Origin of the sequence: Photobacterium rosenbergii (assembly GCF_003026455.1) — a bacterium.
Taxonomy (GTDB): domain Bacteria; phylum Pseudomonadota; class Gammaproteobacteria; order Enterobacterales; family Vibrionaceae; genus Photobacterium; species Photobacterium rosenbergii.
In genome coordinates this window covers 863,975-921,260 of the sequence record NZ_PYMB01000001.1, presented here as the reverse complement: position 1 = coordinate 921,260, position 57,286 = coordinate 863,975, and the positions used below count along the sequence as shown (strand labels likewise).

Sequence of the window (57,286 nt, the reverse complement as noted above, 5' to 3'; positions counted from 1 at the left end):
TGAGTACCCGCAGGTGCTCGGAAATAGTGGACTGCGCCAGATCAAGTTGCTCAACAAGATCAGAGCCTAGGCATTGGCCACTAGCAAGGATCTTTAGCAAGCGAACGCGTGCCGGATGGCTAATAGCCTTAGCGTAGGCAGCGATTTCTTTCTCGGTCGCTTCATCCACTTTGATTGGGGCAAGGTTAGTTAAGCAATCGACCATAGTTCTTAGCAACTGTCTTCATCGTTAAATTACGATTAATGGTATTCCTATGATTGAACCATTGCAAGCAGAATTTAATTGGCTTGAAGGGCATGTTGTATCTTTTTGCTTTTTAAAGATATTTCCATGAGGCCTTATTTGATTCACTATCCTATATACACACAAGACTTCTGATCTGACGTTGCACTTCAATCAAGTCATCGAGCTTACCATTGGCAATAAGAGATAATGGCTTGTGATTGTCGAACATGTTTTTGTGTGTTGACGTCATAAAGCCTTGGCGTTGTTTGGCATCATTGAACAATAGCTCAAGGCTTTCCTGAATTGAAAACAGGGTGTTGATCCTAGTGTCTGATTCAATTTGGTCAGCGGTTGTAGGAAAGGCTGTATTGCACTGGGCAATAGTCGCCCCCCAGCTCCTGAGTAGTTCGTTTGCTTGTTCTAGCGATTTAGCCATTGCTCAAACCTCGCATTACTGATTTGTTTTAATAATGGATTACAGCTTATGGCTCTCGGACCATACGCGTAAGTCATCCAATATTTTTAGGGCGGTGCGGCCAAACTCAGTGAGTTCATAGCTGACGGCGATAGGGCGGTCACTGATCACTTTGCGAATCACCATGCCTTCAGCTTCAAGTTCTTTAAGACGCTGGTCGACCATTTTCTTGCTTGCACCACCCAGAAGGCGTGCCAAGTCATTGAAACGGACAGGTCCGTCTTTCAGATGATAGATCAGTGAGCCTTTCCACTTACCACCAATCAGGCGCATGCCTTTCTCTATGGCACACGGCTCCTTACACACATTGGCGACTGACTTGCGCCCTTTGCTATCAATATTTACGACGCCTTCCACGCTATCCACCTCATTATCAAGGTTACAAAAAGTATACTGGTTGATTCGTGTACTAAGGTTACCATAATAAACCACTGAGCGAAAAGCACAGATGGACGGCATGCCTGCGTAACAGGCTTTTACCGAAATGTGCTCGAAAGTATGGAAGTAAGAAAAAGAGAATATAATCAGATGATAATGAGAAAAAATGGAAGAAATCGAAAGGCAGGTAGGGGTTAAAATGAGTTTATCTAAACATCCTCTTTGGCGTAAACCGCAGCATCATTTAGATTCAGATGGAAGCTCGGAACATGTGCACTGGATAGAGCTGTTTTACGACCTCGTCCATGTTGTTGCTATCTTTGTGCTGGGTAACTATCTTAGCCAACACCTCAATCCAGTAGGGTTTGCCATTTTTGCCGCCTTATTTGTGGTGATCTGGTTTGCCTGGTTTGATTTAAGCTTGTTTAACTCCCTTTACGTCAGCACCGATATACAGCACCGTTACATCATGGCATCACAGATCATTACCATCATGGTGATGTCGGCTTCCATAATCCACATAGACGGAGGTGGCTGGTCATATTTCGCGGTAGGCTATGCCATTAACCGGGCCATTATTGCCTTGCTATATTGGCGGGCGAGATTTGTTGGGGATACCGAAGCAGAGTTACCAAGTCGGTTAGCCCGAAATTTTTTAATTGGAGCAATCCTGTTTATTGTTAGTGCCTTCTTGCCCAAACCTTATAGTTATCTGGTGTTTAGCTTTGCTATGTTGCTGCTGGCTATTTTATATGTCACGCCTAAAGTGGGTGTACTGCATTGTCAGCGATTCATCCCTCGGTTTGGTCATATGGCAGAGCGATTCGCACTGTTGTTACTTATTGTTGCCGGTGAGGGCTTTTTCAAACTGGTTATTACCTTGGCGGATAAAGGCATCGATCAGGTTGTAGTCGATGTGTTCTTTAATTATGTCTTGGGTGGTGCAGCCATTTTCGTCCTGTGTTGGATCTATTTTGATTTTGTCGGAAATGGCAAGCCAAGGGATGATAAGCCTAAGACATTGGTCAAATGGGTCATTGCCCATCTAATATTGATGCTGTCAGCGGTAACAATTGGTGTTGCTTTATCGGCCGAGGTAAAGGTCTCTTTCCTTGACCAGTACCCACTGAAATACGCAGTAATTGGCTGCTTGGGACTGGTGTCCTATCTTTATTGCTTATTGAAAATACAAGATGTGATAGAGCTACGAACCGCTCATCGGTTTGCGACGGCCAAAGTGAGGGCATTCGGTATTGCAATGGCATTGGTAACCTTGGCAACGGTTGCATTTGTTCCATCCATAGTCGCGAATTTGCTTTGGGGAACCGCATTGTTTTCTCAAATCATCATTCCAGTGACCAAAGCGTATAACACTTTCTCTAAAGGAGCATGAGGCATGGCCCAGATAGAAATACAGCTTGAGCGTCCACGTGTTGAAATGCTATTTGCACGGTACAAAGACCAGATCGGTGATGATTATCCCGGCTACCGGAACCATGTTTATCGCACCATTACTTACGCCATGCATTTTCTGGGAAATGATGCGGAGTATGAGCAGTTGGTCGAAACGGCCTTTGTTTATCACGATATTGGGCTATGGACCGATCATGAATTGGCATACTTGGAGCCCTCCGAAGCCGTGGCACTGGCCGATAATGAGAAATTTGACTGGGGCCTGGACCCTGAGGCACTACGCGGTGCAATCCACTGGCACCATAAGATCTCACCTTATAAAGGGGTTCACCAAAAGGTGATTGAAGCCTGCCGCAAAGCCGATTGGATAGATGCTTCAAAAGGGACCATTCGAAAAGGATTGAGCAAAGAAACGATTGCTGAAGTGGAAGCGGCGTTTCCTAATCTAGGATTTCATGACACTTTGTTGCGCCTTGCCAAGGATTACGGAGGGTCAACCTTGGTAGGTGGGGTAAAAGTGACACTAGGAATCGTGAAGTGGTGAATTGGATGGCGACGGGAAGGCCGTCGCCATTTTTCGTTCGTGAATACAATAATTGGCTATTACAGGGCTATTTTGTGTAGTCCGGCATTCTCCTCGCCACCAAATAGCAAGCCGCCATCATTGGTGATATAGAAAACGTTATCTTCGCGGGTACTCGGCTGGATTGCGGTATTGCCATCTATGCCATGATTGAGGATCACCGTTTTTGTTCCGTCCTGAGTATATTTGATCACCTCATGATGGTGTGTCGTGATCAACCAAGTGCCTTTTTCATCAATGGTAAAATCATCTGCTTGGATATCATCGGCCAACACTGTAATTTCACCTGCACGGCCTTCGGTAATGTCAATTTTCCCCACAATTTGTTTGGCTGAATTGGTGAAATATAAATCTCCTTCATGGAGCTGAATGCCGTTGATACCCGGTAGTCCTGGGCGATCTTTTTCCGGTTGCAGCATCGTATCTTCAAGCCAGACTGAGAGTTTGTTCGATGCCATATCGAATTTGTAAATTTTGCCATTGAGTGCATCTGCAATGAGATATTCTTGGTTGCCCAAATAAGCCATTCCATTGAGAAAAGCAGGTGTATCCAGACCGATCAGACGTTCAAGCTGACTATCTTGATTGATTTTGAAAAGTGCCATGCTGTTTACAAAGCTATCACCTTCTAGGATTGAAATTTCATGGACAGAAAGCAAGCCATTGCCCCCTTCGCCAAACCGAAGTGAAACAGGGTGACCGTCGACTTTTGCCCAGAGTTTAGCTTTGCCATCAAGATGATATTTATACAGTGACATACCGGTGTAATCTGTCGCGATTAACTCGTCTTTGTTGAGATAGGTAAGGTTTTCAAAAAAATGTCCTGCTGGTAGCGAGATCACCGACTCGAATGTTGTTGGTGTTACCTCGGTTTCGGCGACGGCAGGAAAAGTTACTGAGGTAGAAAGTGTAATTGCGACAAGGAGCTGCTTGAATGAAATCATCTTATGTTCTCTTAATCTTGTTGTGTTGAGAAAATAGTAGATGAGTTTTTATTAACCGAAAACAGGCTGAGAATTACCTTTAAGATAACTAAAAGTTAATGATGGAGATTGAATGATCAGCTAGCAGAATGAAAAACAGAACAAGCGATTGGCTTGTTCTGTTTCTGGGGTTTCAGGTGAGGGCTTCTACCTTTCGCTAGGGTGTGTCCAAGCGAATTTTTCAAAAGGTTTATCTGTTTGGGTATGGGCCAACGCATTTGTGAAGTTGGAGATTAACTTCGCAGACAGGCCAGTCAGTACTTCCAGAGCTTGTCTCTTGGTGTATCCTACATCCAAGAAAGCTTGCAGCCGCTCGTCGCCAATGTGGCCACGGTTATCCAACAGTGCTTTTGCAAAGTCATGCAGCGCTTGCAGTTTGGCGTCGGGGATGACAGTGCCTTCACGCAATGCTTCAATCACATCCTCTGGCATCTTGCCAGCTTTCATCATCCAAGTGTGGCCGGGAACGCAATAATGGCAGTTGTTTTCGAAATTAGCTGTCATGAATACGACTTGTTGTTCCAACGGGCTAAATGTCGTGTTTTTCATGAACAAATCAAAGGTCGTATTGTAGGCTTGGTACGTTGCCGGAGCCTCTGCCAAAACGCTGTGCAGGTTGGGTAACATGCCAAACCCTTTTAGGGACTGCGCGACCAACTCTTTTGATTCTTCTGGTGCATTGTCTGCGGTGTAGTAGGTGAACTTGCTCATCTTACTGCTCCTGTTAAAAATTGGCGTCAAGATGCGCTTCAAAGCGTTTGAAGTCGTTTTCGATATCGCCATTTTTCATTACGTCATAGCACGCGAATGTCGGTAGTGCAGACATGCCGAAGAAACGGAAGTTAGCATGCATATGGAACATCAAATCGTCGACACTTTTGCCTTCGAACAAGTATTCACTCTCGTCGTTGAATGATTCTTCTGGCGCATTGAAAGTGAAAGAAAGCATATATTTAGTGTTAGTTTGAGTGCCGCCAGTACCGTAGTTTTTAGTCGGGTTTTCTGAGCTGCGACCATCAAAATTACATAAAGTCCCACCCATACCTGCAGTGAAAACATCATCCATATAACGCTTGAAAGACCATGGAATCGTCATCCAGTTGACTGGTGATTGCAAGATGACACGATCCGCCCAGTCAAAGTGGCCAAGTTGCTCATCGACCACAATTTCGTCCTGCATAGTCACAACTCGAACCTCATGCCCTTTGGCTTCTAGCTGGGTTCGCGCTTTTTCTACTAAGGCTGCATTCAATTTGCCTTCTGAAAAAGGTGATGGCTCATGGGCGTTGATGATAAGAACGTTGCTCATAACTGAATCCTTCAATTGATGTCACTGGACTGTACTGTTGTAACGATAATTTCAATCGTTTTGCTTGATGTGGTTTATTATGGTTACCTAGAGTTTGAATGCAATTAGTTAACTTTTAGTAACCTAGCTGCGTATATTGGTTTTAGAACATAAAATCATTAAAATTCAGTTGCTTATATGGTAAAAAAATCTCGTATAATTTTGAAGGTAACTCTATTGTAGTAGTAATTCGTTGCGTTAACGGGGGAGAAAAGCCGATTTACTTGAGTATCAGAAGTGATCAAAACGCAATGCCCAAGAGTATGAAACAAGACGTTTATTACAAGTTTCATGTTTGACAAAGGTGATCATCATGTTTGTTTGCAAAGCCGATTTAATGGATATGGATGACCGGTATCGGGCTAATTTAATTAACAGTTTGTCAGGCTTCAAAAGTGCCAATTTGGTCGGCACCCAAGATGGCGCAGGCAATACCAATTTAGCCATAGTGAGTTCTGTCTTTCACCTTGGTGCCAACCCAGCATTGATAGGAATGATCATGCGTCCTCACTCGGTAAGGCGGGATACGCTTGAAAATATTTTGGCGGCTGGTGAATACACAATAAACCACGTCAACCATGAGATATGGCAGAAAGCACACCAAACGTCAGCCCGGTATCCGGAAACCGTTTCTGAATTCACTGAAGTTGGCCTGACACCCCAATGGCGGGATGGAATAAATGCGCCTTTTGTTGCAGAGAGTCGTTTGAAGTACGCTTTGGCTTTGCGATCTTGCCAGACACTAGAAATAAACGGTGTTGAGTTGGTGGTCGGGGAGATCACTCATCTAGAGTTCGAGGAAAGTGCAGCGACTGAAACGGGATACCTTGATATCGAATCATTGGGGAGCGTGGCAATCTCAGGCCTTGATAGTTACCACGTAACTCAACGCCTTGGCCGGTTGAGTTATGCCAAACCCGGTACCGAACCAAAGATCTTATGATAAGAACTACCAACCAGTGGCTTATTGTCACTGGTTGGTGAGATCTGCGGTAAATAGATTACGACATGCCGCGTCAGAGACTTACCATCCTATGCTTGTACCATCAAAGACACGGAAACTCCCTGACTCTTCCAGTGTTAGCTTCTCAGCCTCATTGATGATCCCAGATACGCTTTGTGCAGGTGTGAATGTCGCCTTCTCACCCCCCATATCCGTCTGGACCCAGCCTGGGTGGATAGCAAGGGTTTTCACTTCTTGCTCACGAAGGTTTTGGGCGGCAGAAACCAAAATTTGGTTCAATGCAGCTTTTGATGTGCGGTAGCTGTACATATTACCAGAGCTGTTATCGCTGATACTCGCCACTCGTGTTGATATACCAATGATGGTTTTATGCTCGCTAGCGGCTACATTGTCGCGCAAAGCTTGAATTAATAAGGCAGGGGCAATGGTATTGATTGTCAGTACTTCCAGCCATTTAGCTTGTGTCATATCACCAAGCGTTGCGCAGTCATCGCCAAGTACACCAGCATTGAGGACCAGATGATCAATCGCCTGGCCGTTTAGTTGTTGGGCTAGGGCATTGATATCTGACTCTTTGGTCACATCAAGCGTGAGTAGCTTAATTTCTGTGTGCTGTTTTGCCAATTCATTCAATTCTGTTGCACGCTCCGGTGAGCGGCATGCAGCCAAAACCTGCCAACCCTTTGCTGTGTATTGGCGGACAAATTCCAGCCCTAAACCGCGGTTAGCACCAGTGATTAATACCGTAGACATTGAAAATTCCTCATCGATTGTTTTTGCACCGCTGAATTCTAATTTAGGGATGGCTGGATTAAGCCAATATTGGGTACAAATTGATGAAGATTCGACAATGTCGAATCTGAAGCCAACTACTTCTTATTGCGCCAAATTTGATAGTTGGCTTGCTGCATGGCCTTGCCGAGCAGGTGGGCTGCAACAGGGGCGGTAATAAATAAGAATAGTATCGTGCCGATGACCCTAGAAATCACTGTAACTTCAGGCATCGAGAATGAAACTGCCAACAAAAGGAAACAAATCCCTACGGTACCCGCTTTCGTTGCAGCATGCATACGGGTATAGAGATCAGGCATACGGACAATCCCGAGGCTAGCGACAAGGGTAAAAAAGGTACCGAAAAGTAGCAGTATGCTGATTAAAATGTCCATGGTTAACCCTTATCAAGCTTCTGTTTGGTGATCAGCCGGGCAAACGCAATAGTGCCAAGGAAAGCGACTAGTGCGAGGGTGATGGCGACGTCGAGCAATGACTTTTGTCCGCTGTCTAGGGTATATACAGCGATAAAACCGATAGTGACAAAAGAAATTAGATCCAACGCAACCACCCGGTCAGCCAAGGTTGGCCCGAGTATCAGGCGAATAAAGGCGAGCGCCAGACTAATAATCAAACCGATGTAAGAGAGTTGAATGCTTATCTGAAGGAAATCAGCCACGTGTTACCTCCAATATCCGGGCTTCGAGGCCTTGCTTGATGTCCTTTTTCACGCTGTCATGGTCAGGCGCAAACATGACATGCAAGATGAGGAATTTCTTGTCGGCTGTGACATCAAGGCTCAAACTACCCGGTGTCAATGACACCATGTTGGCTAGCAGAGTTATCTCGAGGTCTGTTTCTGCATCAAGTGGGACGTAGACGATGTCCGGTTGGCTTAAATGGGTAGGGGTTATTACATCCCAGACAACCTTTGCGACAGAAACGATCATTTCGTAGCAGAAATAGATAACGAGTTTTACGAATGCCGTAAATTTCTTGAAGTAACCGGTTTTCAATCCGAATGGTTGGCAGAGGCTGAGGATAAAATACCCGACCACAAAGCCGACAATAAAGTCCAAACTACTGTATTGGCCGTTAATCAGTGTCCAAGCCATTGCAAGAAATAGGTTTAGAATAAAATAGCTCATTCTTGTACTCCTTTATGGCTCGCCTAATACAGCGTGAATGTACTGTACTGGGTTGAGAACTTGCTCCGCCGCCTCGTTGGCAAACTCGAAGAAGGGTTGAGCGACAAGCCCGATAGTTATCGTCATTACCGTTAAGGTCGCAATGGGCAAGCAATATAGCAACGTGGCCGAAAGTGGGAGTTCCACGGCGGTTTGCTTGGCTACCGGTGCTTTCCAGAAGGCTTCGCTCCATATTTTCGTCATCGAGAAAATAGTCAGTAGGCCAACCACCAGAGCAGTTGCTGCCAAGAGATTGTAGTCATTGATAATACTGGCCTTGATAACTAGAAACTTGCCCCAGAACCCTGAAAGGGGCGGGAAGCCGGCTAGAGAGAAAGCGGGGATCAGGAACAGGAAGGCCAACCATGGCATCGCTTTATAGACGCCGCCTAAGTGGCGTAACTGGCTTGTTCCGTATTTTCTCTCGATAAAGCCACCAATCAAAAATAGGTTCGCCTTTACGATGATGTGGTGAATGATATAGAAAATCGCACCAGCAATAGCGATTGGCGTATATAGGGCCAGACCCATAATCATGTAGCCAATCTGGCTGATGATATGGAAAGAAAGGATCTTTTTGATATCAAATTGGCTGGCTGCGCCCAATACACCGGTAAGCATGGTTAGTCCGCTGACCCAAATCAAGAGGGGTTGCCAACCGGTTTCAGTAAGCGGGAATACCAAGGTGAATATCCGGATCAGGGCATAAACCCCTACCTTGGTCAGCAAGGCTGCAAATAAGGCGACAACGGCACTTGGCAGTGTATGGTATGACGCCGGAAGCCAGGCAAATAGCGGGAATAGGGCTGATTTGATGGCAAAGGTAAATAGGAATAGGGCAGATAGCAATGCCGCAGTTTGTGTCTCGACACCCGGGAACTTGAGGTGGAGATCGGCAAGGTTCAAGGTTCCCGTTGCCCCATAGGTCAAGCCGATTGCCAACAAAAAGACCAGAGTCGAAATCAAGTTGAGCAAGACGTATTTGACTGCACCGTCAATCTGCTTGCGCTCGGCATCGACAATCATCAAACCGAACGAGGCGATAAGCATCACTTCGAACCATACATAGAGGTTAAAGATATCGCCGGTCAGAAATGCACCGTATACCCCTGCTAGTAGGACATGGAATAGCACATGGTAGAGGCCGTAGGAGGGCTTGTGCTTGAGATCGGCCATGGCATAAAACACAGTAACCGCACCAATGATTGCGGTGATAACTGTCATTGCGACGGCGAGGAAATCTGCCACGAACACAATACCAAATGGTGCCATCCAGTTACCGAAGGCTACGGCATAAGGGCCGTTTGTGGTGATATCAGCCAACAGCTGCACACTACAAAATACAGACAAGATAACGCTTGAGCCACTGATCCAGTTGATGGCCTTGTGGTTGTTACGGACGAAAAAACCACCGGTTGCAGTCAATAATGATAATACGACAGGCAGTGTGAGCCAAACTGAGGTCATTGATCCTCCTCTGAACGTTGCATGGCATCGACATCAGCAGAACCTGTTTCACTGTATGCCCGATAAAGCAACATCAATGCGAAAACCAATAACCCGAAGCCGATAACGATGGCGGTCAGAATCAGTGCTTGCGGCAAAGGGTCAGCAGTCCCGTCCGGCGGTAAGACCGAGCCAAGATCGATCAGCGGCGGGTTTCCGGGAGTGAGACGGCCAGCGGTGAAAATAGCCAAATTGACAGCGTTGCTGATTAAGATAAGGCCAAGCAGGATGCGGATAATATGGCGCTCCAGCATCAGGTAGACCCCAGCTGTAACAAACACCCCAACGACCAAGCTCCAAAGTATTTCCATTAGTCGAGCTCCTCATTGACTCTTAGCAAGACCTCGAGCACGCCGCCGATGACGGCAAGGTAGATACCAACATCGAAAATCAGTGGTGTGCCTAATGGTAAAATCTCCTTCCACCAGATCCCGGTTAAGAAAGGTTGCCCCATTACAAAGCCGATTGCACCGGCCAGCAAACTCAGGAACACCCCAAACAATGCAATATTCAATGGCCTATAGCCAAGTCGCTCCCTGACATATTTCGGTGATTCGGCAAAAATTAGCAGGGTCAAACCGATGACAGCAATCAATGCACCGATGAAGCCGCCTCCCGGAGAGTTATGACCTCGAAGTAGGAGATATACGGAAAAGACCATCATCAATACGGAAACAATATGGGCAGTTGTACCGAAAATAAGAGATGGAATCCGGTTTTGCTGCTGGGAGTGGTCTTTAAATAGGCTAATGGCTGCGATTGCTGCGATAACGACGACAATAGCCTCACCCATGGTATCGAAAGCCCTGAAATCGACCAAAATAACATTGACGATATTACGGCCATGCCCCCCAGGGACACTGTTTTGAGCGAAAAAGTCCGCAAGTGGAGAATCAAGCGGTGACTTGGTAATAGTAATAAGCAGCGCTGTAACAGAAAGCCCGATAACGGCTGCGATAGCCGCATGGAATGCCCTACGGCCTACAGAGTGCATGGCTACAGTACTGAAATGGGGCAGATGGCGAATTAACAGCGCGACAAATACCACCATCAAAGTTTCAACCAGCAGCAGGGTTTTGGCAACGTCAGGTGCGCTGTAAATCATAAAGACCAAGGTCATCAAAAAGCCAATTGCGCCAAGGCCTGCTATCGACAGTAGTCGCGAAGTAGAGAACACGCAGAGTAGGGCAGCGGCTATCAATAGCAATGCGATAGCCATTTCGTACAGTTTGAGAGCAAGGATACGCTCAAGGAAGTCGCCTGTTGGCCAAATTGGACTCAGTAACAAAATCGCGGCAAGTACCGAGAAGAAAAGCAAAGCATACACGCTGAGTTTGCGTTGCTGTAATCGCGCTGTTTGCCAAGTCGCGACAGACAGCATTAATGCCATGCATTTTTCAAAAACTTCGCTGGCTACAGGAAGCGGGCCAAGTATCTTGTTCAATGCCTGAGTGACTAATGGCATGTTTTTATAGATGAGGATACCCAGTGCCAAAGTAACCGCACTCATGATTAAGGGAAGGTTTATCCCTTGCCACAATTTAACAGGGCTAGATTGTTCGACTTGATTGATTTCGAATATTGCCGTTGAGAGTACATACTCATTGAGCCAACCTAAGCCGAGGGTTGGTACGATAACACTGCAGCAAGCCAACACCATCGGTGGGATCCAGAAACCTATTTCAGCCTCGATAGATTTTACCGTGGGGTTATCTTCGATTTTCTCCCGCAAAAACGGCTGCGAGATTACGGCAATGGCAAGGGCAACCATTACAGCATTAATCATAACCAAGGCAAACATCACGATACCGTGGACCTCCAAGCCGGCCTTATAGGCATATTCCTTACTGAGGAATCCCAGCAAGGGGGGAATACCGGCCTTGGAAAGTGCTGCAATCAGGCCGGAGGCAAAACTGAAAATGAGCACGGCCTTCAAGCCGTAAAGTACCCTAATATCACGTGTGCCCGTAGCCTTATCGATATTGCCGACCACCATGAATAACGCCGCCTTGTAAAAGGCGTGGGCAAGGATGAACAAGATAGCCGCTGCTAAAGCTGTTTCGGTACCAATCCCAAGCAACAAGGTAAGGATACCGAGTATAGTGTTGGTACTGAACGCCAGCATTAGCTTGAGATCTTTTTGCATCAACGCAATAACGGCTGACCACAGCGCAGTGAAGCCACCAATTGCGATGAGGGTATAAAACCAGACATCGCTGCTGGCATATACAGGGGAAAGCCTCGCCAGCAGGTAGATACCAGCCTTGACCATGGTTGCCGAGTGTAGGAAGGCACTGACCGGCGTCGGTGCTGCCATAGCGCCCGGTAACCAGAAATGGAAAGGGAATTGGGCCGATTTGGTAAAAGCGCCAAGCAGGACCAGCACTAAAGAAGGGGTAAAGTAAGGGTGCTGAATAACACTTTCTTTAGCGTTTACCGCTTTGTCGATAATGGTGCTTATCTCGTAACTTCCGGCAATCTGTCCCAGTAATATTAGGCCGGCCAACAATGCCAAACCGCCTGCGCCAGTGACGACCAATGATTGCAGCGCGTTCTTACGCGATTTTTCATTTTCATGGTTGAAGCCGATAAGCAGGTAGGAGGTTATCGTTGTGAGTTCCCAGAACACAAACAGCAAGATGATGTTGTCACTCAATACCAGCCCGAGCATCGAGAGCATGAACAGGGTGAGGTAGAGATGGAAAGAAAAGCGCTCGGCTTTGTCTTTCATATATGCCAAGGCATATAGCTGGATAAAAAAGCCGATGCTGCTAATTAAGCCAACGAAAACAAAAGAGAGCGCATCGAGCTGAATGCTGAAGTTGATGTCTAGGCTGGGGACCCATGGCATGGACCATCTCAGGCCTGCCGGGGAGGGTTGGTAGTAAAAGATAGTTGCAGCAAAAATAATAGCAGGAAACACCACAAACCCGAGTAGGTTGTAATGGTGTTTGCCGCTATCCAGTAAAGGTTTTGATCTATCTTGGTTACCTGCCACTGTCGATAACTATCCCTATTGATTGTTTGTTGTTAAAAGGTTAATCCATAAACCTTTTTCTTACATCTAAGATACTGTTATTAATCGACAGTCGTCAATCCATTCTCGTGGATAGAGTGGTTATGTCTTTCCATCAAATTGTGGGTTTCTTGGTATAGACGATAGACTTCGTAGCCATCGTAAGTGCATTCACCTATCTCGTTTCGCGGACAAACGAATCTGTTGCAGTGGTCGATTAATTCGGTTCTGCAGTTAGGACAGTACTTTTTCATAACTACCTCCACATCCATAAAAGAATCTGCTGTTAATGGTTCCTTCTGATTACAATGTAGACGGGAACAATGACACTTGATGGCGCCCTTAAACGTGTTTTACAGCTATTTACAATCCATTACAAAAGTAAGAACAAAGTCGCATTTCGGCGAGCTTGAACTAAGTTGGCACTGGTGTAGTGATGTGTTTGCTGATAATCAAGTCAGGCAAACAACTGTGTTGCACAGTAGAGCAAAGTCGCAGCTAATGTCATGTTGATGGCTTTACCATATTTTTGGAATTGCGATTGAAGTAGCTTACCCGCGACAGCCCAAGCCAAATTGCTTACTAATGCGATAAAGGCAAGCAGCAGACTTGTCGCTAAAATCCAGTAAATGTTCTGCGTGTAAGGTAATACGAATGTTGAAATGGAAGTTACACCATACAGAATGATTTTCACGTTTACGAACTGCAATCCAAAGCCTGTTAGGGCAGTGATCCCCTCCGAGTCTTCTGAGGCGGCTTTAATATCACTCTTCGCTATGCCCCAAGCTAACCAAACGATATAAGCTGCGCCAACCCAGGTTAGCCAAGGGGTAATCACAGGTAAAAGACTCACCATGTGATAAGTAAAAAGGCCACATAACAACATTAAAACAATGTAACCACAGAACATTCCGGCAATGACTTTGGTTGAACGCTGTAGCCCATACTGGGTAGCAACGCTGAGCGCCAAAATGTTATTCGGCCCCGGCGTGATCGAAGTAATGATGACGTAGGTGAAAAATGCGGTGTAGATGGCACTCATGGGTATCTCTCCTGTTTTTTGTGCACTATACTTCGCCAGAATTATTTAAAAAATTGAATATATTGAAAGCTAGAGTTTAAGTTATTCGAACTAATAGGCTGGGAGTTTGGTCATGAATCTAAAGCGGTTCCTTACATTTAAAACCATTGTTGAGGAAGGCTCGTTTCTTAAAGCGTCACAAAAGCTGTACTGCACACAGTCGACAGTGACTTTTCAGATCAAACAGTTAGAGCAAGACCTTTCATTACAATTGTTCGAGAAAATTGGCCGAAAAATGGTGTTGACCCAGGCAGGAGAGAGGATTCTTCCTTATGTTTACGAACTCACACGAGTGATGGAAAACATTGAAGGTACTGCTCAACAAGAGAGCTCAGAACCTACAGGGGAGCTGAAGGTTCTCGTTGCTGAGACGCAACTCGCCTATAAAATGGCCAATGTATTGAAAGAATTCAGGATAAGAGCGCCAAAAGTAAGACTCTCTTTACAGTCGCAAAACTGTTACCAGATTCGAGATGAATTGATCGCAGACAAGGCCGATTTGGGGGTGTTTTATCGAGTGGGTAATGATAATGCACTTAAGGTTCATGAATTCAAAGAAGAGCCTCTAGTACTTATAGCTTCACCACTGTTAAAAGGGATGGATTTACAGAAAAGGGGTCAGCACTTTGACTTGGGCTTCATCAGTAACGGCCCTAAATGCTTATTTCGACAGACTTTTGAAAGTACGATTCAAGAGCGCAACATTACCATCGACAACATGATTGAGCTAAGCAGCATCAACACCATCAAAAACTGCGTTGAAGGCAACATTGGCATTTCTTATTTGCCTCGCTTTACTGTCGAAAAAGAGTTGCAAGAGGGTAGCTTACAAGAACTTAAGTTCACTGATGAGCCACAGATGATCAAACCACGGTGTGGTTACCATGCAGGTAAGTGTGTGACACCTGCGATGGAGGTTTTTATTGATTGTATGCGGAATGAGTATTGATGGTGTTGTTTTGTAAAGAAACGCATCTGGACAAAATTTTTGCAATTAAATCCCTACTATGCCCTCCCTTGGTAGTGATAAAATCTCCGCATCAGAATTATCGAGAAACTCTATGTTTATCCATCATGTAAACGGCATCGACTGGCTGGTGATTACAGCTTTTGAAGAACTGAAAACTATATTTATCGAAGAAGCCGGTGCGATCCCTTCTTGCTTCTCTACCGACAGCGAATTGAGCCTGATTGATCAAGCTAAGCGCTCTTATGGATATTTGCCTACACTCAGCGGCGTAATCACCGATACCGGCACTTTCCAAAGCCAGAATAACGAAGAAGATTTGAACCCACTGCTTGCCTGCCTAGTTGAGGGACGCGGTCGGGTGTTTATATATAACGGCGGCTTTGTGGCTTTTGTGGATGATGAGCAAACCTTTATTACCCGAATGGACTGAAAAATATTCAGACTGTTGAAATCGGCGAATTGGCATATACGAGTTTCGAAATGCTAACTGTGAAGATTTTGGACGTATATGGACGCCCCTGTGATTGCAAGAACTGATTAGATATAAGAAAGTGGTTTAGTTACAGTGTTTGAGCATTAAAATAGGAAAAGACCGTCCAACGCTTAAGGGGCGGCATGCATTGAACGGTAAAAATTTGAAGTTTCTAAAACAAAATAATTGGATGAATTCCTGTTGGTCAGATTAGAAGAAGTACCTGACCCCCATGTATACATCTGAATTCCACTGGTTGCTGAGCTTATCTCCTGAGACTTTAAGCTCTGAGTGGTCTAACTCTAATCGAGTATTTATCCACCACTTTCTGTTATCGGTTAGTGGTGCATTAACAATCAATTTTGTCGACACATTTTCAGTTTGAACCTTACTTCCGCTCAACTTTCTGTATTCAGGCCAAATCATCATAAATGCGCCACTTTCACCAACAGGAATGGATGCAGCGATAGACAGGTTAACTCCATCCACATCATCTTTGATGCCATTAATATTAAATTGTCCAAATACGTATCCCGCTAAAGGGAATAACATAAAGCCTGGTGTGTATTGATGATTAATTGCGGCAACCCCGCCTAAAGCGAGTAAGTCTGACTTGATGTAAGGAGAACGAATATTGATGTAGTCGGCAGAAAGTCCGGCTCTTGGCATGAAGTTTGAGCCTGTATCAGCAACCTGGAAGTACTGAAAACGAGAAGAGCCATATTCTAGCCCGAATTCATTGTCGGCATTGTCACCGGTCTTACCAAATTTGGCCTCAGCGAGTAGAGCAAACTGGTGGCCATTATCGTATCCACCGGAAATCATGCCCACTGGCATAATATTACTGTTACCACTGACCATGAGTGCTGCTTGAGTGTAGACCTTTGTCAGATCTGATGGGTCAATATCGTTGTTGTTTGTGTCGGAGAGCGCGGCAAAAGAGGTCAGTGTGAGTGACACTAACGGTACGAAGTATTTTTTAGTCATTTTACTATCCAAGATAGGAGGCGAAACCGCCTCCTATATAGATTTGCTTAGTTATCAGTAGCGCGATAATAGTTGAGGCTCGTCATAGGGTTGGTGCCAAGCTCGTGAGGGTTAGTTCGTCACATAGTGCGCCATAACGCCTTTGCTGTGGGTGAACCGCTCTGTTACATCGCCAAATAGATCAGGTTTGTCGGCAGCTAAGCTGTAGTTTTTACCATCATTTAGTTTGTCAAAATCGACGGTGAAATGGGTGTAAGCATCACCAAACTGATAGCGGACTTGCATGACCTTTTGATCAAGGTTATAGCCTACCGAGTAGAGGGTTGCATATCCGCGCATAACGCCAGCAGCATCTGGACGGTTTGCTGCATCCAGTGGAATTTTATAAGTAACACTGTCTAGCTTAGCAATGCCGTTGGTGTAACTCGTTGGCTCTGTTAACTGAGACTTCATATACTTGTTCCATACAAAGCGCTGAGCAGAGTTAATATTACCCGGTATTGGGTACTCACCATCAACTACATCTTCAGAAGTAGGCTGTGCTGCATTCCAGTTTGAAAGGTGTTCTTTGAAAGTAGGGCTGTTGGTCATGACGTCATATTGCTTGCCATGATAGATCTTCCAACCACCATCTAGGAACTCAAGGATCGCTGAGTCACCTGATTTATCTTGAATGGCATAATGACCACGCATGTTATGACCATTGTGTTCGAATTGCTGTATCTCTAGCTGATTAATATTTTCTAAAGCTTCTTCAACAGTGGCAAAATTATCGAGTAGGTACGCAGCAAATACAGCATTTGATACTTGTGCAAGTTCGCCGTCTAAATTGCCCGCTGACTCTTCGTCCAAAAATAGGGCATTTGCAGAGAAACCGACTTCGTTGAAACCATCGACGATTCCAACACCGAATAGGGTCATGCCAATAGATGCGTACTTGGAAGTCCAAGTTTTACCGTTTTCAGAACTATGGCCTTTGTAACTTTGGCCTGAATGGCGAACCTCAACTGTCGGTTGATTCTCCTCCATCCAATCCATTGTCCGACTTACGAAAACCCCGTGGTTTTCTGTTTCCCATAGAATACGTGAACAAGCCTCAGCTGTGGTTGTTACTGAAGTAGCAGCAATTGCTGAAATTAGGGCTACCATTAGTTTGTTTTTGCTATTTTTCATCATACTTCCTAATTTATGTTGTCTTTGTAATGACTTTAAACATTAAAGAACAACGTTAAAAATCACTTTTGTTGTATGATCTGCAACAGAAGATGGGTGTTGTTTAGGAGTTTACTTGTGCCGAGAGCGTCATTTGATCAACTGAATGCCTTTGTTTCTGTTGCAGAACAAGGATCATTTAGTAAAGCAGCAATAAAACTGAAGAAAGATCGTTCTACCCTGCATCGACAAGTTTCCGATCTTGAAATTGACTGGGGCATCACATTATTTGAGAGAAATGGAAAGGCGCCAAAGCTGACTGAACAGGGAGAAAGTTTACTCCGTGCTTCTAAACTAATCATTTATCAAATGAATGCCCTCGAATCAGCTACCGAGAGCCTTTTTTTAGGTGATAAGACACGTATATCTATTTGCCATGACTCTTCCATACCAAGCTCAGCGATACTACAAATAGACAAAGAATGTCGCTCCCAACATCCGATGACTGTCATTAATTGGTTGTCTCGACCACGACAACAGGCATTAGACTTGTTGGTGAAAGGGGAAGTGGATTTTTGTATCACTTTGAATCAGGGTGAACTTCACCCGGAAAGAGGGGTGAGCTTTATTAATCTGGGTTATGCAGAGTTTAACTATTACGTCCATAAAAATTCGCCATTAGCGAATAGGCAACAACTCTCGATGCCAGAGCTACAACTTCATAGACAATATGTTTTGGAAGATCTGGAGCAAAGTAACTTTGGCCAACAGACCCTGATTTCATCACAAACGAGCACTGTCAGTGATCCTAAATCACTATTTAGGCTACTTGAGCTAGAGGGGTTCAGTTTATTACCCACCAGCATGGTGGAAGAATCTAATGAAGATTTTCTTTCGCTAGACTTAGATTTTGCACTGCAAACTGGTCGGCTTGGCTATGTTTTGTTGTATCCCTCTAGCGCCGTTAAGAAGTCATGGCAGCAAGACATAATTAATGCGGTTGGTGACTGGTTTAGAGAAACATGTTCTATTTTGTCATGAACTTGTTTTCAATATGAAAATACGGGATATTGGAGCCATATCTTTACTACTGCCAAGCATTACTTTTCATACATCAAAGTTAATCGTTCAACTTTGTTCTAACTTCTAAGTGTTAACAAACAATAGGGCATAAACGAGTTACCAACCCAAGGCTTACGGCTTTTAGACCTACGAGTCATTTTGCGACATTTAGTGACTATTTGGGCAAAGGTAAGTGGCCTCAATCTATCGATGATGTAGGATATTATCTAATTCTACCCATAGCCGTTTCCCCAATGGCTACTCATTAAGGAACATAATGAAAATCAAGCATCTTTTGTTGCCAGCTCTTGCAGCTTTTTCCTTAAGTGCCTGCACATCAACACCGAATGAAAGCGTTGAGCAGGTCGATGTGCTGTATCCAAGTACTGCAACCTTATTCGATCTATCACCTTCCGGCGAGCAACTTGTTGCGGGTATGGCAATGACACAAAAGGTCACTGACATTCGTCGAACTAGTGACAAAGCAGTAGTGTGTATCGAAGACCGCTGTGCGTACTCGGTGGCGCTACCGAATGAAAAATTTGAGTCCCTACTTTCTGAAGGGCAAGTATTACCTATGTCACGAGCTGTTGTAGAGCTTGATGGTGTAGAGCTACTTCATCAATAAGTGTCACAGACCTAGCCCAGTGAGTACTTTACTGGGCTGTACTTTGGGGGACACTTTTCCATAGCCAATTAGTAATGAGGTGTAGAGCTACAATAGGTAGTTGTTGAGGTGCTCAACACAGATTTCGCCTTGTGACCAACTAGCTTTGTAAATACTCATCCCCAGGTAGCTATTCCGTTGTGGGGTATTGCTTTGGTGCTCAAAGCCATAGGCGGAAGCTATGCCGACCAACTGGCGCACATTTCCCTGCTCGATATCGAAATAATGGTGGGCATGGCCGCTGATGACTGTCCTTTTGTGATTGAAACAGCGAACAACGTCTGCTTGATTTTCAATGCCAATCTGCTTGAACCATTGTCCGCTAACATCAATGATCGGGTGATGTGAGACGATTAGCTTTGGTGTTTTTCTTATGGCTTTTCTCAAGGCCGCTATTTCTCTGTTGGTCACTCTCCCAGCTCCAAGATCCATATCATTGCCAAGAGGCTTTTGGCTGGTATCGAGGAAATGGAAAGGGAAGCCGTTCACAATTGCAGACTTGCGAATCTTAATCTTGTTGCCCTTGAAGCAAGCTTTCATAACATGCAGATCGTCATGATTCCCTGCAAGCGCATAGCAATGGGTAATGGACTCGCAGGCCTCAAGGTAAGTTCGGATTCGCTGATAAGCAGCAGGGACTGCAGCATTGGCGAGATCACCGGTCAACAGCAAGACTTTATCGTCCTTATCTTGGTTAACAATGTCTAGTAGTCTGATGAGATTGGTATCTAGGTCATTGCTAGCCTCGGCGAGGTGAGTGTCGGTGATCTGGTAAATCTTCACAGTTAACCCTTTGTTGATTTTTGTTTCTTATCAGCTCAATAGGGCGCAAGATTAAATGAATGCCAGTGAGTAAGCAATGAAGGGCTAGGCCATGCCCAGCGATAGCAACTCTGCCAAGCGTTTTTTCTGCATACCTTTTACATCGAAATTATCAGCCGACAGCCAAGCTTGATGTGCCTTGGAAATTTGTGTCCAGTCGCTGTCGATAATGGCATACCAGGTGGTATCTCGATTTCGGCCATTGTAGACAATAGCTTGCCTGAACAGCCCTTCATAAGTGAACCCTAGTCGCTCTGCGGCCCGCCGAGAAGGCTGGTTGAGTGAATCACATTTCCATTCACAACGGCGGTAGCCCAAATCCTCGAAGGCATGTTTGAGCATCAGGTGGATGGCTTCGGTAGTTGCAGGTGTTTTCTGTAGCTTTGACGAGAAAAGGAAGTTACCGATTTCGATCACGCCCATTTGTGGAACAATTCGCATGTAGGAGGCGATTCCCACCGCCAATCCTGATACAGGGTCGATAATGGCGAAGAAAAGTGGGTCGCGGCTTTGTTGCAGAGGGGTTAGCCAGTCGAAGAAGCTTTGCTTACTATCAAATGGCCCCATAAACATGTAAGTCCACATGCGGTTTTCTTTGTCTGCGGAGAAAGCCTCAAATAAGTCATTACCGTGGCGGGAAGGGCAAAGAGGTTCGACGCGGCAAAATTGACCGTTAAGGGTTACAAGTTCCGGAGTGCTGGCACCTTGCCAGTCAGGCATTGGTGTGCCTATAGGTTGTTGCAGGTGATTGAATTGCATAGGATGTTCCAAAGTTTATGGAGAGATTTTCTCTTGAAACCAACAGATTACTACCGACTGATATCAGAGTTCTGTGGCACGGGTTAGAAAATCTTGATTAATTCCAATGGTTGGTGATTTTATGTTGCTATAAGATAGGGCAGTTGTTAGGCCGACTTATAAAATACCATTGGAGCTGATATTGATACACAAAGCTTGGATCCCCCAAATTGAACAGCGACTTGGTCTTCGGCTGTCAGAACTAAATGGCCTTGAAGGGGCCAATACACTTTGTCAGGCGATGGTATCGTCAATCCCATTTGAGAATTTGGATGTGCTCTCGGGAGTGGCGATTAACGACGAAACTTCTCACCTATACCAGAAGTTGATTCTTTCCTGCCGGGGAGGGGTGTGTTTTGAACTCAATAACTTATTATTTGAGCTACTCACGCACTGTGGTTACCGTGCCTATCGTGTCGCTGCAAGAATGTTCGTTGAAGGTGAACTTCGCGATGAGGCTAATCATATTGCCATAGTTATTGAGCTTGATGGCTGCAAATATATCGCAGATGTTGGTGATGCCCGGGCGATGTGTCAGGTTATTCCGATGGATGGCAGGCTTGGTTTTGAGCACCTTGGGATCACCCACCAAATAAAACCAATTGGCAATGATAGCTATCAGTTGTGGTTGTATGACGATAATGACGATTTACCTCGGTATCAGTTCATAGACGAGCCATATCAGCGGATAGATTTTAAAGATGCGATAGCGTTTATTGAGTTTGATGAACGCTCAATATTCACCAAACAATGGGTGGTCTCAATATTACAGGGCGACACACGAATCGCTTTGTCAGATGAACATATCGCTAGGACATCAAGCAGGGGCAAAACCATCACGCCTTATCACCCCAGTGAAAGGTCAGCTTTGTTAGCTGAGCTATTTGGTATTATTCCTGATTAGAGTTATGTATTTTCTTCCATCTCCAACAAATAGCTTTTGAAATGGCTTGCTACTGCAGAGGCTTTCGTTGGTGGGTGGTAATAAAGATTTAGGCTCCAAATACTGGTTTCATAATCTTCCAACACTGGGATAAGTTGCTTTTCTGATAAGGGCTTATCGACAATGAAGGCGGGGAGGTAGGCAATGCCAGCTCCTTTAATGGCACTCTGCAAAAGCAAATCACTGTCGTTGACCTCTAGTGATTTAGGCACTTTGATCATCTGGGTTTCGCCGTTGCGCTCAAAAATCCAATCATTGCTGCCGGTGAGTGTGGTTGCAAATAAGCATTGGTGCTTAGAGAGTTCAGTGGGGAGTTCCGGTGCCGGGTTTCGCTCTAGGTACTCAGCAGAGGCTACGGCTACAAATGGGCTTTGCATTATTTCTCTACGAACTAAATGCAGGTCCTTCTCCTGGTAGCCTTGGTAACAAGCATTGGCACTAATTACCAAATCGGCCTCGGCAGCATGGTCTAGTGCCCAAGGGGTCACGTTAAGATTAAAGGTGACATTTGGGTGGGATATTAGATAGTTGCTGATTTTATCCATCAGGAAATTATTGGCATATACCGGGGTACATACAATATTGATATGACCTTTGTCTTGCTCCTGAAAGTCTTGCAGGCTTCTACACAGTTGCTCGGCGTTATCAACCAAAGGCGAAAACTCATCGACCAGTTTTTGGCCTGCAGGGGTGGCCGTCAGCAATCGGTTGGTGCGGCGGCACAAGGTGATACCAAAGCTTTGTTCGAGATCCTGTAACCAACGGCTACCGGCAGAGACGGAGATATTAAATTTCCGTGCAGCGGCTGAAATGGAGCCGGTACGGATGACATAGACAAAAAAAGCCATCTTATCGAGCATGGTTTCTCCCTTATGGTAATGCAAAAGCAGGCTTTCTTACCGAAAGCCTGCTGATCTTTCTTTTAAATTAAGCCGTGGCTTCTGCTGTTTTAGCAGGGACTTTCTTGCCAAGTTTCTTAGCCATAGCTTCTTCCATTTTCTCAAGACTGACGCCTTTGGTTTCCGGAACGTATTTGACGACTACAAACATACAGATTAGCGATAGCGCGGCGAATAACCAGAAGCTGAATGCACCATTGAAGTTCTCTTTTAAGAAGGCATTTTCATTCAGCATTGGGAACGATTGGGTAACCAGGAAGCCGGTAAACCACTGGGCACCGACAGCGATAGCCATTGCACGTGAACGGATGCTGTTCGGGAATATTTCAGAAATCATGGTCCAGCATGCACAGCCCCAAGACGTTGCATAGGAAACAACGTATAGACACAGAGCGAATAGGGCAGCGTAGCCTTCAGTGCCGGTGTAAAGCACAAAACCAACGACTGTCATACCGACGGCACAGCCGAACGTACCGTATTTCATTAGCGGTAGGCGGCCAACCTTATCAATCAGGTACATACCCAATGCGTTACCCAGAATGAACACGACACCAACGAATGTAGTCTGGAACAGCGCATTTTCTGTACTGCCTGTAATTGGGCGCAGGATTTCCGGCGTGTAGTACATAATGACGTTGATACCCGTTAGCTGCTGGGCTGCAGCGACGAAGGTACCGATCACCAAGATAGCGAACAGCAGTGGCGAACGTAGGCTAACTTGTTTCTTGCCCGGTTGATTAGAATCCGCCAGTGATGCTTGGATCTCGCCGATCAGTTGGTCAGCATGTTTCGGATTAGAGATGCGCGATAGGGTATCTTTAGCTTGATCAATTTTGCCTTTGAGTACCAACCAGCGTGGTGATTCAGGAATAAGGAATAGTAGTCCGGCAAAAAGAGCGGCAGGAATGACTTCTGAACCCAGCATCCAACGCCAGCCCATATCAACCAGCCAAGCTTCACTCATACCTTTTGCAATTAGGTAGTTAACATAGAACACACCAGTTTGGCCCACAACAGCAGACTGCTGGAACATACTCACAGCACGGCCACGGAAATCTTTTGGAGCCACTTCAGACATATACATAGGTGAAACCACACAGGCCAAACCTACTGCGACACCGCCAACGATGCGGAGCATGACATAGAAAGTGAAGGTGGTTGCTAGTGCAGAGCCGATGGCAGAGATCATGAAGAGGATGGCGGCAATGAAGAGGGTGTTGCGACGTCCGTATTTTAGGGCGGACCAACCGGCGCTGACGGCACCGATAATACTTCCTAGAACAACACTTGAAACTGCCCAGCCTGTCTGTGCTGGAGTTAATCCGAAGTGCTCCCTGATTGGACCGATGGCGCCTGAAATAACAGCAGTATCGTAACCTAATAAAATTCCCCCTAGGGCTGCGATACAACAAATTCTGATTATATAAGCAAAATTATGTTTTCGGGCCTCGGCCGCGGTTGTGGATGACATGTTCTACTCCTTTATGAGATTCCCGTCTCTTACTCAACCATCGAATAAGTTTGAGTTGGGTAGCTTTCCAATGCGCTAATTACTGTAGGGTATTTGCATCGGTACTATTCATATCACCAATATTATTAATAGTAATTTATTGCTTTGATAATAATTTTCCACTTGGTGACGGCGTAAATCATAAGCGCACAGGATTTATACGGCTATAGCGAATAGGTGGTTTTGTCTAAAAATGATACTTACGTCAAATTGCGAAAAATATTTTCCGTGAGATTGTTTTTGGTTAAATCATTGTTTTATATGCATTAAATGTAACTGTGATCTTGCTCAAGAAATTCTTCTAAGCCGCATGATTACTGGGGTTTTTTCATTTCTGTTGGAAAAAATGAAAACGATTGTTACTTGTGAAAAATATTTTTCGTTTTTATTTTTTCGGTTATAGTGATTTCCAGTGAAGCAAATGGTGCAGATTGAAAAACGGTTCAGAGATTCCCAAAGAACATATTCCACTGGACTGACCACAATCGTCACCGACCCGGAATTTAATAATCAAAAAAATTGGAGTACAAACATGAGCAATGTTCAATATGGAATCAGCCCACTGACCTGGACTAACGATGATATGCCAGAACTTGGCGGCGAAATCCCATTGGAAACATGTTTGAGTGAAATGGCGGAAGCTGGCTTTACTGGTACTGAACTAGGTACTAAATACCCTCGTGAGCCAGAAGTGCTTATCCCTCTTCTTGAACAACACGGTCTGGTTCTAGCCTCTGGCTGGTACAGCGGTAACTTGATGACGCTAACGGCTGAAGAAGAAATCGCTGCGATGCAAGACCATATCAAGCTTCTAAAAGCTGCGGGTTGTAACGCGATGGTATTTGGTGAAGTGAGCAATACCGTTCACGGTGATATCAACACTCCACTATCTCAGCGCGTTATCCTAACAATGGATGAGTGGAAAGCTTACTGCGAGAAGTTAACCACAGTAGCTGAGTACCTACTTAACGAGCACGGCATCAAGCTGTCTTTCCACCACCACGTGGGCACTATCTGTGAGACTGAAGACGACATCAACCTAATGATGGAGCTTACAGGCGACGCTGTTCACCTAACACTGGACACAGGCCACATCACATACGGCGGCGGTAACCCTGTCACCATGATCAAGCGTTGGGGCCACCGTATCGGCCACATGCACTTTAAAGACCTACGTCTAGACGTTATGAAGGCCGCTCGCGATGCAGACAAATCATTCCTTAACGCAGTTCTTGATGGTGTATTCACCGTTCCTGGCACTGGCGACGTTGATTACGATGATGTTTTCGCTGCACTGAAAGAGCGCGATTACAAAGGCTGGCTACTGGTTGAAGCTGAGCAGGATCCTGCCAAAGCGCACCCACTAACTTACGCGAAAACTGCATACGAGAATATCACTGGCTACGCCAAGAAATACGGCCTGTAAGTTAAGGCTCTAAGGTAAGGGGGCAGGCTAGGCCCCCTTAACATCTCACCGCAAAGATCAAACACAACTGTAGTGAGAAAAGGATTTATTTTTCGACTATCGAAAAACGAGGAAGACAATGAAGACTGTACGCCTGACTGTTGCTGAAGCGCTTGCTAAGTACCTTGCAGCACAAATGATTGAAATTGATGGAAAGAAAGAACAACTTTTTGGTGCCGCTTTTGCGATTTTCGGTCACGGCAATGTGACGTGTTTCGGCCAGCAGCTAAAAAATATTGAAGATAAAATTCCAACCTGGCGTGGTCAGAACGAACAGTCGATGGCAACTGCGGCCATTGCATACGCGAAAGCGAACCAGCGTCGTCGAATCGGTATTGCAACCAGCTCTATCGGCCCGGGTGCAACTAACATGGTCACCGCTGCTGGTATCGCGCACACTAACCGTCTGCCTCTTCTACTTATTGCTGGTGATGCTTATGTTAGCCGCCTACCAGATCCAGTTTTACAACAGCCGGAGAACTTTGAAGATCCGTCTGTGACATCAAACGATGCCTTCAAGCCGCTGACCCGCTACTGGGACCGCGTACTATCGCCATCTCAGCTAATGCACACGCTGCCGCAAGCGCTTGATACTATGCTAGACCCAGCCACTTGTGGCCCGGTTTTCCTTGGCCTGCCGCAAGATATCCAGGGCGTGGCTTACGACTTCCCTGAAGTGTTCTTTGCCGAGAAAGTACACCGTATCCGCCGTCCAGAGCCTGAAATGATTGTTCTGGAAGAGGCGAAAGAGATCCTGATGCAGGCGAAAAAGCCATTGATCATCTCAGGTGGCGGCGTGCACTACTCACTAGCCACTGACGAGCTAGCTGATTTTGCAGGCAAGCACAACATCCCTGTGGTCGAGACCATTGCCGGTCGCGCAACTATGCTGCAGGACAACCCGCTGAACGCTGGTCCAATCGGGGTTACCGGTTCAGATTCTGCCAACCACATGGCTAACGAAGCTGACGTGGTACTGGCTATCGGTACTCGCCTACAAGACTTCACTACCGGCTCTTGGACTGTATTTAAGAACCCAGAGATGAAGCTGGTCAGCATCAACGTGGCGAAGTTCGATGCCATCAAGCACATGTCCTACCCAGTATTAGGTGATGCCAAAACATCCATGACCAAGCTCTCTGCACTACTTGGCGACTGGCGTTCGGGCGATGAGTGGTCGGCCAAAGCCAAAGCAGAAGCGGATGAGTGGAAAGAGTTGGTTCACCGCCGTACCAATCCACAAGAAGGCGACCTGCTACCGGGCATGTCTTCTTACGCAGAAGTCATCGGCAAGCTTAACAAGTCGATGGAAAAAGGCGACACCGTGCTGACAGCAGCAGGTGGCCTACCTGCTGAGCTATCGATGAACTGGCAGAACTACCAGATCGGTAAATTCGATATCGACTTCGGTTACTCATGCATGGGTTACGAAATTGCCGGCGGTTGGGGTGCGAAGATTGCCAACCCAGACAACGATGTTGTCGTGCTAGTTGGTGACGGTTCATACCTTATCCAGAACTCAGACATCTACTCATCAGTACTAACTGGTCACAAGATGATTGTGGTGGTGTGTGACAACGGCGGTTTCGCGGTTATCAACAAGCTACAGAACAACACCGGTAACGAGTCTTTCAACAACCTGCTTGAAGACTGCCGCCGCCCAGATGGCGAGTTGGCCCGCGTAGATTTTGCCAAGCACGCAGAAGCGCAAGGTGCGATTTCCGAGAAGCTGACCTCTGTCGACGAGTTTGATGCAGCATTCGCCCGCGCCAAAGAAGCTGACCGTACTTACGTGATTGTGGTTGATATCGACCCAGTATCACCAGCGGCATGGTCTAAGTGTGACTGCTGGTGGGAAGTAGGGTTGCCTGAAGTGACTCGCAACGAGCACACCGCGAAGAAAGTCGCGGATTGGGAAGAAGGCCGAGCCACTCAGCGCCGCGGTGTATAGAGGATTTATTAACCAAGGGGCTCTTTTAACCGAGAGCCTCTGAGAATAAAAACTTTGTATTAAAGAACTCAGTAAACAAGAACAAATTATTTCCAATATCTGAAACGCAGGTCTCTCTTAAAAAGTAGTAAGGGATACCTGACAAGGAGTGAAGCCATGTTTAATGAAGAACGTCATTTTGATCAACCTATCCGTTGGGCAATGGTAGGCGGCGGTCGTGGTAGCCAGATTGGTTACTCTCACCGTAACGCTGCGCAGCGTGATGGTTTGTTCAAGTTGGTAGCCGGTGCTTTCGACCTTGATCCACAGCGCTGCCGTGACTTCGGTGAAAACCTCGGCCTTGATGGCGACCGTTGTTACGCCAACTACAAAGAGATGTTCGAGCAAGAAGCTCAGCGTGAAGACGGCATCCAAGCGGTTTCTATTGCAACGCCAAACTCGACCCACTACGAAATCTGCAAGGCAGCACTTGAATCAAACCTACACGTGGTGTGTGAAAAGCCAATTACCTTTACCACCGAAGAAGCAGAAGAGCTTAAGGAAATTGCGGCGAAGAATAACCGTGTTATCGGCGTTATGTACGGCTACAGCGGTTTCCCAATGGTCCAGCAGGCACGTGAAATGGTTAAACGTGGTGACCTAGGTGAGATTCGCGTTATCAACATGCAGTTCGCGCATGGCTTCCACAATGAAGAATATGAGCTTAACGATCCAGGCCTTAAGTGGCGTGTAAGCCCTGAAGTTTCTGGCCCAACTTACGTGCTAGGTGATATCGGTACCCATGCATTCTACCTATGTGAAGTGATGACTGGCCTAGAAGTTGATCGCCTATCTTGTATGCGCCAGAGCTTCATTAAATCGCGTACACCGCTAGAAGATAATGCCCACGTGATGATGGAGTTCAAAGGCGGTGCCGTCGGTACGCTTTGGGCATCAGCTGTAAATGCGGGTTCTATGCACCAGCAGAAGATCCGTATCGTAGGCTCTAAGGCATCTATCGAATGGTGGGACGAGCAGCCTAACCAACTACGCTACGAAATTCAGGGTGAGCCACCTCGCATTCTTGACCGTGGAATGGGCTACCTATACCAAGATGCTGAAGGTGTTGCCGCTAACCGTGTTGGTGGTGGTCATGCAGAAGGCTATTTCGAGTCTTGGGCAAACCTGTATCACCGCTTTGCTTTGGCATTTGATGCGGCAGACCGTGATGATCAGGAAACACTGGCTGGTATCTGGTTCCCAGGTATTGATGCCGGTATCGAAGGTGTTCGCCTATGCGAGAAATGTGTTGAGTCGGCTGACCAGAACGCAGCTTGGGTTGAATATAAGTAATTAGTAAAAGGACGGACAATGACAAAGATTGCACTTCAGCAAGACCGTAAGCTGGATGCCATCGTGTTGGGACGTGCGGGCGTAGATCTTTACGCCCGTGAACCAAACACGGATATGGCGGATATTTCTGGCTTTAACAAGTTTGTCGGTGGCTCTGCAGCCAATATTGCAGTGGCAATCAATAAACTAGGCAGCAAAGTAGGATTCATTGGCTGTGTCGCTGATGATGCATTCGGTGGCTATGTTAAGCAATACATGTCAGGTCAGGGTATCAATCTTGACGGCATGATGACTGACAGTTCAGGGTCGCGCACCTCTGTCGCGTTCACCGAGATGAAGCCAAGTGATTGTACGGTTTTGATTTACCGTAACAACGCTTCTGACTTGACCATCAAGCCAGAGCAGGTAGACCCAGAGTATATCGCCAGTGCCAAAGTGTTGGTTGTTACCGGCACGGCACTGTCTGAAAGCCCAAGCCGGGAAGCGACATTGATTGCGATGGAGCATGCTCGCCGCAGCAATACGCTCGTGGTCTTGGATGTTGATTACCGCCCATATTCATGGCGTACAGATGTCGATGCATCAATCTATTACGGCATTGCAGCTGGTTTGTCCGATATCGTTATCGGCAACCGTGAAGAGTTCGACATGATGGAAACCGTGCTGGCACCAGGCAACAAGGATGACGATGCAACAGCAGAGAGATTCCTGCGTGCTAATACCCAGGTTGTGGTGATTAAAGCCGGTGAGTTTGGTTCGAAAGTCTACTGCCGCGACGGTCACAAGTTCCAGCAGGGCATCTTCCGCGTTGAAGTTCAGAAGCCATTTGGCTCGGGTGACTCATTCGCTGGCGGCCTGATTTGGACACTGGTTAATGGCGGCGAATTGGAAGACGGCGTGAAACATGGCTCTGCAGCCGCCGCAATTAATGTCAGCGGCAATAGCTGTACTGAAGCAATGCCAACTAAAGAACAATTATTCGATTTTATTGAGACCAGAGAACAAAGCCTTTGATAAACCACCTCCGGACGAAGTGATTAAAGGAAATTAGGTCTCTGCCGGGCCGGTATTTTTACTGGGCACGCTTAGGAAGGGTACAAACCATCGAGGCCCGGCCTTTTTATTCAAACAAATTAGACTGATACACGCTGCGCTGGTTGATATCCGTTTTAAAGCAGGGCAGTGAGGAGAGAGAAACATGGGCAAGCATATCCAACCATTTGATAACAAGAACCAACCAATCATCGACGTTAATGATGAAGTCACGCCATTGTGCTACTTCAACCAAGTTCGTTTGGCTCAGGGTGAGCAGCACCAGCACGTTGTTGAAGGCTATGAGTCTGTCATCGTTCTAGCTGGCGGGACCTGTTCAATCACTGTGACCAACGGTGAAAAGACCGAAGTATTCGATAATATCGGTAAGCGGAAGTCAGTATGGGATGGTAATCCTGAAGCAGTTTATGTCCCGCTGGGATATAGCGCTACCATTGACTGTGTTAGCGATACTGCTGATGTCATGATCGCCGGCGGTAAGTTTGAGCAGTCACTAGAACCTTTCTGTGTCCGTGAAGAGAATGTCGATATTGTTCAATATGGTTCTGACGATACTAAAACTCACCGTAAAATCAAGCACGTACTAGGGCAGTCAAATGCCGACAACCGTGGTCGCTTGTTGGTGAGTGAGCTGTTTACTGTCGGTGCCGGTGGTTGGTCGGGATTCCCTCCTCACAAACATGATGAAGACCGTGTTAAGCCTGACGGTAGCAAAGAGACACTATACGAAGAAGTGTACCAGTTCCGCTTTAACCCAGATTTTGGCTTCGGTGCCCAGTTCCTGTATGAGCACGAGGATGATTTCGGTCCGGTTTACCATGTGCGTACCGGTTCTGTGATTGCCATCGACAAAGGCTATCACCCAAGTGTGGCGGCTCCTGGTTACGAAATGTACTACTTCACTATCATCGTGGGTAAAACCGAGAAGTCGCTGATCCAGCACTTTGACCCGCACCATGAGTACCAGGTTGAGACGATCCCTGGTATCAAGGACATGATCGCCAAATTCAAATAAGGAGGGGCAGTATGCTCGTAAGCTTGAAAGAATTATTGCCCCAGGCAGCTGAATCTGACTACGCGGTGCCTTGCTTTAACGTATTTGGCTATGAGGATGCTTGTGCTGTGGTAGAAGCCGCTGAAGCGGTGGGTAAACCGGTTATCCTTGCCTGCAACAAAGATGTTGCTGATTTCTATGGGGTAGAAACTGCTGCGGCTATGTTGCTGCCGCTGGCTCACAATAGTTCAGTACCTGTTTGCCTGCACCTAGATCATACCTATGAGGAAGACGTGGTGTACCGCGCCTTGAAAGCCGGGTTTAGCTCAGTCATGTTCGATGGCTCGCAATTACCGCTTGATGAGAACATCGCCCGTACGCGCGCAGTGGCAGATGTGGCGCATGCACTGGGTGCATCGGTAGAAGGTGAAATTGGCTCAGTTCCTTACGAGGAAGGCCGTGATCATATCAAGTCAATTTATACCGAGCCGGAAGATGCGTTGCGCTTTGCCAAAGAAAGTGGTGCTGATTGTGTCGCCATTTCTGTCGGAAACGTTCACCGATTGACCGAGCCTACATGTACTATTGATTTCGGTCGTTTAGATCGTATTGCGAATATGGTAGATATTCCTTTGGTTATTCATGGTACTAGTGGGATCCGTGATGAAGATATGCAAGTGCTTAAACGTACCCGTGTATCTAAATTCAATATCGGGACATGCCTGCGCCAGGCGTTGGGTCATAACTTGCGCGATTTTATGAACGCGGAGCCACAAAAGTTTGATCGTATCTACTTTATGAAAAAAGCAATGCCTTTTGTGAAAGAAGAAGCGATTCGCAACTTTGAATTATTATCATAAACTATAGCCTCAGGTGCTAAGCACTTGAGGTATTCTTATTTTGTAGTATTGCTTTCGGGCAGGAGAGCGGCCAATTATGGATGTTGAAGAACAAGTACCAGCTGACTTAGATACGCTGCGTGAGCTTATTGTTAAGCGATACGACAGCCTAAGTGGACGGCTACAACAGGTTGCTGACTTTGTGATGGCGCAACCAATGCTGGTGGCAGTCGAAACAATGGCGACTATTGCTGAGCAGGCCAATGTTCCTTTGTCTACACTGAGCCGGTTTTCGAATGCGATGGGCTATTCTGGCTTTAGCTCAATGCAGTCGCTATTCCGTGACCAGTATCTAAATCGTCCCCGTGACTATATCGAGCGTGTTCGCAAAGCGCGTGAAACTGATGAAGTGAGCCAAGACTCACCGATGGCTATTTTCCAAGATTTTGGCCAGGCCAATATCGAAGCCATGGAACAATTGCAAATGTCTGTTTCACCGCAGAAACTTGAAAGGGCGGTGAGTTTACTCGATGAGGCTGAGACCATTTATATTCAGGGCATGCGCCGTGCGTACCCTGTTGCTTTCTATCTCTGGTACGCCTTGATGAAGTCAGACAACAACGTAGTTTTGCTTGATGATCATGGCGGTATGCTGTCGCCAATGACGCGTCGTATGAATGAAAAAGACGTGCTGGTCACCGTGACTTACAGCCCTTATGCCCCAGAGACCAGTAGTTTGATTGATGCGGCGTTTGAAAAGAAGGTTCCGATTGTCGCCATTACCGATAATCAGATGACCTCACAGGGCAGCAAAATGGAAGTGTGTTTCGAGGTGCTCGAAGGTGAGATAATGGGCTTCCGTTCACTGAGTAGTTCACTCTATTTGGCCCAAACCTTGGCTGTTAGCTTAATGTGCCAGGAAGTGAAGCAAGAGCCGTAGAATAAGTCACTCTGCTTTAACTTTATATTTCCTTTAAATTGAGTAACCAAGTTATAAAAATAACTTGGTTACCTATATCTAAGTGTCTTTGCATTGGTATCGAATAAAAAGGACGCTTAGTTATAAGTAAATAATCAATTTACTCGTAACACAGATAAATATACTCAGCTACATCTCTCATTAGGGTAGGTGCTTTCGACGTGGCGCCTAGGAACTTTACTGTACGGCATTTGTTGTCGATAAGGATTCAAAATGCGTTTTGCTCTTCATGGAATGTGTTCGCTTCATAGTAATATTCTTTCTGATATTCGTTTGGCAAAAGAAACGGGCTATCAGGGTTTAGAGATTCATACCGAAAAACTTTGGCGATATATTAACGCTGGCTTTACCAGTGAAGAATTTAAGGCGCGACTTGATGCAGCTAATATTACACCGTCAGCGATTGATATTATTGGTGGGGTAGAAGCGGCAACGAAAGAAGAGCAACAGCGTGTATTCAAAGAGGCAGAAATTTTATGTCGCTTTGCCAAAGATATCGGTGCACCAACTATTCAGCTCAATGCTTTTGAAAGCCTTAATGCTTTTAGCACCGAAGAAAACATTCAGCTAACGGCTAAGAATATTCGTTCGATTGCCGATATTGGTCGCGAGCATGGTATTCGCTTCCAATACGAAGGGGCTGCCTGGACACCAATTGCAACGTTGGAAGACTACTATCGATTGCTCGATGCGGTAGGGCGTGATAATTTTGGCTTTGTGTTAGATACATGGCACCTGTGGGCATGTCGCGGTGCTACCCTTGAGCAGATCTCGCAAGTTGATAAATCACTGATTTACAATGTTCACCTTTCGGATGGTAAACGTCCGGCTGAAGGCCAACCATGGGTTGATGAAAGGGAACTGCGTGGCTTCTACATCGGTGAGGGTGATATCCCGATGCAAGAGTGGGTAGACGCCTTACTACAGACAGGGTATGACGGTTTCTTCTCTGGCGAGTTCCTCAATGATCAATTGTGGGAACATGACCATTATGAAGTTGCAGAAAAAATGCTGAATGGGATGAAAGCATTAGTAAAATAGCCGACAAGGAGTTGCGGCTAATATTTGGAATAATACGTTGAATGTAATTTGTTGTTATTTTCTGTGCGCGACTGACATTGAGGGTGTTTTGTAATGAACCTTGAGCGTCGTGCAGATTTAATACTGGTCGCAACAACAATATTGGCAGCTGCCGGGTGGATCTTCTCCAAAGAAGCTATTCAGGGGCTGCCAGCTTTTGGTTTTATCGGTCTGCGTTTTGTGTTGGCTTCTTTATGCCTACTGGTGTTTTGCTTTCGCGATATCAAAAAAGTAGAAAAAGCGCTGATCCCTAAAGCATTAGGGGTCGGTTGTATCCTAGGTACGGCTCTCTTGCTTTGGATCCATGCCATAGCGGTTAGCGATACACTGGGTGAAGGCGCATTTATCATGAGCCTATCTATGTTATTTGTCCCTTTGATTGCATGGCCTATGTTCAAAGCTAAACCGCCGAGGACTTTTTGGTTGGCTTTGCCTATCGCTTTCGCCGGCCTGCTGATGTTATCGCTTGGTGGTGGTAATGGCTGGCAAATGTCAGCAAGCCAGTTATGGTTCATGGCTTCTGCGGTGATGTTGGCGGTGCATTTTAATTTCAACAGCCAGTATGCACGGAAGTTCCCGACGTTACTATTGACATGCCTTCAGCTCTTTAGCATTGGCTGTATGGGGTTAATTGCCTCATTGATGTTTGAAACATGGCCTGAATCAGTCAGTATGACCACATGGGGTTGGTTCGCGTTGAGTATGCTGGTTGCAACCAGTTTGCGTTATGTGATGCAGACGATGGGTCAGAAACACAGTACTGCGTCCAATGCAGCCATCATTATGATCTTAGAGCCGGTTTGGACAGTTATTTTAAGCGTGATCTGGTATGCCGAAGAAATGCCTGCCAATAAGTTAGCGGGATGTTTGATGATTCTGTTAGCCTTGTTTACCTATCGTGGTCTTGGTCATGTCATTGGCTTTATTACCAAAAAAGTGGCTTAACTATCATTCAAACCAACTAACGAATAGCATCCATTGAAATGAAACAGGCTTGCGTTATGCAAGCCTGTTTTTTTTAAGTTAAATATTGAGCTGTTACATCGCCTCGGCCCAACTCTCGGCTTCAATTTTTGCCAGTGCAGCAGCAGCGCGTTGAAGGGCAGGAAGGAAGTGCAGAGCCTGTTCCGGTTTCAGACGCATTATTGGCGCTTGAATAGCGATCCCTAGGTTTGAGCGTCCCCGCTCTGATGGCACCAGTACCGCAACACAAAATAGTCCAGGAAGAAACTCTTCATTGTCGATGGCATAACCATTGGCTTTAACCAAATCCAATTCATCATCCAGTTTGTCAAAGTCGATAATAGTCTTCTCGGTATACTGGGTGAGCGGAACATTTTTCAGTAATCGGCGGCGCTGGGAGGGACTCATATTGGCTAGAAAGAGTTTGCCTGTCGCCGAACAGTGAACAGGAACACGAGAGCCCGGATGAAGGTAAAATCGCAGCGGGGCTTCTGTTTCAACACGGTCGACATAGATAATTTCGCCCCCCGACAATGCGGTTAGATTACAGCTTTCACCGACTTCTTCTTTTAATTGTGTCAATACCGCGTGGCGGGCACTGTGGGTGGTGCTGTTGAGCAACAGCTTTTCAGCAAGATTGCGAAGCCTGACCCCTGAGCTGTAGTGGCGGTCGTCGCCGTCACGTTGAATGATCCCCGCAGTTTCAAGCTGTTGCAGCATTCGGTGAAGGGTAGGTTTGGGTAGGCCAGTTTCTTCTACCAGGCTTTGCAGTGAGAAAAATTCGTCCTTTCCGGCAATCACTTCCAACAGGGAAAAAAGGCGTAGGGTTGGGGTGTCGCCCTCTATACGTGTTTGTTCCATAGGCTCTTTCACGATAGCAGTCATTGTTATATCCATTTAGTACCTTTCTACATAATACTATCAATTTTTCCAATTATTTGAATTTACGTTGACGATATAAGAGATGATGGTTAAAATTTACCCGGATATCAACTTTTGGAATAATTTGTCTCATTATTTGTTGTTTTTGAGGCCAGTGAAGGCAGACTCATGAAAGCAATCCACCGAATAATTGAACAGGCCCAAAAGCAGCCTAAACGTATTGTGTTGTGTGAAGCAGAAGATGCCCGCGTGTTGGCTGCAGCGCAAATGACCTACCAGCAAGGTATTGCTGACATTATCTTGGTTGGTCGCCAGAGAAAGATTCAGACTGTTGCTAGAGCGGAAGGGATAGATGTCGATGGTATGGAAATTATCGATCCTGAGCTGTCGGATTTATCCCATACATTTGCTATTTCCCTCTATGAACTGCGTGCCAAGAAAGGCATGTCACAACAGCAGGCTAAACAAGAAGTACAAAAGCCACTGTGTTTTGCCAACCTAATGGTCAAGCATGGTTTGGCTGATGGCTCCGTTGCCGGTGCCGTTCATACAACAGGGGATGTTGTGCGAAACGCAATTCAACTGATTGGGATGGCTAAGGGTTCAAAATTAGTCTCGAGTTTCTTTCTCATGATGCTGTGCCAGCCATTTCATCATTTAAAAGGCGGGATGATTTTTTCTGATTGTGGATTGGTGGTGGACCCAGATGAAGAGCAACTTGCAGATATTGCGCTTTCTGCTGCAGGTAGTGCGCGGAGCCTACTGATGGTGGAGCCGAAAGTTGCCATGCTGTCCTTCTCTACCAATGGTAGTGCCAAGCATAGCGCAGTCGATAAGGTCATCGCTGCTTCAGAAAGGGTCAAACACCAAGCTCCTGAATTAGCCATTGATAACGATATCCAGTTGGATGCGGCCATTGTCGCGGAAATTGCCCAGCGAAAACTGCCAGATTCAAAGGTAAAAGGGCAGTCCAATGTGTTGGTTTTCCCTAATTTGGAGGCGGGCAATATTGGCTATAAATTAGCTGAGCGGGTAGGTGGTGCCGTCGCTATTGGTCCCTTGCTACAAGGACTAGCTAAGCCGGCTAATGACCTTTCCAGAGGCTGTAGTGTGGATGATATCTACCATGTTATCGCTGTGACTGTTGTCCAGGCCCAGCAGGGGCCTAAATAACATGGTTTTGGAAAGCATTAGCCTTGAAGGCATTCCCCTTGAAGGAATTGCTATGCTACTCGCCATTATCATGGTAGGTACCTACTTCCAGACTGTTACTGGTTTTGGGTTAGGTATCATTGTGATCGGGGCATCAACGGCGTTTGGGCTGACCTCTGTGGCAATTATGGCTGCCGTGGTGAGCTTGGTGACGTTGGCAAATTGTGCCTTTGCCCTGCCGGGTTCAACGAAATGCATTGAATGGAAATCTGTCCGGCTGGTGGTTATCGGCGTGCTGCCTGGTGTGGTTGCAGGTGTCGTACTCTTGGAATACTTAAGCCACTCGGCAGCCAGTGTTTTGCAATGCTTGGTCGGAGTGATGATTGTTTATAGTGGGCTGAATTTTATGTTGAGGCCATCTGTACGCGCCGAACGGTCTGGTGATACCAGTTTCTTTGTTAGTGGGTTTAGCTCAGGTTTGACTGGCGGGTTGTTTGGAATGGCAGGGCCGCCATTGGTCTATCAGTTCTATCGCCAGCCGTTTGATATCACAACGATCCGCAATATGTTATTGGTCGTGTTCGCCTGTACATCTGCATCACGCAGTGTGTTTGTCGGCGTGCAAGGTCAGTTGAGTGCAGAAATTTTGTTCCTGACAGCCGTATCACTGCCAATAGTGACATTAACAACTTATCTCGGACGCCGGTTTCCTCCACCATTTAGCGCTGAAACGATGCGGCGGATTGTTTTTGGTTTGCTGATGGTTATTGGGAGCTACTTGATCTTATCGGCCTTACAAGGACATTAATCGATCAGGATATGTTGATCAGGCTAAAGCTAGAGTTCGAAGTAATCATCTAACGCTTTTCTGGCCTCTGCTGTCGAACAGTTGGTCAGAAAGCACAGCTCGGCAACGGTAATTGCTGGATTATCGATAACATAGGAGAGGAGAGTGCGAGGCTGCTCTGTTGTGCCGTAGTCGAAATTTATGTCCTCGATATCGTGATATTTCGCAAGGCGCTTGTGGATAGATTTTCCGATAGCAGCTAAAGGTTCGCTAGGTGAATCTTGCAAGATCGATTGCAGAGCGTTTAATTTGGCGAGCGATCCAGTGAGTTCAAGGTGCCTCTGATGAGCTTTGCGTTTCGTCTTAATACCAATTTCAGCTAGTTTCTCGAGCAAGACGCTTCGATTTGATTTGCCGAGGGTAACCGTGATGTTCTTGATTTCAAACGTAGCTGATTCACTGTCTTCACCAATCTGTTCAAGACCGCTAAGGTAGTTTTGGTAGACTCGCTGCCATTTCAAACAGTTCTTTGAACCAACTAGCTGGCCAAAATCAGTCTTTATCATTACTAAATCGGAATAGGTACCGATCAGGGCGTAATTTCGGCTGCGGCGAATCCGTTTGACCACACAAGCATACGGCGCGATAACGGCATTGATTTCTGAAATACCGGCAGTTGTAATTTTATGCGCCAAGGAGGGCAGGTTGATTGAAATGCTTGGCTTCATCATGAATCGTAAGTTGTGGGGATAGCGAATGCTTTAAAAAGAGCACCGTGTTACGCGATGCCCTTTTTAAGCTTGATATCTAACGCTTATTCAACGTTACAATCAGTACAGCTTTGCAGTGCGATTTCATGCTCAAACACAGCTGTTTCGTTACCTTCTGCAAATAGTTCAGCGATTTCATCAGCAACTTCTTGCTCATCTTCCGCTTCAACTTGGTTTGCTAGCTCTTCTTCAGGGTAACCAAAAAAGTTCAGCAGCAAGTAATCACGTGCTTCTTCTTTAGTGCAAGTTACGTTAACTGAAAGATCAGGCTCAACTTTGCCTTGCTTGATAATCGTAGCCAATTGTGCAACAGCATCTTCTTTCATTGCTGGTGTTAACCAGCCTAGATCCGTGCTTACTTTGGTTTTTTTGCAGTTAAAACAAGGAAGTTGATGAAAGAAATATTGAAAAGTCGTCATGGGTAATTCTTCATTGAGTATCGTATAGCGAGATTATGCTGATTTTTTAGCAAAAGACTATCTTATTAGGTGTTTATTCCTGAATTGGCGGAGGAGTTTTGGAGTAGGCTACGGCTTATTTTCTCTTGCCTGCAATAGCCACAACAGCATCGGCTATCAGAATAAGGCCGGTTGCGAGGTAGTCTCGCCACTCTATCAGACGAGATACAAAAGGTGAGGTTGCCTTGATAGAGCCTATTGAAATGGGGCTGATTTCAAACGTCTATTGCGCTTTCAACGAAAATGGTGACTAGACACCTGAGATTAAGCGATTTATCGATTTTCGTCTTTTATACGGTTTGGGTGATAAGAGATTCTGGACTGGATCGAGTCAGAATAGCTTACAGCTTGGCACAGAAAGCATTTAATCAAATATCCTCATACCAAAATTCGTGAATTAACTCGGGTTCACGTATTGCTCCGGTCGATTCATATAGTGATAAAGCGGCTTTGTTATCGACATCGGTACCTACCCATAAACTTGAAACCCCTTGACCTTTTAATTCACTTTTCAGAAAACTAACCATGCGTGTAGCAACTCCTTTTCTTCGATAGCTAGGGGATACTTCGATTTCGTAAAAGTAAGCCATATATTCGGCACGCTCTAGCTTTGGCATTATGTAAGCACTCAGAAAGCCAATTGGCTCATCATCATGAACGGCAAGGATCAAGACATTACTTGTACAAGAGAGGAAGCCTTTTAGGTGCTCAACGGTTGATGTGAGGGCTTCCCCCTCTTTTCCCGGTAGAAGCTTCTTTATCGCAGCTAATGCAAGATGTTCATCGCCGCAACCAAGCTGCCGAACTTCTATAATTTTGTTTTCCATGAAACGTCCTTAGAGTAAGCTTGCATTTTCATGATACAGAACACTGATCCTATCAAGGATAAGTGTGATTAAGTAGATGAATAACAAAGAAGTTTGATAGATGTTCAGTTCGACGGGATACTCATGCTATTAGAATAGAAAAAGTAAGTCATAGGACCAAATGTTCCTACTATCAAAAGGTTTAAATTAGAGCTATAGGAGTGATTATGCTTTGTGCAGAGTTGGTTGACAGGACTCAGGCTTTACTAATCATCGTCTTTCATCCCCTTACGGCTAAATGCTCACTAAAAGTAGTCATTTTAAATATTGAGTAGATTAAGGCTTAATTGTATTCACTTAACGTTACAACTACGCTTGATACCAACGCTTCTCATCGGATATCCATAAAATGAACAATCCAAAGAATCAAATTCTTGCCCTGTCATCTGTGATTTTACTCGCTACGGGCTGTTCTCCAGAAACGGATATGAAAGCTGGTACTAATATCAGTGATTACAGCGGGTCTGCCAGCATAACCCAAGGTGTTGCTAAAACGGTAGAGGCTAATCTATTTGAGTGTGAGAATGGACATAGCCGGGTTTCGGGTATTGGGGAAATTACAGATGCTGAAGGAAAAGTTTGGACAGTCCCCGCTAAAAATAATTTTGCTACTGCACCGAAAGCCTTCGACTTATATGAAGAGTGTGCAAACATCATTCCCAAGGGGCTTGATGATGTAGATGTGGACTCCGTACCTGTCGCTGTTATAGATTCTGATGGTGAAGAAATCACCGGCTATATTTTTGCTGATAATTACTTTGAACTGTATATCAATGGTACTCTCGTAGCCGTTGATACCGTACCGTTTACACCATTTAATTCAAGTATTGTGAAGTTTAAGGTTAAAAAGCCTTATACGATTGCAGTTAAAGTGATTGATTGGGAAGAAAACTTAGGTTTGGGCACTGAAGATAATCGTGGAAAGGCCTATCACCCAGGAGACGGTGGTTTTATTGCTAGCTTTAGTGATGGGACAGTCACAAATTCAGACTGGCAAGCACAAGTATTCTATACCGCACCGATTTATGACCTGACTTGTCTTAGTGAGGGTGAAGGTCGTCGCCTCTCAGAAACTTGTACCACCGAAGGTACAGATGAAGGCCAGAATGCTTATGCTGCTCATTGGGAAACCCCGAGCAATTGGATGGGGAAGGAGTTTGATTCAACATCTTGGCCTCAAGCAACGTTATACTCGGAAGATGAGATTGGCGTAGACAACAAAAAAGCCTACATGAACTTCATTGAAAAATTCAGTGGGGCGGGGGCGAGTTTTATTTGGTCTACAAATGTCGTTTTGGATAACCAAGTTCTACTGAGGTACGAGGTTAAGTGAAGATCCGGTGAATAATTAGCTTTAAAGAAAGTCTGCCAGTGGCAGACTTTTTAGTTTTCTTTGCTTAGAAATTGCTATTAGAAAAGTATATTTCACGCAATGACGCTAGTTCTTTTTTGATACTGCGTGCTGCTCAACCATGAAAGCGATCACTTCATCATTTAAGCAAGATTTACTGACATATTGGCGCTGTTTACCCATGTGAAGGATTAAACCTAACTCACTTTGTTGAACTTGGTCTATATTATTCCAGGCGATGTGATGAGTTTTTTTACCTCTTGTATAACTTACTCCTGTAGAGTCAACTTGAAATCCCACCTTGCTACCAGCGCTTGAGCTGATTGTTTGTCGCCATAACCACCAGGTTCTCTTAAAGTAAACACTGAGTGCTTCGATAACACTCAAAACAATAAAGAACCATCCAACGTAATTGTCGGATAGTAGCTCAAATTTGACTAAAACCACCCCAAAAACAAGAAAAAGCAATGCTTTTAAATAGGATTTTGGAAATTCAGTAGGGCGGCTAGTTTGATCATAACATTCGGCAAAGAAGGGCTTGTCGAGGGTGTATTCTGTAGTGAATTCAAAATCTTTAGACATATCTGGCTACTTTGAGGTTTTCTGTTAATGAGTATCCCATGCTGGGAGGTCGCAACTCGAGCATTGGCTTGCAGCTTAAGTATTGTAAAGCCTCTCAGTGCTTTTCTTTAGCTGTTTTGATCCTCTTTTGTAAATCAATACTACCGACCGGGACTTTGTATTGGTAGAGATCTACGCTGCTTCCCTCGGTATGCAAGTACATTTTAAGCAACTTCGCGACTCTTTTTTATTTGAGAGTTTTTCAAATTGAATTTGATAATCATAGCGGATGCTCAACTACGCTTTAGTTTGTTTGGTTAATTAATGCACGGAATGGATTAAGTCACTTATCCAATATCAAATTTCATTTGAGAATAATTCAATTATTACCATGTTTATCATTAGATTCCTCGAGTCTATGATAAATCAACACGAGAGAGGAGCGGCTTAACCCTTTCTAATTTTGATAAATCTACGAATTTTCAGGCCTTTGGGTAGCCAAAGACCTAGGAGTACTGCGCCATGAAGATGAGCAATACATTATTAGCACTAGCCACCGCAATGACAATGAACACAGCACAAGCAGCGGATATTGAAGTTGTTGCCAAGCTTGACGGAACACGACCGGGCAATATTACGGTAACCGAACAAGGGCGCACTTTTCTTTCGATGCAACCTCTTGATGCCCCTGAATTACGTGTTGTTGAGCTACTAAAAGACGGCACCACAAAAGCATTCCCTAACCAAGATTGGGCCGATGGCCCAGAAAAAGGTGATGTGGGTTTTTCTTCTGTGATTGGTATCGATAGCACGCCAGATGGCGTGGTATGGATCCTTGATATGGGCAGTGAAAATGCACCTGCACAAATTGTAGCGTGGGACAGTGTTAATAATCGCTTGTTTAAACAAATAGAAATAAGCAAAGAGGTGATGGTTGCCAACTCTTTCCTGCAAGACTTTGCCTTAGATACCAAGCGAAACCTAATGTACATAGCTGATACCAGCCTAGGTAACCTTTTCGGCGAGCCAACTCCAGCTTTTGTGGTGGTTGATCTTGAAACAGGAAAATCACGCCGTGTGTTGGAATCACATCCTGCCTTGCTATCACCTCTGCATGATCTTGAGATTGACGGTTCATTGATGGCCGCTAAACGTGAAGATGGTAGCGTAGATGCGTTGTATCTGGGCTTAAACCCGATAACCATCGATAAAGAATTCGAGTGGGTTTACTTTGGTACAGTCAATGGCAGCGCCATATATCGTATTCCTGCCAGCGCGTTGGCTAACAATAAGTTATCTGATCAATCCCTTGCCGAAGAGATTGAGTTTTATAGTGAAAAGCGCCCAAGTGATGGCATGATCATTAGCGATACTGGCGTTATCTATGTCGGTGATGTGGAGAAAAACGCAATTGGTATGGTCCGTAATGGCCAATATCAGATTTTTGCGCAGGATGATAAGCGTTTGTCATGGGCAGATGGCTTCTCGATCCAAAATGGGTATCTGTATGTCACGCAAAACTCACTCCACCTCAATCCTGCATTAAATGAAGGCGAGGAAGGTGCCACCAAACCTTATCACGTTTTACGCATCAAGCTTGATTAACGCTTTCAACATTATGGTTGTAGATATTATGAAAAACACAATTGCTATCGGCGTTACCGATCTCTCATTCCACCGTGTTACTGCCTCATTGGTAACCCATGTGCTGACGGATATGGGCTTTGAGGTCACACGTCATTATGCACCACATCAAGATAACTTTGCCCAGATAAAATCAGGTTCCGTTGATATGTTGTCATCGGCATGGTTGCCATCCAGTCATGGGATCTACAAAGAGGATGTTGAGACGGTTCAATCCCTACTGGAACTTGGCCTTCACTATGAACCTTATGCTCTGTGGGGGGTACCAGATTATGTACCTGAGCAAGCCGTTTCGCAGGTAAGTGATTTACTTAAGCCTGATGTCATCGCCAAAATGGCCCATGATATCCAAGGCATTAATCCCGGCGCTGGCATTAGCCGTTTTTCGAAGGAAATGATGGAGGCATATGGCTTATCCAATGCGGGATATCGTTTTCATACCGGAAGTGAAGAGGATTGTTTTGGGACTTTTGAGCGCGCTGTGGCAGAACAAAAATGGGTAGTTGTTCCGCTCTGGAAGCCTCAATTCTTACATTACAAATACTTGATTCGTGAGATTCAGGAGCCAAAAGGCCTGCTCGGCATTGTTGATCGCGCCGTGTTATTACTGCGTGAAGATCGCGCGCATTTATTTACCAGTGAGCAATTAGATCAACTCGACAACCTACGTTTTTCCAATGAAATTATCGCAGCACTTGATTATCAAGTATGCAGAGAAGGCAAGGCACTTGATGAAGTGACCCGTGCTTGGTTGGATGCACAGGTATAAATCACCTTTATATTTACACCGTTCACAACCCTGATTTTCAGAGAATTTTGCTACTAACTTTGAGATGCTCTATTCAGGTCTAGGTGCGCTCTATTGAGCGCACCTACGTCTTTTAATTCAGTCATGGCAAAACAGACATTAAGCTAAGCCAAGATCTTCATAAACGGTTTCGAGATCAGAGCTCATGCTGTCATAAAGATACTGTCTAGGGTCAGAGCGTTTGGGATCATCTATTTTCGCGACTAGTTGGCGACCAAATTCCTCAATGGTTTCTTGTTCCGCTGCATCCGCATTGAACATATACTCCGGCTGAAGGTAATTCATCTGAGTGAGGTTGGCTGTTAATTGAAATGGTCGCAGTAAATCCGGCACCGTGGTAAAAATATCAAACCCGGAATAGAACTTCTCCCGTCCACCAACAGAGACCACAACCTGCATATCTTTACCTTTCAATTTTTCTCCGTCTGGGCCATATGCGAAATTGTATGCCAGTACATCATCCAACCATTTCTTCAACAATGGTGGCATGGAATACCAGTAGAAAGGAAATTGAAGAATGATTCGATCATGCTCTTCTAACAACGCTTGTTCTTTTTCGACATCGATTTGAAAGTCCGGATACTCAGTATAAAGATCCCGGCTGGTGGTGATTTTGCCTGACTCTTCAAGTTGAGTTTTCCACGTATTGTTATTTCTTGAGCCTTGAAGGTTAGGGTGAAAAACAAGGTTTAGAATTTTCATATTATCCATCCAATACTGCTTGGCTTGTGGTTAAAGATTAAAGTGTTTGAGCGCCGCTTCTGCGACTTCTTTACCAAATTCTTGGACGAAATGACCGGCTTCTGGGACTTGCATTGGCTCAGGGCAGCCTTTGATAAGCTGTTGCATGTGATTCATCACAACAGGACCAAGCATTTTGTCTTTCATGCCTACCGCCATGAAGGTGTGGCCTTGCCATTGGGTACTCCAAAATGGCACAGCGGCAGAAGATATCTCAATGCAAGCTTGTTCTGGGTTAGCAACCATCTTTGGCATTTTCCGCACTGCCGCTTTGTAGCTTTCATCTGGGAAAGGGGCTGCATAGGCGTAGGCTTCTTCATCATCGAGAGTCGGTGCATACTTTTTCATGAAAGTGTCGAGAGCCAACTCTTCTGGATCGACAATGTCACTTTTCCACTCAAGAAAAGCCGGTTGTGTAACGGGTTCCATCAGCAGGCCGGTGTTCATGATGATTAAGCGCTTGAATCGCTCTGGCATTGCTTGGGGTAAAGTCAGGCCAAGTAGTCCCCCCCAATCTTGAACAACTAGCGTAATGTTATTCAAGTTCAGGTGTTCAATTAACTGGAGCAGGTAGTTGCGATGAAACTCGAAGGTGTGGGTTTGTTCGGAAACGGGCTTGTCTGATTTGCCAAAACCAATGAGGTCAGGCGCAATAACACGGGCCCCAGTCTCAGCAAAGACAGGGATCATCTTACGATATAGGTAGCTCCAAGTCGGCTCACCATGAAGCAACAAGAAGACCTCGTCAGAACCAGCATCTCCTTCATCCAAATAGTGGCCCCGAATGCCCTCGTATCCTTTTAGTTCAGATACATAGTTTGGGCCGAATGGGTAATCCTTCAAGTTTTCGAATCTAGTCTCTGGTGTGCGTAGTACCTGGGTCATCTTTTCTTCTCCGCCTGTAAGGGATATTTTTAGGTCGCCTGACCTAGTATTTGCAAATTTAGGTCGTCCGACCTAAAATGTCAACGTGGTTTTTTGAGTGATTTGCTCAAACAAGTTTAAATTGCTGTTTTGATGGCGGAAATAATGAGTAAAAAAAAAGCAAAGACGGAAAAAATTCTCGATGTCTCTATTGAGCTTTTAAAAAGTGAAGGTGATTTCGGGATAACAATGCGAAAGGTCGCCACACTTGCAGATATGTCGCTGAGCAATGTGCAGTACTACTTCAAAAATAAAGATGCTTTGCTCATTGCGATGGCCGATCGTTACTTCCAGCAATGCCTTGACGAAATTAGTAGCCAGCCAGAACTTGCCGAGCAACAAGATCTCAAGCCATTAGTTCATGCATTTCTTGCCCATGGCCTTGAGATTTCGGATATGTGTCGGATTTTTAGAGAATATTGGGCACTATCAACAAGAAATGAGGCGATCGAAGACTATCTATCGAAGTATTACCAAACCTTGGCAGGCATCCTTTCCGATAAGCTTCAGCACCTAGCCGTTGACGAGAGCTCGCTGGGCAAAGCCGTCTCGATATTTATTCCATATGTCGAGGGCTATTCAATTACTGCCAAGTCGCTACCACAAGACTTTGAGGTTATGAGTGCAGTTTTGAGTGATGTTATGTGGAAATGCTTACGGCGGGAGTTTTAACGCCAATTGTGTAATGGTTTCTTGTTTCATCGCGGGTGTTAAACCGCCAAGAACAGTGAGTTATTCAGCCGTTAAATGATGGCGGCAACCTAGTTTTGCCGCCATTCCGTCTTGTTTACAATAACTGGAAAAAGGCTATCCGGCCTGAGAGTTCGCCAAGTATCACCACTGATAGTGGGATCGCAATGTGGAAGCGCTGTGTCATGACAATCCAGCCACCTGTGGCTATTAGGGCGACTTTGGCCATAAGCAAATTAAGTGCTTGGCCTGATAGTAGCCCAAGTCCCTGAGCGTGGATTGCAGTCATAATGACTGTAAATACAGACAGAGTGATTACAGCGCAAAACAAGCTATTAAATAAAATGCCTGGTTTTGTAGCTGCCGCTACTGTGGTTGCGACTATGGCTGCAGTCATGAACATGCTGATGGTGGTCAAGGGCGTATTCCAAGCCGGCACGGTTTCTATTTGATAAACCGTGCTGATGGCCGCAATTAAAGCAATGCCCGAGATTGTGCTGACGATCAGTATTTTGCGGACGTTTTCAATCTTTGGCTTCGATAGGCTGTAAATTGCAATTAGGCTAAATACAATCACTGCGAATAATCCTGTCGCCAGGATTTCGTTAGATATTGGAGAAGAACCTATCATCCTAAGGCTGTTGAAAGCTCTTAGGGGCTGGCCTAGGTGTGTAATTGATGCCAGTCCTCCGATAGTAACGAGGGCAGCACTGACGATGATCGGTAACCTTAATTGGGTAGTGTGCTCATTATCAGCAAAACTCCACACTGCAGTTATCAGCATCAAACCCACTGCGGACTGAAGGAAAACGGTAAATAGAACGAGTGAGAAATTCTCCATGATTAAACCTCCTGTGGATTCAGCAGTGAACCTGTAGCGTTCGTATTTGGTTCGCTGTCAGGATGACCAACAATTACGATATTTGGCTGAGTAAGTGCTGAGACAGGTAGTGGTGCGATATCTCTTTCGTTGCCATACTTTTTACGTAATTCTGAGATAGCCCCAAACTCAAGGGCGCGTTGCGGGCAAGAGTCGATACAAATCGGTTGTTTACCTTCATTGACTAAGTCGATACACCCATCACATTTGCTCATGACTTTTTTAGTGGGATCAAATTGAGGCGCGCCATACGGGCAGCGCATCTCGCAGTATCGACAGCCGATACAGACATCTTGGTTAACAAGTACCAGCCCGTTATCTTCCCGCTTGTGCATAGCGCCTGTTGGACAGCCCTTAACACATGCGGGGTCGTCACAATGGTTGCAGCTGACTGACATGTAATAGGCAAAGGTATTTTGGTGCCACGCTCCGTCACTATCCTGTTGCCATCGGCCACCCGCGAACTCAGATACACGGCGGAATTTAGGGCCGATTTCTAGGTCGTTTTTATCTTTGCAGGCCACCTGACAAGTTTTACAGCCAGAGCACCGGTCAGACAGTATCGCAAATCCTAATTGTTCCATAATGGTTTAATCTCCTATGCCTTAACGATGTCGACCAGATTGGTGTGTTGTGGGTTGCCTTTGGCAAGAGGGCTAAGTTTTAAATTGGTTAATGTGTTGATATTCCCGCCGATATCTATACCGGCTTTATTGAAGTGCAACCATCCACCTTGTGGCATAGCCACAACATCTGGCATTACCCTTGGTGTGACTCGTGCGCGAGTTTGCATCTTGCCCCTGTCATTTTGAACCAGGACTGGGTCACCGTTACGGATACCTCGCTGATCTGCATTGATAGGGTTAATCCAGATTTCATCAGGGATAGCTTCTTTGAGAATAGGGAGCTGAGCGTAAGTTGAATGGGTGTGGCCTTTGGTGTGAAAGCCGATCATTTGTAATGGGTACTTTTTGAGCCCCTCAGGATCTAGGTGTGATTCCTCAACAGGGTAGAACCCAGGGATAACCGGTATGCGATCTTTTTCAGGCAGCACCCATTGTTGTTCTAATATAGCGAGGCGTTCAGAATAGATCTCGATTTTGCCTGATGGCGTTTTGAGAGGGTTAGCACCTGGATCTTTCCAGAATGCGCTGAAGGCAACGCTATTTTCTGGTGCTTCTCGTCGCTGATCAATGAGCCCGACGCTACTTTCCTTATTGTATGGCGGTAAATACGGGCGTTTCTGTCTGACAATATTGTAGTTATGCTCAATCCATTGCTGTTGTGAGCGGCCTTCAGTGTACTCTTGCTTTACACCGAGGTGTTCCGCGATATCAGCACATATGTCGTAGCTCGACCTGACCTCCCATAATGGGGCAATGACAGGTTCCATACCAATCATGAAATGGTTAGAGCCAGAGGCATAACTGTTATCAACTAAATCTGCAGCTTCAAGATATGATGTTTCGGGTAAGAGGATGTCAGCAAACTTTGCACTTGGTGTCATGTGGTTATCACACACAACGATGAATTCACACTTGGTATCGTCTTCAAGAATTTTCTTGGTTAAACCGGTATCACCATGCTGGTTGATAAGTGCATTACCAGCTTGGTTAATAATGAGCTTGATACCCGTATTCAGCTTTTCTGTACCACGAACACCATGGGTGATGTCTGACATTACTTCGGGTTTATCAATAGCAGTGGTAAACGCATAACATGGAATAGAGTGTTTAATTGGGTTGCTTAACGCGGGAAGTGATGGGACGCCATAGCGTGTCGCATAGGGCCATACACCGGCATTGGTACCTGGACGTCCCCACTGATTAGCGATCACTGAGAGTGTTTGAATGGCTCGTACACTGGCTTCACCATTTTGGTGGCGTTGCGGTCCCCAACCTTGTGCGATATAACAAGCGTTAGCAGTCGCAATTTCCCTGGCTAGTTGTGTGATACGTTTAGCAGGTATCCCAGTTACAGATGCGGCCCACTTGGCATCTTTAACAGTTTTATCATCGCTTGTACCCAAGACATAGTCTTTATAGCTGCTATTCGAGTTTGCGGAGGCAGGGAGGGTTGTTTGATCGAAGCCTATTGCATATTTGTTGATGGTCTCTTCGTCAATAAGTCCTTCGGTGATCATGGTGTGAACCAGACCTGCTACAAGCGCAGCATCAGATGTTGGTTTGATAGATAACCACTCAGCATCGCTGGTAACGACACTGTCTGTGTAGCGTGGATCAATAATGATCGTTTTCGCCTTCGATTTAGAGAGGCTCCTTCTCAGTTCTTCAACCTGTCCCCCTCCTGACATGCGTGTCTCTGAGAGGTTTAACCCGAAAAAGACAACCAGATCACTGTTCTCTACCTCTGTAAAATGGCTCCCGATATAATCACCAAAGGTATAAGGTGCTGCAGCACGGATTTGTGCTGTACTGTAAGTGTTGTGGTAATTCAGATACCCTCCAGTGAGGTTGAGCATCCGTTTCCAAGCACTTGTCCCTTGGGTATGGTAATAAGCACCTGATTGATATATGTAATATATACTTTCGTTACCATATTTTTGACGAGTTTCGGTCAGTTTCGTTGCGATAAGCTTGGTGGCCTCTTCCCATGAAATTCGTTTGAACTTGCCTTCTCCTCGTTTACCGACGCGTACCATTGGGTACTTAAGTCGATCAGGTGAATACACCCTGAGTTTATTAGATCGTCCCCTGAGACATGGACGGATTTGGTGTTGACCAAACGTAGATTCATCAAAAGCATCCTCAGGCTCAATTCGTTGGATGATATCGTCCTTGACGATGACTTTAAGAGCGCATCGGCTACCACAATTGACCAAGCAAGCACTGTGTTTAACGACTTCGGATGATTCATTTTTTTGTGGTTGTGCGAGAGTGTTGAAAGGGAGTGTTATTGCGCTGGCAGCTGATGTTATTGCGACTGATTTCGACGTGGTTTCAATAAACGTTCGCCGGCTAATTAGCTTCTTAAACAAGTCCATTCTCAAATCCTTTGTGATAGATACTTGTCCAGTATAAAAACTATATTGATACAGACTGATAACCGTGTTGGAATTTACTCTGTAAAACTTAAAATCGACAAAATTGTTGATATTGCGCAATGCAATAATTTGCTTTATCTATGTTGTTGATATTAATTGGTATTAGCATTTTCCATAACAGTTTATTAATAGCTGCATGAAATATGTTGGTAGTGGGAGTGAAACGTTATTAAATACTCTAAAATAATGATGTAGATTATAAAGGTTTCAAAGTAATTAAATCGTAAATAAAGAAGCGTAGTTCTACTGATTGGAATTAATGACAGATATAATTTGAAGGCGATTGTTAAAACTGATTAGTCAATACCACCTTGAGAACTACCGCTAAAACACATTTGTAGGTATTAATGAGTTAGAAGCGGCTTTATACTACCCTCAAAATCATTTTAACTATCTTGGGCTACCTCCTGTTCTCGATAGCAGCGCAATAATCTCATTAATGTTGTGTTGAATCGACGATTCATTAAAGTCCAAAGACAGACTCTGTCGGTAATAGGGGCTGAGATCCAACCCTACACCTAGCCCTATAATTTCGACCTCTCGGTTTGCATGATATTGGGCTACAACTTGTTTGAGGTGGTTGTCCAAATAATACTTGTCGTTAGCGAGGTTGGTGGCGGTATCCATAGGGCAGCCATCGGATATTACAAACAGCAGTTTTCTGGGCTCTTCTCGTTGGGTTAGCCGCTTGCAAGCCCATAATACGGCTTCGCCATCTATTCCTTCTCTGAATAAATCTGCTTTCAAAAGTGCAGCGATATCCCTGCGGGTATGCCGCCAATGGCTTTCTGCTGGTTTAAATATGAGGTGGCAACTTTCATTCAATCGGCCGGGAGAATCTGGTTTTCTTTGCTTGAGCCAGTCAGTATACGCTTTGCCGCCGTTCCAACTGTTTGTGGTAAACCCCAAGACCTCACTGCTGATACCGGCATGGCCGAGTGCTTTGACCATGGTATCTATCAACATAGCGATAGAGTTTATGTGTTCTCGCATTGACCCTGAGCAGTCGATGAGAAAGCTGACAATACTATTTGGCATAGGGCGATAGTATTCGTGACAAAAGATGCGGTTTTCATTGGGGGAACTGACTAACTGGCTGAGACGCCTGCCGTCAATATACCCGTCTTCTTCGCCATATTGCCAACCGTCACGCTGGGGAGAAGACAGCAAGGCTGAAAGTTGCCTTGATAGCTGTTTGATATTTATCCCTTGTTGCTGGATACGCTCATCAAGTTCTTCACGTAAAGTAGCGAGTAATGCTTTACGAACCAGTTTCGATGCATGTACTTCGCGATCGTATTGGGTAGTAAAGACCCGGTAAGTGCCGAGACTGTTATTAAACACCTTGCTGTGGCCACTTTGTGCAATCGCCATCGGTATTTCTTCACCCTGATCGAAATTGAGCAAAAAAGATAGCGCAGATTTTGCCTTATCGAGTTGTGATTCATCTGTCGGATCCGTTTGACTTTGCTCAGCTTCGATCATTTTGCTAATAGCTGAACCTAGAGAAATGGCATGATGAGCGTAGGCTTGTTGGTTACGGCGATGTCGTCTTAAACCGGCTAAATCCCCACCTATTATCGGAGCAATACCTGCTCGTGTAGCTTCGATGAAATCTTCTAATGACTCATCGATAGCCCGGGCATGTAGCCGCGAGCGGACAATCTGCACTACGGTAAACAACAATAGGCCGATATGGGTATCCGCTAAACCGGAATGATAAAACTGCCTCGACCATTCGACGAAGTTATGCTCAATATTGGCGCAAAGACCGGGTAGGTTTTCCCTTATATGATCCTCACACAAGTAACTTTCGCATCTTAATTGCTCTAAGGCTTCGAAGAGGAGTCGTGTGATGGGATCGTCAGGTATTAATTGATTATGGAGATTTGAATCTGAATAGCGTAAACGTAGTGAAATCGCATCGATCTTGCCGCGTTGTTCTTTATTGTTGCTATGAGCAAATTCATTGGCATTGCGAAGGTGGGCGGCGTAAACGGGAATATGTTCATTATCGACATAGAGAGACTCCCCGCGATAATGAAGCGCTAATTCCTCACTCAATGCTCTGCCAGAGGCCTCCAGCAATTGCTGGTGTTTCTGTCGTTCTCGTTGATTAGTTGACGGGGCAGGTTTCATTGTGAGGCTCCTGCATGAACGAGCCAAGACTCATCGAGTTCTTGATTGAAACAGCGCTGATAATATTCGCCGATGATAGGGCGTTCGAAATCATCACATTTATTGAGAAACGACAAACGGAAGGCGAGGGCTGGACTGTTAAAAATTTCACAGTTCTCTGCCCAAGTGATAACAGTACGAGGTGACATCAAGGTAGAGAGATCGCCAGCAGCGAAACCTTTTCGGGTAAGGCCAGCCATAGTAACCATCTGGTTGATTAATTTTCTTCCACTCTCACTGTCTTTACCGGGCACGCGAGATAAGACAATGGCAGCTTCTTCTTCAGGAGGTAGGTAATTGAGTGTGGCGACGATATTCCAACGGTCAATTTGGGCGTGGTTTAGGGTTTGGGTGCCGTGGTACAGGCCGGAGAGGTTGCCGAGACCAACGGTATTGGAGGTAGCGAATAACCGAAAGGCGCTGTGCGGGTAAATGACTTTGTTTTGGTCGAGTAAAGTGAACTTACCATCTCTTTCCAAGATCCTTTGGATCACGAACATGACATCGGGCCTTCCAGCATCGTATTCATCGAAGATAAGTGCGACGGGGCGTTGCAGCGACCAAGGAACAATCCCTTCTTGGAATTCGGTAACTTGCTTACCATCCCTGATCACAATGGTATCTTTGCCGACCAAATCCAACCGGCTTAGGTGACCATCTAAATTAACTCTGACACAAGGCCAATTGAGTCGCGCTGCTACCTGTTCGATGTGGGTTGATTTTCCCGTTCCGTGCATGCCTTGGATCATGGTTCTGCGGTCTTGGGCAAAACCGGCCAAAATCGCCAGAGTGACTTCGGGGTTAAATCGATAGGCGTGATCAATTTCCGGTACATGATCATCACGGGTGCTAAAAGCAGGTACGCGCAAATCGGTTTCGATTCCAAATACTTCCCTGACAGAAACCATCATATCGGGTTTGGTTATCGCAAAATCCACCATATCACTTCCTTTATCTCTACGTATTGGCATCTCATTGTTTGCCACGATAAGACATTTCGAAACCTCCTAATGATGAAATTGATGCTCCTGTATCAAAAAATGGAATAAATCGTATCAATTGTTAATTTTTTTGTTGACGGTTAAATTGCGAGCGTCTAGTGTTTACATTAATTCGAGATATCGAGACAAAATGTTTCATTAAATTGGAATGTCCATCATCAAGGAGATACAAAGAATGAGCGAACAAGATGCACGTACAGTTGTAACTGGCCCAACAAAAATGACTCCATCAGAAGCCTTTGTTGAAACTATGGTTGCCAATGGGGTGACAGATATGTTCGGCATTATGGGCTCAGCCTTTATGGATGCGATGGACATCTTCGCGCCAGCCGGTATTCGATTGATCCCTGTGGTGCATGAGCAGGGTGCGGCTCATATGGCAGATGGTTTTTCGCGTGTGTCGGGTAACCACGGTGTGGTTATCGGTCAGAACGGACCGGGCATCAGTAACTGTGTAACCGCAATTGCAGCAGCTTATTGGGCGCACAGTCCGGTTGTTATTGTGACGCCGGAAACAGGCACGACGACAATGGGGTTAGGTGGGTTCCAAGAATGTAATCAATTACCGATGTTCCAAGAGTTCACTAAGTACCAAGGTCATGTGACACATCCTTCACGGATGGCGGAATATACTGGACGCTGTTTTGACCGTGCTATGAGCGAGATGGGGCCAACCCAGCTAAACATCCCGCGTGACTACTTCTATGGTGAAATCAATTGTGAAATTCCAAAACCTGCCCGTCTTGACCGTGGGCCAGGTGGTGATCAGAGCCTAAATGACGCCGCTGATCTTCTTGCTGAAGCCAAATTCCCAGTCATTATCTCTGGTGGTGGTGTGGTAATGGCCGATGCCGTTGAAGAGTGTAAAGCACTGGCTGAGCGACTTGGCGCACCAGTGGTGAACAGTTACTTGCATAATGACTCGTTCCCAGCAAGCCATCCTCTATGGTGTGGTCCTCTGGGCTATCAAGGTTCAAAAGCGGCCATGAAGTTGATCTCTCAGGCGGATGTGGTGATTGCTCTGGGTTCACGACTTGGCCCATTTGGTACCTTACCGCAGCATGGCATGGAGTACTGGCCGAAAGACGCCAAGATTATTCAAATCGATGCTGACCACAAGATGCTTGGTTTGGTGAAGAAGATCTCTGTTGGTATTTGTGGAGATGCCAAGGCATCAGCCGTTGCACTGGCAGAGCGCCTTGAAGGCAGAAGCCTAGCATGTGATGCGACCAAAGATGAGCGTTTCAACAAGGTTCAAGCAGAGAAAGAAATTTGGGAGAAAGAGCTCGATGAGTGGACCCATGAGCGTGACCCATTCAGCTTGGATATGATTGAGCAAAATGCGCAGGAAAAACCATTCTCCGGCGGCGAATACCTGCACCCGCGTCAGGTACTGCGTGAGCTTGAAAAAGCCATGCCTGAAGATGTGATGGTGTCGACCGATATCGGCAATATCAACTCGATTGCTAATAGTTACTTGCGCTTTGAAAAGCCTCGTAGTTTCTTTGCGGCCATGAGTTTTGGTAACTGCGGCTACGCCTTCCCAACCATTATTGGGGCCAAAGTTGCTGCGCCGCATCGTCCTGCCATTTCTTATGCCGGTGATGGTGCATGGGGAATGAGTTTGATGGAAACCATGACTTGTGTACGCCATAACATTCCGGTGACGGCAGTAGTCTTCCACAACCGCCAGTGGGGAGCAGAGAAAAAGAACCAAGTTGATTTCTACAACCGCCGCTTTGTTGCTGGTGAACTGGATAATCAGAGCTTTGCGGAAATCGGACGTGCCATGGGCGCGGAAGGTATCACGGTAGACCGTCTGGAAGATGTTGGCCCAGCCCTGCAAAAAGCTATCGATATGCAGATGAATGAAGGCAAGACCACCATTATCGAAATTATGTGTACCCAAGAACTGGGCGACCCGTTCCGCCGCGACGCACTATCGAAGCCTGTGCGTTTCCTCGACAAGTATAAAGACTACGTGTAATTGCGAGTCAATTTGGAGCCTGACCAGCAGTAGGAGTTGGGCTTACTTTATACCTGACGTGGAGGTGCTACATGACCGAACGTGCGTTAAAACTTCCAAAGCCTTTGCTGTCCGGTTTGAATGAGTTTGTTCCAGGTTTATTGCTGTGCGTTGTGATTGCTGCTGCTGCATCGTTTGTCTCGGCCCAATATGGAGGACCTACCTTTCTCTACGCGCTGTTAATTGGTATCTCGTTCCACTTTTTATCAGATAACCCTAAATGCCAGCCAGGTATTGATGTGTCGGCAAAGAAGTTGGTACGAGTGGGGGTGGCATTGCTAGGCGTTCGAATTGCCATCAGTGATGTACACGCTATTGGCGCACTTGGAGTGACAGCGTTGGCAGGTGCCGTAGTGCTGACGATTGGCTTTAGTTTGATGTTGGCGAAACTACTTCGTTTGCCGTCGATGCTCGGGATTTTATCGGGCGGTGCTACGGGGATATGTGGGATTTCGGCTGCAATGGCAATCTCTTCGACCTTGCCACAGAACCGGGAAAATGAGCATTACACCTTGTTAACGGCCATTGGCGTGGCAGCGTTTTCAACTATCGCTATGGTGCTTTATCCGCTGGTGGTCTCTGTACTTGAACTAAGCCGCTCAGAAGCTGGACTTTTTCTCGGTGGATCTATTCACGATGTTGCCCAGGTCGTAGGGGCTGGATTTATGATTTCACCAGAAGTTGGGGACTCTGCAACGCTAGCTAAGATGTTTAGGGTCGCAATGTTAATGCCGGTCGTGGTGGTGTTTGCCTTTTGGTTCCGCTCAGCAAGGCAGGCGAGTGGCAGTGATAAAGCAGGCAATCAGCCATTGGTTCCATTTTTCTTATTGGTATTTATCGGGCTAGTTATTGTCAACAGTCTTGGATGGATACCGCCTGTTGCCGTTGAAATGAGTTCAGATATTTCCAAGTGGTGTTTGGTTATCTCAATAGCGGCTCTAGGGGTAAAAACCTCATTTGAAAAACTGTCTGAATTAGGCTGGAAACCTATTGCGCTGTTAATGGGGAATGCACTGTTTATTGCCGCATACATGTTAGTTGTTGTGTATCTGGGTCGAATGATTTTTTAAATATGGAGAAAGAAAATGAATTCTCTGCCTTATATTGGCTCTGTTACCAAATACCTCACGCTTATTGATGAAATAACACAAGATGGAGAGCTTCTCTTATTCAGGGGGCAGCCAAATAAACGAAAATCACTGCTTCCTTCCATCGCACGGGGGGCTGAAAATATCTCCACGAATGGCCAAGAGAAAGACATGCTCGATTGTTTCTATCGCTTGGGAAATAATAAACTCAGGATTCAAAAAAACGACTACTGGCATATTATGTCTGAAGCCCACCATCATGGGTTAAAGACCAGACTTCTTGACTGGACGAGTAACCCTTTGGTTGCACTGTGGTTTGCCTGCCAATCACCAGGTAACCAGCCCCATGTTTATGTGTTGAAAGCTAATGCGAGAAAACAGCAAGGTATGGCTGGGGACCCGTATGAAATTACTGAGACAAAGGTCTTTCAACCACCTGTTGAATACGCAAGGGTTAAGGCGCAAAGCAATTGGTACAGCTTGCACCCTTCGGTGAATAATCAAAATACCAACAAGCGTTTCACGCCGTTTGAAATAGAAGCGGGT

58 protein-coding genes (2 of these 58 cut by a window edge) are annotated in these 57,286 nt (G+C 45.6%); 26 read left to right on the top strand and 32 right to left on the bottom strand.

The window, feature by feature from the left end; translation table 11 throughout:
- The 3 genes from C9J01_RS04460 to C9J01_RS04450 form a co-directional block, all read right to left on the bottom strand.
- Positions 1-205: the 5' portion of an ArsR/SmtB family transcription factor gene (locus C9J01_RS04460; RefSeq protein WP_107296881.1), read on the bottom strand. The gene continues 107 nt to the left of window position 1, outside the view; 205 of the gene's 312 nt are visible here — the first part of the coding sequence; the start codon lies at positions 203-205; the stop codon falls past the left edge of the window.
- Positions 206-356: 151 nt separating this feature from the next.
- A complete protein-coding gene (locus tag C9J01_RS04455; protein WP_107296880.1) occupies positions 357-662 on the bottom strand; it encodes a hypothetical protein in 306 nt (101 codons plus the stop codon).
- 39 nt (positions 663-701) lie between these two features.
- Complete coding sequence (locus C9J01_RS04450; RefSeq protein ID WP_107297423.1) at positions 702-1,058, bottom strand: winged helix-turn-helix transcriptional regulator; 357 nt, start codon at positions 1,056-1,058, stop codon at positions 702-704.
- 220 nt (positions 1,059-1,278) lie between these two features.
- On the opposite strand from C9J01_RS04450, the gene C9J01_RS04445 reads away from it, so the two are divergent.
- Both C9J01_RS04445 and C9J01_RS04440 read left to right on the top strand, forming a co-directional pair.
- Positions 1,279-2,472 (top strand): low temperature requirement protein A, encoded by a 1,194-nt coding sequence (locus C9J01_RS04445; protein WP_107297422.1) that lies wholly within the window; start codon positions 1,279-1,281, stop codon positions 2,470-2,472.
- A gap of 3 nt (positions 2,473-2,475) precedes the next feature.
- The gene (locus C9J01_RS04440; RefSeq protein ID WP_107296879.1) at positions 2,476-3,036 is read left to right on the top strand and encodes a phosphohydrolase; all 561 of its coding nucleotides are present in this window, start codon (positions 2,476-2,478) and stop codon (positions 3,034-3,036) included.
- Between the two features lie 59 nt (positions 3,037-3,095).
- On the opposite strand, the gene C9J01_RS04435 is transcribed toward C9J01_RS04440, so the two are convergent.
- The 3 genes from C9J01_RS04435 to C9J01_RS04425 form a co-directional block, all read right to left on the bottom strand.
- A complete protein-coding gene (locus C9J01_RS04435; protein ID WP_107296878.1) occupies positions 3,096-4,019 on the bottom strand; it encodes an SMP-30/gluconolactonase/LRE family protein in 924 nt (307 codons plus the stop codon).
- A 186-nt stretch (positions 4,020-4,205) separates the two neighbouring features.
- The gene (locus tag C9J01_RS04430; RefSeq protein ID WP_107296877.1) at positions 4,206-4,769 is read right to left on the bottom strand and encodes a carboxymuconolactone decarboxylase family protein; all 564 of its coding nucleotides are present in this window, start codon (positions 4,767-4,769) and stop codon (positions 4,206-4,208) included.
- A gap of 13 nt (positions 4,770-4,782) precedes the next feature.
- Positions 4,783-5,367 (bottom strand): NAD(P)H-dependent oxidoreductase, encoded by a 585-nt coding sequence (locus C9J01_RS04425; protein WP_107296876.1) that lies wholly within the window; start codon positions 5,365-5,367, stop codon positions 4,783-4,785.
- Positions 5,368-5,719: 352 nt separating this feature from the next.
- Here C9J01_RS04425 and C9J01_RS04420 point away from each other — a divergent pair, with 352 nt between their 5' ends.
- Positions 5,720-6,349, top strand: coding sequence for a flavin reductase family protein (locus tag C9J01_RS04420; RefSeq protein WP_107296875.1), 630 nt, complete (start codon positions 5,720-5,722; stop codon positions 6,347-6,349).
- Positions 6,350-6,430: 81 nt separating this feature from the next.
- Here C9J01_RS04420 and C9J01_RS04415 read toward each other — a convergent pair whose 3' ends face one another.
- The 8 genes from C9J01_RS04415 to eamB all read right to left on the bottom strand — a co-directional run bounded on the left by C9J01_RS04415 (position 6,431) and on the right by eamB (position 13,892).
- Complete coding sequence (locus C9J01_RS04415) at positions 6,431-7,123, bottom strand: SDR family oxidoreductase (RefSeq protein ID WP_107296874.1); 693 nt, start codon at positions 7,121-7,123, stop codon at positions 6,431-6,433.
- Positions 7,124-7,239: 116 nt separating this feature from the next.
- Positions 7,240-7,536 (bottom strand): monovalent cation/H(+) antiporter subunit G, encoded by a 297-nt coding sequence (mnhG, locus tag C9J01_RS04410; RefSeq protein WP_107296873.1) that lies wholly within the window; start codon positions 7,534-7,536, stop codon positions 7,240-7,242.
- A 2-nt stretch (positions 7,537-7,538) separates the two neighbouring features.
- Positions 7,539-7,820: a monovalent cation/H+ antiporter complex subunit F gene (locus C9J01_RS04405; RefSeq protein ID WP_107296872.1), complete on the bottom strand. Its 282-nt coding sequence runs from the start codon at positions 7,818-7,820 to the stop codon at positions 7,539-7,541.
- On the bottom strand, positions 7,813-8,289 hold the full coding sequence (locus C9J01_RS04400; RefSeq protein WP_107296871.1) for a Na+/H+ antiporter subunit E: 477 nt from the start codon (positions 8,287-8,289) through the stop codon (positions 7,813-7,815). Before C9J01_RS04400 ends, C9J01_RS04405 begins: the two co-directional genes overlap by 8 nt.
- A gap of 12 nt (positions 8,290-8,301) precedes the next feature.
- Positions 8,302-9,795: a proton-conducting transporter transmembrane domain-containing protein gene (locus tag C9J01_RS04395; protein WP_107296870.1), complete on the bottom strand. Its 1,494-nt coding sequence runs from the start codon at positions 9,793-9,795 to the stop codon at positions 8,302-8,304.
- On the bottom strand, positions 9,792-10,145 hold the full coding sequence (locus C9J01_RS04390) for a Na+/H+ antiporter subunit C (RefSeq protein WP_107296869.1): 354 nt from the start codon (positions 10,143-10,145) through the stop codon (positions 9,792-9,794). Before C9J01_RS04390 ends, C9J01_RS04395 begins: the two co-directional genes overlap by 4 nt.
- Positions 10,145-12,685, bottom strand: coding sequence for a hydrogen gas-evolving membrane-bound hydrogenase subunit E (mbhE, locus tag C9J01_RS04385; RefSeq protein WP_107297421.1), 2,541 nt, complete (start codon positions 12,683-12,685; stop codon positions 10,145-10,147). Before mbhE ends, C9J01_RS04390 begins: the two co-directional genes overlap by 1 nt.
- 622 nt (positions 12,686-13,307) lie before the next feature.
- A complete protein-coding gene (eamB, locus tag C9J01_RS04380) occupies positions 13,308-13,892 on the bottom strand; it encodes a cysteine/O-acetylserine transporter (RefSeq protein ID WP_107296868.1) in 585 nt (194 codons plus the stop codon).
- Positions 13,893-14,004: 112 nt separating this feature from the next.
- Between eamB and C9J01_RS04375 the strand changes: the two genes are divergently transcribed.
- Both C9J01_RS04375 and C9J01_RS04370 read left to right on the top strand, forming a co-directional pair.
- On the top strand, positions 14,005-14,880 hold the full coding sequence (locus C9J01_RS04375; RefSeq protein WP_107296867.1) for a LysR family transcriptional regulator: 876 nt from the start codon (positions 14,005-14,007) through the stop codon (positions 14,878-14,880).
- A 112-nt stretch (positions 14,881-14,992) separates the two neighbouring features.
- Positions 14,993-15,331 (top strand): cytosolic protein, encoded by a 339-nt coding sequence (locus C9J01_RS04370; RefSeq protein ID WP_107296866.1) that lies wholly within the window; start codon positions 14,993-14,995, stop codon positions 15,329-15,331.
- A 252-nt stretch (positions 15,332-15,583) separates the two neighbouring features.
- Here the strand turns inward: C9J01_RS04370 and C9J01_RS04365 are convergent, their stop codons facing one another.
- A complete protein-coding gene (locus tag C9J01_RS04365) occupies positions 15,584-16,360 on the bottom strand; it encodes a hypothetical protein (protein WP_107296865.1) in 777 nt (258 codons plus the stop codon).
- Between the two features lie 111 nt (positions 16,361-16,471).
- Positions 16,472-17,533 (bottom strand): linear amide C-N hydrolase, encoded by a 1,062-nt coding sequence (locus tag C9J01_RS04360; protein WP_107296864.1) that lies wholly within the window; start codon positions 17,531-17,533, stop codon positions 16,472-16,474.
- Between the two features lie 117 nt (positions 17,534-17,650).
- Between C9J01_RS04360 and C9J01_RS04355 the strand changes: the two genes are divergently transcribed.
- Together C9J01_RS04355 and C9J01_RS04350 are read left to right on the top strand one after the other, a co-directional pair.
- Positions 17,651-18,553 carry a LysR family transcriptional regulator gene (locus C9J01_RS04355; RefSeq protein ID WP_158264486.1) on the top strand — a complete coding sequence of 301 codons (903 nt, stop codon included), beginning with the start codon at positions 17,651-17,653 and terminating at the stop codon, positions 18,551-18,553.
- A 298-nt stretch (positions 18,554-18,851) separates the two neighbouring features.
- A complete protein-coding gene (locus C9J01_RS04350; protein ID WP_107296862.1) occupies positions 18,852-19,202 on the top strand; it encodes a hypothetical protein in 351 nt (116 codons plus the stop codon).
- A gap of 87 nt (positions 19,203-19,289) precedes the next feature.
- Here C9J01_RS04350 and C9J01_RS04345 read toward each other — a convergent pair whose 3' ends face one another.
- A complete protein-coding gene (locus tag C9J01_RS04345) occupies positions 19,290-20,024 on the bottom strand; it encodes a metallophosphoesterase family protein (RefSeq protein ID WP_158264485.1) in 735 nt (244 codons plus the stop codon).
- A gap of 84 nt (positions 20,025-20,108) precedes the next feature.
- Complete coding sequence (locus C9J01_RS04340; RefSeq protein WP_107296860.1) at positions 20,109-20,822, bottom strand: GNAT family N-acetyltransferase; 714 nt, start codon at positions 20,820-20,822, stop codon at positions 20,109-20,111.
- A 181-nt stretch (positions 20,823-21,003) separates the two neighbouring features.
- On the opposite strand from C9J01_RS04340, the gene C9J01_RS04335 reads away from it, so the two are divergent.
- A complete protein-coding gene (locus C9J01_RS04335; RefSeq protein WP_107296859.1) occupies positions 21,004-21,765 on the top strand; it encodes an arylamine N-acetyltransferase family protein in 762 nt (253 codons plus the stop codon).
- A 2-nt stretch (positions 21,766-21,767) separates the two neighbouring features.
- On the opposite strand, the gene C9J01_RS04330 is transcribed toward C9J01_RS04335, so the two are convergent.
- On the bottom strand, positions 21,768-22,664 hold the full coding sequence (locus C9J01_RS04330) for a LysR family transcriptional regulator (RefSeq protein WP_107296858.1): 897 nt from the start codon (positions 22,662-22,664) through the stop codon (positions 21,768-21,770).
- Between the two features lie 67 nt (positions 22,665-22,731).
- Positions 22,732-24,174, bottom strand: coding sequence for a sugar porter family MFS transporter (locus C9J01_RS04325; RefSeq protein ID WP_107296857.1), 1,443 nt, complete (start codon positions 24,172-24,174; stop codon positions 22,732-22,734).
- Positions 24,175-24,745: 571 nt separating this feature from the next.
- On the opposite strand from C9J01_RS04325, the gene iolE reads away from it, so the two are divergent.
- The 9 genes from iolE (at position 24,746) to C9J01_RS04280 (ending at position 34,851) form a co-directional block, all read left to right on the top strand.
- On the top strand, positions 24,746-25,639 hold the full coding sequence (gene iolE / locus C9J01_RS04320) for a myo-inosose-2 dehydratase (protein WP_107296856.1): 894 nt from the start codon (positions 24,746-24,748) through the stop codon (positions 25,637-25,639).
- 118 nt (positions 25,640-25,757) lie between these two features.
- A complete protein-coding gene (gene iolD / locus C9J01_RS04315) occupies positions 25,758-27,629 on the top strand; it encodes a 3D-(3,5/4)-trihydroxycyclohexane-1,2-dione acylhydrolase (decyclizing) (RefSeq protein WP_107296855.1) in 1,872 nt (623 codons plus the stop codon).
- Positions 27,630-27,785: 156 nt separating this feature from the next.
- Positions 27,786-28,961 (top strand): Gfo/Idh/MocA family protein, encoded by a 1,176-nt coding sequence (locus tag C9J01_RS04310; RefSeq protein ID WP_107296854.1) that lies wholly within the window; start codon positions 27,786-27,788, stop codon positions 28,959-28,961.
- Positions 28,962-28,979: 18 nt separating this feature from the next.
- The gene (gene iolC / locus C9J01_RS04305) at positions 28,980-29,975 is read left to right on the top strand and encodes a 5-dehydro-2-deoxygluconokinase (protein WP_107296853.1); all 996 of its coding nucleotides are present in this window, start codon (positions 28,980-28,982) and stop codon (positions 29,973-29,975) included.
- Between the two features lie 184 nt (positions 29,976-30,159).
- Positions 30,160-31,029 carry a 5-deoxy-glucuronate isomerase gene (locus C9J01_RS04300; RefSeq protein WP_107296852.1) on the top strand — a complete coding sequence of 290 codons (870 nt, stop codon included), beginning with the start codon at positions 30,160-30,162 and terminating at the stop codon, positions 31,027-31,029.
- Between the two features lie 11 nt (positions 31,030-31,040).
- Entirely contained in the window at positions 31,041-31,868 is an 828-nt protein-coding gene (locus C9J01_RS04295; RefSeq protein ID WP_107296851.1) for a class II fructose-bisphosphate aldolase, read from the top strand.
- Between the two features lie 76 nt (positions 31,869-31,944).
- Positions 31,945-32,787, top strand: coding sequence for a MurR/RpiR family transcriptional regulator (locus tag C9J01_RS04290; RefSeq protein WP_107296850.1), 843 nt, complete (start codon positions 31,945-31,947; stop codon positions 32,785-32,787).
- 252 nt (positions 32,788-33,039) lie between these two features.
- Positions 33,040-33,867, top strand: a complete 828-nt coding sequence (locus C9J01_RS04285; RefSeq protein WP_107296849.1) for a sugar phosphate isomerase/epimerase family protein — start codon at positions 33,040-33,042, stop codon at positions 33,865-33,867.
- Positions 33,868-33,960: 93 nt separating this feature from the next.
- Entirely contained in the window at positions 33,961-34,851 is an 891-nt protein-coding gene (locus C9J01_RS04280) for a DMT family transporter (RefSeq protein ID WP_107296848.1), read from the top strand.
- Between the two features lie 93 nt (positions 34,852-34,944).
- Here C9J01_RS04280 and C9J01_RS04275 read toward each other — a convergent pair whose 3' ends face one another.
- Positions 34,945-35,754 carry an IclR family transcriptional regulator gene (locus C9J01_RS04275; RefSeq protein ID WP_107296847.1) on the bottom strand — a complete coding sequence of 270 codons (810 nt, stop codon included), beginning with the start codon at positions 35,752-35,754 and terminating at the stop codon, positions 34,945-34,947.
- Between the two features lie 165 nt (positions 35,755-35,919).
- Between C9J01_RS04275 and pta the strand changes: the two genes are divergently transcribed.
- Together pta and C9J01_RS04265 are read left to right on the top strand one after the other, a co-directional pair.
- Complete coding sequence (gene pta, locus C9J01_RS04270; protein ID WP_107296846.1) at positions 35,920-36,924, top strand: phosphate acetyltransferase; 1,005 nt, start codon at positions 35,920-35,922, stop codon at positions 36,922-36,924.
- 31 nt (positions 36,925-36,955) lie between these two features.
- Positions 36,956-37,711, top strand: a complete 756-nt coding sequence (locus C9J01_RS04265; protein ID WP_419686444.1) for a sulfite exporter TauE/SafE family protein — start codon at positions 36,956-36,958, stop codon at positions 37,709-37,711.
- 29 nt (positions 37,712-37,740) lie between these two features.
- Here the strand turns inward: C9J01_RS04265 and C9J01_RS04260 are convergent, their stop codons facing one another.
- The 3 genes from C9J01_RS04260 to C9J01_RS04250 form a co-directional block, all read right to left on the bottom strand.
- The gene (locus C9J01_RS04260) at positions 37,741-38,418 is read right to left on the bottom strand and encodes a ribosome recycling factor family protein (RefSeq protein WP_237156863.1); all 678 of its coding nucleotides are present in this window, start codon (positions 38,416-38,418) and stop codon (positions 37,741-37,743) included.
- An 86-nt stretch (positions 38,419-38,504) separates the two neighbouring features.
- The gene (locus C9J01_RS04255; RefSeq protein ID WP_107296843.1) at positions 38,505-38,879 is read right to left on the bottom strand and encodes a hypothetical protein; all 375 of its coding nucleotides are present in this window, start codon (positions 38,877-38,879) and stop codon (positions 38,505-38,507) included.
- Between the two features lie 407 nt (positions 38,880-39,286).
- Positions 39,287-39,745 carry a GNAT family N-acetyltransferase gene (locus C9J01_RS04250; RefSeq protein ID WP_107296842.1) on the bottom strand — a complete coding sequence of 153 codons (459 nt, stop codon included), beginning with the start codon at positions 39,743-39,745 and terminating at the stop codon, positions 39,287-39,289.
- A gap of 388 nt (positions 39,746-40,133) precedes the next feature.
- Here C9J01_RS04250 and C9J01_RS04245 point away from each other — a divergent pair, with 388 nt between their 5' ends.
- On the top strand, positions 40,134-41,117 hold the full coding sequence (locus C9J01_RS04245; protein WP_107296841.1) for a hypothetical protein: 984 nt from the start codon (positions 40,134-40,136) through the stop codon (positions 41,115-41,117).
- A 105-nt stretch (positions 41,118-41,222) separates the two neighbouring features.
- Here C9J01_RS04245 and C9J01_RS04240 read toward each other — a convergent pair whose 3' ends face one another.
- Entirely contained in the window at positions 41,223-41,717 is a 495-nt protein-coding gene (locus C9J01_RS04240; RefSeq protein WP_107296840.1) for a YcxB family protein, read from the bottom strand.
- A gap of 501 nt (positions 41,718-42,218) precedes the next feature.
- Between C9J01_RS04240 and C9J01_RS04235 the strand changes: the two genes are divergently transcribed.
- Together C9J01_RS04235 and C9J01_RS04230 are read left to right on the top strand one after the other, a co-directional pair.
- Positions 42,219-43,301 carry an L-dopachrome tautomerase-related protein gene (locus C9J01_RS04235; protein WP_107296839.1) on the top strand — a complete coding sequence of 361 codons (1,083 nt, stop codon included), beginning with the start codon at positions 42,219-42,221 and terminating at the stop codon, positions 43,299-43,301.
- A gap of 28 nt (positions 43,302-43,329) precedes the next feature.
- Entirely contained in the window at positions 43,330-44,109 is a 780-nt protein-coding gene (locus C9J01_RS04230; protein ID WP_107297420.1) for a glycine betaine ABC transporter substrate-binding protein, read from the top strand.
- 138 nt (positions 44,110-44,247) lie between these two features.
- On the opposite strand, the gene C9J01_RS04225 is transcribed toward C9J01_RS04230, so the two are convergent.
- A complete protein-coding gene (locus C9J01_RS04225) occupies positions 44,248-44,859 on the bottom strand; it encodes an NAD(P)H-dependent oxidoreductase (protein WP_107296838.1) in 612 nt (203 codons plus the stop codon).
- A 21-nt stretch (positions 44,860-44,880) separates the two neighbouring features.
- Complete coding sequence (locus C9J01_RS04220) at positions 44,881-45,774, bottom strand: haloalkane dehalogenase (RefSeq protein ID WP_107296837.1); 894 nt, start codon at positions 45,772-45,774, stop codon at positions 44,881-44,883.
- Between the two features lie 144 nt (positions 45,775-45,918).
- Between C9J01_RS04220 and C9J01_RS04215 the strand changes: the two genes are divergently transcribed.
- The gene (locus tag C9J01_RS04215; RefSeq protein ID WP_107296836.1) at positions 45,919-46,485 is read left to right on the top strand and encodes a TetR/AcrR family transcriptional regulator; all 567 of its coding nucleotides are present in this window, start codon (positions 45,919-45,921) and stop codon (positions 46,483-46,485) included.
- A 115-nt stretch (positions 46,486-46,600) separates the two neighbouring features.
- Here C9J01_RS04215 and C9J01_RS04210 read toward each other — a convergent pair whose 3' ends face one another.
- From C9J01_RS04210 to C9J01_RS04190, 5 genes are all read right to left on the bottom strand, one after another.
- The gene (locus tag C9J01_RS04210) at positions 46,601-47,344 is read right to left on the bottom strand and encodes a dimethyl sulfoxide reductase anchor subunit family protein (protein WP_107296835.1); all 744 of its coding nucleotides are present in this window, start codon (positions 47,342-47,344) and stop codon (positions 46,601-46,603) included.
- Between the two features lie 2 nt (positions 47,345-47,346).
- A complete protein-coding gene (locus tag C9J01_RS04205; protein WP_107296834.1) occupies positions 47,347-47,967 on the bottom strand; it encodes a DMSO/selenate family reductase complex B subunit in 621 nt (206 codons plus the stop codon).
- A gap of 14 nt (positions 47,968-47,981) precedes the next feature.
- A complete protein-coding gene (locus C9J01_RS04200; protein ID WP_107296833.1) occupies positions 47,982-50,387 on the bottom strand; it encodes a DMSO/selenate family reductase complex A subunit in 2,406 nt (801 codons plus the stop codon).
- A 450-nt stretch (positions 50,388-50,837) separates the two neighbouring features.
- Positions 50,838-52,586 (bottom strand): cobaltochelatase CobT-related protein, encoded by a 1,749-nt coding sequence (locus C9J01_RS04195; RefSeq protein ID WP_107296832.1) that lies wholly within the window; start codon positions 52,584-52,586, stop codon positions 50,838-50,840.
- The gene (locus tag C9J01_RS04190; RefSeq protein WP_107296831.1) at positions 52,583-53,566 is read right to left on the bottom strand and encodes an AAA family ATPase; all 984 of its coding nucleotides are present in this window, start codon (positions 53,564-53,566) and stop codon (positions 52,583-52,585) included. Before C9J01_RS04190 ends, C9J01_RS04195 begins: the two co-directional genes overlap by 4 nt.
- Positions 53,567-53,801: 235 nt before the next feature.
- Here C9J01_RS04190 and xsc point away from each other — a divergent pair, with 235 nt between their 5' ends.
- The 3 genes from xsc to C9J01_RS04175 form a co-directional block, all read left to right on the top strand.
- Positions 53,802-55,613, top strand: coding sequence for a sulfoacetaldehyde acetyltransferase (gene xsc, locus C9J01_RS04185; RefSeq protein ID WP_107296830.1), 1,812 nt, complete (start codon positions 53,802-53,804; stop codon positions 55,611-55,613).
- A gap of 71 nt (positions 55,614-55,684) precedes the next feature.
- Complete coding sequence (locus tag C9J01_RS04180) at positions 55,685-56,722, top strand: YeiH family protein (RefSeq protein WP_107296829.1); 1,038 nt, start codon at positions 55,685-55,687, stop codon at positions 56,720-56,722.
- A 15-nt stretch (positions 56,723-56,737) separates the two neighbouring features.
- Positions 56,738-57,286, top strand: partial view of an FRG domain-containing protein gene (locus tag C9J01_RS04175; RefSeq protein WP_107296828.1) — the 5' portion only. 339 nt of this gene lie beyond the right edge of the window; 549 of the gene's 888 nt are visible here — the first part of the coding sequence; its start codon is at positions 56,738-56,740; the stop codon falls past the right edge of the window.

Coding starts and splice junctions, on each gene's coding strand:
- pta (WP_107296846.1), top strand. CDS start 35,920: ATGAAAGCAATCCACCGAATAATTGAACAGGCCCAAAAGCAGCCTAAA.
- mnhG (WP_107296873.1), bottom strand. CDS start 7,536: ATGGACATTTTAATCAGCATACTGCTACTTTTCGGTACCTTTTTTACC.
- C9J01_RS04290 (WP_107296850.1), top strand. CDS start 31,945: ATGGATGTTGAAGAACAAGTACCAGCTGACTTAGATACGCTGCGTGAG.
- C9J01_RS04210 (WP_107296835.1), bottom strand. CDS start 47,344: ATGGAGAATTTCTCACTCGTTCTATTTACCGTTTTCCTTCAGTCCGCA.
- C9J01_RS04235 (WP_107296839.1), top strand. CDS start 42,219: ATGAAGATGAGCAATACATTATTAGCACTAGCCACCGCAATGACAATG.
- eamB (WP_107296868.1), bottom strand. CDS start 13,892: ATGAGTGCCATCTACACCGCATTTTTCACCTACGTCATCATTACTTCG.
- C9J01_RS04295 (WP_107296851.1), top strand. CDS start 31,041: ATGCTCGTAAGCTTGAAAGAATTATTGCCCCAGGCAGCTGAATCTGAC.
- mbhE (WP_107297421.1), bottom strand. CDS start 12,685: ATGCCATGGGTCCCCAGCCTAGACATCAACTTCAGCATTCAGCTCGAT.
- C9J01_RS04435 (WP_107296878.1), bottom strand. CDS start 4,019: ATGATTTCATTCAAGCAGCTCCTTGTCGCAATTACACTTTCTACCTCA.
- C9J01_RS04360 (WP_107296864.1), bottom strand. CDS start 17,533: ATGAAAAATAGCAAAAACAAACTAATGGTAGCCCTAATTTCAGCAATT.
- C9J01_RS04445 (WP_107297422.1), top strand. CDS start 1,279: ATGAGTTTATCTAAACATCCTCTTTGGCGTAAACCGCAGCATCATTTA.
- C9J01_RS04365 (WP_107296865.1), bottom strand. CDS start 16,360: ATGACTAAAAAATACTTCGTACCGTTAGTGTCACTCACACTGACCTCT.
- iolD (WP_107296855.1), top strand. CDS start 25,758: ATGAAGACTGTACGCCTGACTGTTGCTGAAGCGCTTGCTAAGTACCTT.
- C9J01_RS04415 (WP_107296874.1), bottom strand. CDS start 7,123: ATGTCTACGGTATTAATCACTGGTGCTAACCGCGGTTTAGGGCTGGAA.
- iolE (WP_107296856.1), top strand. CDS start 24,746: ATGAGCAATGTTCAATATGGAATCAGCCCACTGACCTGGACTAACGAT.
- C9J01_RS04220 (WP_107296837.1), bottom strand. CDS start 45,774: ATGACCCAGGTACTACGCACACCAGAGACTAGATTCGAAAACTTGAAG.
- C9J01_RS04240 (WP_107296840.1), bottom strand. CDS start 41,717: ATGTCTAAAGATTTTGAATTCACTACAGAATACACCCTCGACAAGCCC.
- C9J01_RS04255 (WP_107296843.1), bottom strand. CDS start 38,879: ATGACGACTTTTCAATATTTCTTTCATCAACTTCCTTGTTTTAACTGC.
- C9J01_RS04350 (WP_107296862.1), top strand. CDS start 18,852: ATGAAAATCAAGCATCTTTTGTTGCCAGCTCTTGCAGCTTTTTCCTTA.
- C9J01_RS04340 (WP_107296860.1), bottom strand. CDS start 20,822: ATGCAATTCAATCACCTGCAACAACCTATAGGCACACCAATGCCTGAC.
- C9J01_RS04425 (WP_107296876.1), bottom strand. CDS start 5,367: ATGAGCAACGTTCTTATCATCAACGCCCATGAGCCATCACCTTTTTCA.
- C9J01_RS04455 (WP_107296880.1), bottom strand. CDS start 662: ATGGCTAAATCGCTAGAACAAGCAAACGAACTACTCAGGAGCTGGGGG.
- C9J01_RS04430 (WP_107296877.1), bottom strand. CDS start 4,769: ATGAGCAAGTTCACCTACTACACCGCAGACAATGCACCAGAAGAATCA.
- C9J01_RS04200 (WP_107296833.1), bottom strand. CDS start 50,387: ATGGACTTGTTTAAGAAGCTAATTAGCCGGCGAACGTTTATTGAAACC.
- C9J01_RS04180 (WP_107296829.1), top strand. CDS start 55,685: ATGACCGAACGTGCGTTAAAACTTCCAAAGCCTTTGCTGTCCGGTTTG.
- C9J01_RS04190 (WP_107296831.1), bottom strand. CDS start 53,566: ATGGTGGATTTTGCGATAACCAAACCCGATATGATGGTTTCTGTCAGG.
- C9J01_RS04300 (WP_107296852.1), top strand. CDS start 30,160: ATGGGCAAGCATATCCAACCATTTGATAACAAGAACCAACCAATCATC.
- C9J01_RS04230 (WP_107297420.1), top strand. CDS start 43,330: ATGAAAAACACAATTGCTATCGGCGTTACCGATCTCTCATTCCACCGT.
- C9J01_RS04330 (WP_107296858.1), bottom strand. CDS start 22,664: ATGCTCGATAAGATGGCTTTTTTTGTCTATGTCATCCGTACCGGCTCC.
- C9J01_RS04370 (WP_107296866.1), top strand. CDS start 14,993: ATGTTTATCCATCATGTAAACGGCATCGACTGGCTGGTGATTACAGCT.
- C9J01_RS04310 (WP_107296854.1), top strand. CDS start 27,786: ATGTTTAATGAAGAACGTCATTTTGATCAACCTATCCGTTGGGCAATG.
- C9J01_RS04205 (WP_107296834.1), bottom strand. CDS start 47,967: ATGGAACAATTAGGATTTGCGATACTGTCTGACCGGTGCTCTGGCTGT.
- C9J01_RS04215 (WP_107296836.1), top strand. CDS start 45,919: ATGAGTAAAAAAAAAGCAAAGACGGAAAAAATTCTCGATGTCTCTATT.
- C9J01_RS04260 (WP_237156863.1), bottom strand. CDS start 38,418: ATGAAGCCAAGCATTTCAATCAACCTGCCCTCCTTGGCGCATAAAATT.
- C9J01_RS04390 (WP_107296869.1), bottom strand. CDS start 10,145: ATGGAAATACTTTGGAGCTTGGTCGTTGGGGTGTTTGTTACAGCTGGG.
- C9J01_RS04250 (WP_107296842.1), bottom strand. CDS start 39,745: ATGGAAAACAAAATTATAGAAGTTCGGCAGCTTGGTTGCGGCGATGAA.
- C9J01_RS04245 (WP_107296841.1), top strand. CDS start 40,134: ATGAACAATCCAAAGAATCAAATTCTTGCCCTGTCATCTGTGATTTTA.
- C9J01_RS04280 (WP_107296848.1), top strand. CDS start 33,961: ATGAACCTTGAGCGTCGTGCAGATTTAATACTGGTCGCAACAACAATA.
- C9J01_RS04195 (WP_107296832.1), bottom strand. CDS start 52,586: ATGAAACCTGCCCCGTCAACTAATCAACGAGAACGACAGAAACACCAG.
- C9J01_RS04420 (WP_107296875.1), top strand. CDS start 5,720: ATGTTTGTTTGCAAAGCCGATTTAATGGATATGGATGACCGGTATCGG.
- C9J01_RS04285 (WP_107296849.1), top strand. CDS start 33,040: ATGCGTTTTGCTCTTCATGGAATGTGTTCGCTTCATAGTAATATTCTT.
- C9J01_RS04325 (WP_107296857.1), bottom strand. CDS start 24,174: ATGTCATCCACAACCGCGGCCGAGGCCCGAAAACATAATTTTGCTTAT.
- xsc (WP_107296830.1), top strand. CDS start 53,802: ATGAGCGAACAAGATGCACGTACAGTTGTAACTGGCCCAACAAAAATG.
- C9J01_RS04275 (WP_107296847.1), bottom strand. CDS start 35,754: ATGACTGCTATCGTGAAAGAGCCTATGGAACAAACACGTATAGAGGGC.
- iolC (WP_107296853.1), top strand. CDS start 28,980: ATGACAAAGATTGCACTTCAGCAAGACCGTAAGCTGGATGCCATCGTG.
- C9J01_RS04395 (WP_107296870.1), bottom strand. CDS start 9,795: ATGACCTCAGTTTGGCTCACACTGCCTGTCGTATTATCATTATTGACT.
- C9J01_RS04400 (WP_107296871.1), bottom strand. CDS start 8,289: ATGAGCTATTTTATTCTAAACCTATTTCTTGCAATGGCTTGGACACTG.
- C9J01_RS04440 (WP_107296879.1), top strand. CDS start 2,476: ATGGCCCAGATAGAAATACAGCTTGAGCGTCCACGTGTTGAAATGCTA.
- C9J01_RS04375 (WP_107296867.1), top strand. CDS start 14,005: ATGAATCTAAAGCGGTTCCTTACATTTAAAACCATTGTTGAGGAAGGC.
- C9J01_RS04225 (WP_107296838.1), bottom strand. CDS start 44,859: ATGGATAATATGAAAATTCTAAACCTTGTTTTTCACCCTAACCTTCAA.